The 40,627-nt window shown below is 61.5% G+C and carries 26 protein-coding genes, 1 tRNA gene and 1 pseudogene; 17 read left to right on the top strand and 11 right to left on the bottom strand.

Annotation, left to right across the window (positions count from 1 at the left end; translation table 11 throughout):
• Together BUE21_RS05205 and BUE21_RS05200 are read left to right on the top strand one after the other, a co-directional pair.
• Positions 1–298, top strand: a 298-nt coding sequence (locus BUE21_RS05205; protein ID WP_234971058.1) for an integrase core domain-containing protein, incomplete at its 5' end; no start/stop codon positions are given.
• 14 nt (positions 299–312) lie between these two features.
• A pseudogene (locus BUE21_RS05200) lies at positions 313–987 on the top strand (sigma 54-interacting transcriptional regulator); the annotation flags it as partial.
• A gap of 87 nt (positions 988–1,074) precedes the next feature.
• On the opposite strand, the gene BUE21_RS05195 reads toward BUE21_RS05200, so the two are convergent.
• Complete coding sequence (locus tag BUE21_RS05195; RefSeq protein WP_073355413.1) at positions 1,075–2,784, bottom strand: hypothetical protein; 1,710 nt, start codon at positions 2,782–2,784, stop codon at positions 1,075–1,077.
• 224 nt (positions 2,785–3,008) lie between these two features.
• A tRNA-Thr gene (locus BUE21_RS05190) sits at positions 3,009–3,084 on the bottom strand.
• A 342-nt stretch (positions 3,085–3,426) separates the two neighbouring features.
• Between BUE21_RS05190 and BUE21_RS05185 the strand changes: the two genes are divergently transcribed.
• A complete protein-coding gene (locus BUE21_RS05185; RefSeq protein WP_073355412.1) occupies positions 3,427–6,309 on the top strand; it encodes a 2-oxoglutarate dehydrogenase E1 component in 2,883 nt (960 codons plus the stop codon).
• Positions 6,310–6,454: 145 nt separating this feature from the next.
• Positions 6,455–7,705: a 2-oxoglutarate dehydrogenase complex dihydrolipoyllysine-residue succinyltransferase gene (gene odhB / locus BUE21_RS05180; protein WP_073355411.1), complete on the top strand. Its 1,251-nt coding sequence runs from the start codon at positions 6,455–6,457 to the stop codon at positions 7,703–7,705.
• Between the two features lie 4 nt (positions 7,706–7,709).
• On the opposite strand, the gene BUE21_RS05175 is transcribed toward odhB, so the two are convergent.
• Positions 7,710–9,506, bottom strand: coding sequence for a PAS domain-containing protein (locus tag BUE21_RS05175; protein ID WP_073355409.1), 1,797 nt, complete (start codon positions 9,504–9,506; stop codon positions 7,710–7,712).
• A gap of 12 nt (positions 9,507–9,518) precedes the next feature.
• Between BUE21_RS05175 and BUE21_RS14665 the strand changes: the two genes are divergently transcribed.
• The 4 genes from BUE21_RS14665 to lpdA all read left to right on the top strand — a co-directional run bounded on the left by BUE21_RS14665 (position 9,519) and on the right by lpdA (position 15,997).
• Positions 9,519–9,671, top strand: a complete 153-nt coding sequence (locus tag BUE21_RS14665; RefSeq protein ID WP_159435800.1) for a hypothetical protein — start codon at positions 9,519–9,521, stop codon at positions 9,669–9,671.
• 162 nt (positions 9,672–9,833) lie between these two features.
• On the top strand, positions 9,834–12,512 hold the full coding sequence (gene aceE, locus BUE21_RS05170) for a pyruvate dehydrogenase (acetyl-transferring), homodimeric type (RefSeq protein WP_073355509.1): 2,679 nt from the start codon (positions 9,834–9,836) through the stop codon (positions 12,510–12,512).
• A gap of 20 nt (positions 12,513–12,532) precedes the next feature.
• Positions 12,533–14,203, top strand: a complete 1,671-nt coding sequence (gene aceF, locus BUE21_RS05165) for a dihydrolipoyllysine-residue acetyltransferase (RefSeq protein ID WP_073355502.1) — start codon at positions 12,533–12,535, stop codon at positions 14,201–14,203.
• A 15-nt stretch (positions 14,204–14,218) separates the two neighbouring features.
• Positions 14,219–15,997, top strand: a complete 1,779-nt coding sequence (gene lpdA / locus BUE21_RS05160; RefSeq protein WP_073355407.1) for a dihydrolipoyl dehydrogenase — start codon at positions 14,219–14,221, stop codon at positions 15,995–15,997.
• A gap of 258 nt (positions 15,998–16,255) precedes the next feature.
• On the opposite strand, the gene BUE21_RS05155 is transcribed toward lpdA, so the two are convergent.
• The 4 genes from BUE21_RS05155 to BUE21_RS05140 are packed head-to-tail and all read right to left on the bottom strand — an operon-like array spanning position 16,256 to position 20,146.
• Entirely contained in the window at positions 16,256–16,936 is a 681-nt protein-coding gene (locus BUE21_RS05155) for a class I SAM-dependent methyltransferase (RefSeq protein WP_073355405.1), read from the bottom strand.
• On the bottom strand, positions 16,933–17,673 hold the full coding sequence (locus BUE21_RS05150) for an ABC transporter ATP-binding protein (RefSeq protein ID WP_407656053.1): 741 nt from the start codon (positions 17,671–17,673) through the stop codon (positions 16,933–16,935). Before BUE21_RS05150 ends, BUE21_RS05155 begins: the two co-directional genes overlap by 4 nt.
• 23 nt (positions 17,674–17,696) lie before the next feature.
• Positions 17,697–18,905, bottom strand: coding sequence for an ABC transporter permease (locus BUE21_RS05145; protein ID WP_073355403.1), 1,209 nt, complete (start codon positions 18,903–18,905; stop codon positions 17,697–17,699).
• Positions 18,902–20,146, bottom strand: coding sequence for an efflux RND transporter periplasmic adaptor subunit (locus BUE21_RS05140; RefSeq protein ID WP_073355401.1), 1,245 nt, complete (start codon positions 20,144–20,146; stop codon positions 18,902–18,904). The genes BUE21_RS05145 and BUE21_RS05140 overlap by 4 nt, the downstream gene beginning before the upstream one ends.
• Before the next feature lie 217 nt (positions 20,147–20,363).
• On the opposite strand from BUE21_RS05140, the gene BUE21_RS05135 reads away from it, so the two are divergent.
• The 5 genes from BUE21_RS05135 to dnaE all read left to right on the top strand — a co-directional run bounded on the left by BUE21_RS05135 (position 20,364) and on the right by dnaE (position 28,057).
• On the top strand, positions 20,364–21,512 hold the full coding sequence (locus BUE21_RS05135) for an MlaE family ABC transporter permease (RefSeq protein ID WP_073355399.1): 1,149 nt from the start codon (positions 20,364–20,366) through the stop codon (positions 21,510–21,512).
• Positions 21,513–21,514: 2 nt separating this feature from the next.
• A complete protein-coding gene (locus BUE21_RS05130) occupies positions 21,515–22,402 on the top strand; it encodes an ABC transporter ATP-binding protein (protein ID WP_084522883.1) in 888 nt (295 codons plus the stop codon).
• Positions 22,403–23,359 carry an MlaD family protein gene (locus tag BUE21_RS05125; protein ID WP_073355398.1) on the top strand — a complete coding sequence of 319 codons (957 nt, stop codon included), beginning with the start codon at positions 22,403–22,405 and terminating at the stop codon, positions 23,357–23,359.
• A 269-nt stretch (positions 23,360–23,628) separates the two neighbouring features.
• Positions 23,629–24,198: a hypothetical protein gene (locus tag BUE21_RS05120; protein ID WP_234971057.1), complete on the top strand. Its 570-nt coding sequence runs from the start codon at positions 23,629–23,631 to the stop codon at positions 24,196–24,198.
• Positions 24,199–24,424: 226 nt separating this feature from the next.
• On the top strand, positions 24,425–28,057 hold the full coding sequence (gene dnaE / locus BUE21_RS05115; RefSeq protein ID WP_084522907.1) for a DNA polymerase III subunit alpha: 3,633 nt from the start codon (positions 24,425–24,427) through the stop codon (positions 28,055–28,057).
• Between the two features lie 52 nt (positions 28,058–28,109).
• On the opposite strand, the gene BUE21_RS05110 is transcribed toward dnaE, so the two are convergent.
• Genes BUE21_RS05110 through BUE21_RS05100 form a run of 3 tightly spaced genes read right to left on the bottom strand, consistent with a single transcriptional unit; the run spans position 28,110 to position 32,993 of the window.
• Positions 28,110–29,906, bottom strand: coding sequence for an ABC transporter ATP-binding protein (locus BUE21_RS05110; protein ID WP_073355396.1), 1,797 nt, complete (start codon positions 29,904–29,906; stop codon positions 28,110–28,112).
• The gene (locus BUE21_RS05105; RefSeq protein WP_200796689.1) at positions 29,903–31,627 is read right to left on the bottom strand and encodes an ABC transporter ATP-binding protein; all 1,725 of its coding nucleotides are present in this window, start codon (positions 31,625–31,627) and stop codon (positions 29,903–29,905) included. Before BUE21_RS05105 ends, BUE21_RS05110 begins: the two co-directional genes overlap by 4 nt.
• A 37-nt stretch (positions 31,628–31,664) precedes the next feature.
• Positions 31,665–32,993, bottom strand: a complete 1,329-nt coding sequence (locus tag BUE21_RS05100; protein WP_143164428.1) for an MFS transporter — start codon at positions 32,991–32,993, stop codon at positions 31,665–31,667.
• Positions 32,994–33,228: 235 nt separating this feature from the next.
• Between BUE21_RS05100 and BUE21_RS05095 the strand changes: the two genes are divergently transcribed.
• The 4 genes from BUE21_RS05095 (at position 33,229) to BUE21_RS05080 (ending at position 40,319) form a co-directional block, all read left to right on the top strand.
• Positions 33,229–34,134, top strand: coding sequence for a helix-turn-helix domain-containing protein (locus BUE21_RS05095; protein ID WP_073355388.1), 906 nt, complete (start codon positions 33,229–33,231; stop codon positions 34,132–34,134).
• A gap of 487 nt (positions 34,135–34,621) precedes the next feature.
• On the top strand, positions 34,622–37,393 hold the full coding sequence (locus BUE21_RS05090) for a TonB-dependent receptor domain-containing protein (protein WP_159435799.1): 2,772 nt from the start codon (positions 34,622–34,624) through the stop codon (positions 37,391–37,393).
• A gap of 77 nt (positions 37,394–37,470) precedes the next feature.
• Positions 37,471–38,286 (top strand): hypothetical protein, encoded by an 816-nt coding sequence (locus tag BUE21_RS05085; protein WP_073355383.1) that lies wholly within the window; start codon positions 37,471–37,473, stop codon positions 38,284–38,286.
• A gap of 290 nt (positions 38,287–38,576) precedes the next feature.
• Positions 38,577–40,319: a type I secretion system permease/ATPase gene (locus BUE21_RS05080; RefSeq protein WP_234971056.1), complete on the top strand. Its 1,743-nt coding sequence runs from the start codon at positions 38,577–38,579 to the stop codon at positions 40,317–40,319.
• A gap of 56 nt (positions 40,320–40,375) precedes the next feature.
• On the opposite strand, the gene BUE21_RS05075 is transcribed toward BUE21_RS05080, so the two are convergent.
• A partial coding sequence (locus BUE21_RS05075) for a zinc ribbon domain-containing protein (protein ID WP_143164427.1) occupies positions 40,376–40,627 on the bottom strand: 252 nt, incomplete at its 5' end.

The following is a 40,627-nucleotide window of genomic DNA, read 5'->3' as shown; positions in this document are numbered from 1 at the left end:
AATGAAGGTAACGCCCTCCATGGGGACGGTGGGTGATGCCTACGACAACGCCATGGCTGAGAGCTTTTTTGCGAGTCTGGAATGTGAGTTGATTGACAGGAGAAGTTGGCCAACAAAGGCAGGAGCCAAGCGCGACATCTTTAGCTGGATCGAGGGCTGGTACAACCCGCACCGGCTGCATTCAGGCATCGGTTACCTGTCGCCTGTAGAGTTTGAAAAAAGGAGGAAAGGCAGCAAGAAATCTGTTTCCAAACCAACGCCAGAAATGGCCGATCCAGTGTTCTATACCCTCCGGTAATGTGGGGGAACTTCAAGATTGAATATGCGCATGGTGGCACACTGTTTCTGGATGAAATCGAAAGCATGCCCTTGGTGATGCAGATCAAGTTGCTGCGCGTATTGCAACAACGCTGCATCGAGCGGCTGGGCAGCAACCAGTCGGTGAGCGTGGATTGCCGGATCATCGTGGCTGCCAAAAATGACCTCAGGGAACTGGCGGATCAGGGCGTTTTCCGGGCGGATCTGTTTTATCGCCTGAATGTGGCAGTTCTGCAAATCCCTCCATTGCGCCAGCGCAAGGACGACATTCCATTGCTGATGGCGCATTTTTTGCAACAGGCCGCCCAACGATTTCATCTACCCGTTCCCGTTTTTCGGCCGACCGATGTGTTGCGCTGGCAATCTTATGACTGGCCTGGCAATGTACGCGAGCTCAAGAACAGTGCAGAACGCTTGTGCCTGGGCCTGTCGGATGACCTGTTCATCGGGGCTGGTACAGGTCTGGATGGGGAAGCAATGGCCTTGGGACTGACGGCACAGATCGAACAAGTCGAACGCGGCATCATCTGCAATGCCCTCAAGGTAACGCAGGGGCAGGTCTCGCAAACGGCCGAACTGCTACAGCTACCCCGCAAGACGCTGTATGACAAACTGGCGCGTCATGGCTTGCGTGCAGATGCGTTTCGCCAGCCAGATCCCGATTCTTGAATATCAATGCTGCTGGTGGACAAACAAAAAAATGCCAGCAACGGGAAGGTGCTGGCATGCCAAGTGTATGTAAAAAAAGGATTGACTTTACTTCAGCGTGGTTTCCTGGCGCACTTCAATCCCTTTGCTGGTGAACAGGTACAGGGACGACATGTTCCCAATCTGCTCATAGAGCGTTGGCAGGCTTTGCATCAGTGGCCAGGTGATGTAGGTGGCAACATCTTCCTGCTGCATTTCTGCGGGAATGTTTTCATTCGAGGTGCGCATCAGGTCGGCATAGATGTCACCGGTGAAGCGGGTGTAGAGGAAGGGGGCTGGAGTGGCAGGCGCAGCCTTGAGGTCTTGTTGCAGCGCGGCCTTGCCGTCCTGTTGGCCCAGGCTCACACCCAGCGCGGTCTCGCTGGTGGCAACCCAGAGGCTCTCTTCAGGGTTCATGCCAAGCATGGCCAGGAAGCTGGCATCCAGTTGCTGTGGCTCTGCGTTGGGAGCCAGGTTCAGTTGCGCCAACTGGGGCACAAAGCCCTGTGCCATGCCCAGCAGTCCACTGGGGTTGGGCGATGTCAGCAGTACCGTACCCTTGGCACTGGGGGTTTGCAGATTCAACTCGGTCAGATTGGCGCGGAAACCATTCACCCAGCCTGCCACCATGTACAGTCCGGCCAGTTGCTGCTGGGCCTGGCCAGCAGCTTCATTCCAGCTTTGCAATACCTCGCATTCGAACGGTGCTGCCTGGATGGCACTGGCCTGGGTCTGGACAAAAGCCGCCAGCTTGTTCAGATGCAGGCCCATGCCGATTTCCACGGCCGAGGTATTGCCGCTTTTGCCCAGTCCGGGAACGGGAGCCGTCAGCTCGGTGAGCGATTGTGCGAGGGCAGGCTCCAGTTCCAGCGTATAGCGCATGTCGAACTGTTTCTTGTTCAGTTCGGTGTAGCCACCGACGATGCGCGGTACTTTGCCAATCAGGGCTGTGATCTCGCTGCGGCACACTTCGCTGACATTCTTGCCTCGGGCAGCCGCCTGTTGGGATACCCAGGTTTCCTGCCCGGTTTGTCCCAGGAACTTTTGCGCGATGGTCTGTGGCTTGAGCAGTATCGTCCCATATGGTTTGAAGCCGTACTCCTTATTGATGGCTTGCAACTCACCGGTGTCGAGAATGGATTTCTCCGGCTTTTGCAGGCCCAGCAATTGCTCCACAGAAGTATTCGCCAGACGGGTGTGAACCGACAGCACCGCTTGTTTGCCAATCAAGGCCAGGACGATCTGTGCATCGTTGTCGGCCGAGGCCTGTTCCAGCGGAATCTGCCAATAAGGTTGATTCTGTACCGTGCCGGTTGCAAATGGTTTGCCAAGGTGGGTTTCCAGATTGGCGATGAAAGCCTTGAATTTGCCAGGGTCAGTCAGTTCCATGCGCAGAACCGGCAGGGAGTTGATTTCGTAAATGGCTCCACGCCCTTTGATATCCACACCGATGTTTTCCAGACCACCCTGCCATTGGGCTTGCAGGAATTCCAGCAAGGATTTGGCCTTGGCTGCTTGCTCGGGGTCTTTGATTTCGCTGGTTTTCTCAATCGCACGGGCCAGACTTTGCAGTACGCCCTGACTCAGGGGATTGACCAGTTTGTTGTAAATCTCCTGGTAATCGGCGGGTGCGGCCTCGAGGTTGCCAATGACGTATGCTGTGTCCGCTGGTGCGTAGCTCAGTGGATTCAGTGCATCTGCGCTGGCCTCTTTTTTGGAGGAGCAGGCCGCCGCCAGCAATGCCAGGGCTGCCACACATGTGAGTTTTTGTATCTGCATGGAGGATTCTTTCGAGAAGGTGGAAATCGGGTAAGGGGATGACCTGCATGTGTTGCCAAAGCCATACTGGGTAAGAGAGCAGCAACAAAATGTGCGGGCATGAGAGCACAGCGCACAGGAATGCCGTGCATCATACAAAGGAAGGACGTACCGATTGTCGCCAGAACGAAAAAAGGACAGCTGGCAAGGGCTGTCCTTTGTTGTTTCAAAGAGGGAAACCGACGTGGTGCCGGCAAGAGGAGTCGAACCCCCGACCTTCTCATTACGAATGAGCTGCTCTACCAACTGAGCTATGCCGGCGCACGGTTTGAATGTGGACTCATACCGAATCAAGATCAAACCGAAGGCCGCAATTATACCCATGGCGGCACCATGCTGCATGAGTTCAGGGCTGAACCAACCAGGCCTGCATTGGCGTGCCATTCCTGTCCTTTCTCGGTAGATCAAAAAACCCCTGAAGTCAATAAAGGTTTTCGCCCTCGCCGAAAGTCAAACGTTCGACATGAATCGATGGCAAAATACGGCCTTCCTTAGGCGCCTTCCCAACGCCACAGTCGCATCCGCTAATCGGTTCAGCCGTGTCGCGGGAGGTTTCTCAACCAAGCTAAGGCACTTTTCAGAAGTGCAGAGGTCAGCGGTTTCATGAGCGATACTTCGTCTCTCTACAAAGCCTACCAAGGCAATACCTATCTTTTTGGCAGCAATGCTTCCTACGTAGAGGAACTCTACGAAATCTATCTCAGTAACCCTGGTGGAGTGCCCGAAAGCTGGCGCAGCTATTTCGATGCCCTGCAGAATGTGCCTGCGGTTGATGGAACGAGCAGCCGTGATGTGGCGCACCAGCCGGTCATCGATGCCTTTGCGGCGCGCGCCCGGCAGGGAACCACCCAGGTTGTGGTGGCCAGCGGGGCCGACTCCGAGTTGGGGCGCAAGCGTACGGCCGTTCAGCAGTTGATTGCCGCTTACCGCAACGTGGGTCAGCGTTGGGCTGATCTTGATCCGCTCAAGCGTACGCAACGCCCCGATATTCCTGAACTGAATCCCGCTTCCTATGGGCTGGGCAGCGCAGACATGGAAACCGTGTTCAACACCAGCAACACGTTTTTCGGCAAGGAAAGCATGCCCCTGCGCGAATTGCTCAACGCGCTGCATGAAACATACTGTACGACCATCGGTGCAGAGTACATGTATGTGACCGACCAGACCCAGAAACGCTGGTGGATGGAAAAGCTCGAGAGTGCCCGCACCCATCCGACACTGAATGCCAGCGAGAAAAAGAATGTGCTGGCCCAACTCACTGCCGCCGAAGGTCTGGAGCGTTACCTGCACACCAAGTATGTGGGCCAGAAACGCTTCTCGCTGGAAGGAGGCGAGAGCTTCATCGTGGCCATGAATGAACTGGTGAACCAGGCGGGCAAGCTGGGTGCGCAGGAAGTGGTCATTGGCATGGCCCACCGTGGCCGTCTGAACGTGCTGGTCAATACGCTGGGCAAGCTGCCCAAGGATCTGTTTGCCGAATTCGAGCATACCGCTCCCGAAGACCTGCCCGCAGGGGATGTGAAGTACCACCAGGGCTTCAGTTCCGATGTCTCTACCCCCGGCGGCCCCGTGCACCTGACGCTGGCATTCAACCCGTCCCACCTGGAGATCGTGAACCCCGTGGTGGAAGGTTCGGTGCGCTCCCGTCTGGATCGCCGTGGCGATGCCGTGGGAACCCAGGTGCTGCCCGTGGTCGTGCATGGTGATGCGGCGATTGCAGGGCAGGGCGTGGTGCAGGAGACCCTGGCCATGTCGCAAACCCGTGGCTATTCCACTGGCGGCACAGTCCATATTGTCATCAACAACCAGATCGGTTTCACAACTTCCGATCCGCGTGACACCCGCTCCACCCGCTATTGCACGGATGTGGTCAAGATGATCGAGGCCCCAGTGCTGCACGTCAATGGTGACGATCCTGAGGCTGTGGTGCTGGCCACCCAGCTGGCCATCGAATATCGCACGACCTTCCACCAGGATGTGGTCATCGACATCGTCTGCTTCCGCAAGTTGGGGCACAACGAGCAGGATACGCCTGCCCTGACCCAGCCATTGATGTACAAGACGATTGCAGCGCACCCCGGCACGCGCAAGCTGTATGCCGACAAACTGGTGCAGCAGGGCGTGCTCACCGCCAATGAGCCGGATGATCTGGTCAAGGCCTACCGTGAGGCGATGAACCAGGGCAAGCATATCTTCAGCCCGGTCATCACCAACTTCAAGAGCAAGTACGCGGTGGACTGGACTCCATTCCTGAACCAGAAGTGGACAGACACTGCCGACACGGCAATTCCACTGAGCGAGTGGCAACGACTGGCAGAAAAACTCACGGCCATTCCGGAAGAAACCAATCCCCACCAACTGGTCAAGAAGGTCTATGCTGACCGTGCCGCCATGGGGCGTGGTGAAATCCTGGTGGACTGGGGCATGGGGGAGTCCATGGCCTTTGCCTCGCTGCTGGCCAGCGGCTTCCCGATTCGCCTCTCCGGTGAGGACAGTGGCCGGGGCACATTCACCCACCGCCACGCAGTCATTCACGACCAGAAGCGCGAGAAGTACAACGAAGGCTCCTATATTCCGTTGCAGAACATCACGGAAAACCAGGCTCCCTTCACTGTCATCGATTCGATCCTCTCCGAAGAGGCTGTGCTGGGTTTTGAATACGGCTATGCGTCCAACGATCCGAATTCGCTGATTATCTGGGAAGCCCAGTTTGGCGACTTCGTCAATGGTGCGCAGGTGGTGATCGACCAGTTCATCGCTTCGGGTGAAGTCAAATGGGGCCGTCTCAATGGCCTGACCCTGATGCTGCCGCATGGCTATGAAGGGCAGGGGCCAGAACACAGCTCGGCGCGCATTGAACGCTTCATGCAACTGGCGGCGGATACCAATATGCAGGTGGTACAGCCCACCACGGCCAGCCAGATCTTCCATCTGCTGCGCCGCCAGGTGGTGCGCCCCATTCGCAAGCCGCTGGTGATCTTCACGCCCAAGTCGCTGCTGCGCAACAAGGATGCCACTTCCCCCATCACCGAGTTCACCGACGGTGGTTTCCAGGCCGTCATTCCCGAGCAGAACGAGAATGTGGTGAAGAATGCCAACAAGGTCAAGCGCATCATCGCCTGTTCCGGCAAGGTGTACTACGATTTGGTGAAGAAGCGCACCGAGCAGGACAACAACGACGTGGCCATCATCCGTGTGGAGCAACTCTATCCGTTCCCGCACAAGGCATTTGCAGCCGAAGTCAAGCGTTTCTCGAATGCGAAGGACATTGTCTGGTGCCAGGATGAGCCGCAGAACCAAGGTTCCTGGTTCTTTGTGCAGCACTACATCCACGAGAACATGCTTGACGGTCAGAAGCTTGGCTATGCCGGTCGTCCTGCCTCTGCCTCGCCTGCGGTGGGTTATGCCCACCTGCACCAGGAGCAGCAGAAGAACCTGGTGGAGGCCGCTTTTGCGAAGCTCAAGGGCTTTGTGCTGACCAAGTAAAACCCCGCTTGCGTGAAAGGGTGAAGCCAAGGTAGAAAAGGCTTCATTCTTTCCGGGTCACTTGGTGAGCGGTTGTACTGCAAGTGCATTGCCGGGTGATTGCGCTATCCGTCCATCAACGAATCACAACACAAGAGAATGTCCCATGGCCATTGTTGAAGTCAAAGTTCCCGAACTCTCCGAATCCATTGCCGAAGCCACCTTGCTGACCTGGAAGAAAAAGGCCGGTGAAGCCGTCACTGCCGATGAAATCCTGATCGAAGTCGAAACCGACAAGGTTGTGCTGGAAGTTCCAGCCCCGGCATCGGGCGTGCTGGCAGCCATCCTGCAAGAAGATGGTGCCACCGTGGTGTCCAGTCAGGTGCTGGCCCAGATCGATACCGAAGCCAGCGCATCCGCTGCCACAGCACCAGCCGCCGCACCTGCTGCGGCTGCGCAAGCTGAAGCCGCTCCAGCCGTGGCCGCCGCCGGTGGCTCCAAGGGCGACGTGGCCCACCCCGCTGCTGCCAAACTGCTGGCCGAAAACAAGCTGCAAGCCAGCGACGTGGCAGGTTCCGGCAAGGATGGCCGTGTGCTCAAGGGTGATGTGCTGGCCGCCGTGGCTGCCGGTGCTCAGGCCGCTGCTGCACCGGCTCCTGCCGCCAAGGCCGCATTGCCTGCTGTGGCTGCGCCTGTGCTGACTGGCGAATTGGGAAGCCGCCCCGAGCAGCGCGTACCGATGACCCGTCTGCGTGCCCGCGTGGCCGAACGCCTGCTGCAATCGCAGGCCACCAACGCCATTCTGACCACCTTCAACGAAGTGAATATGGCTCCTGTCATGGCACTGCGCAAGAAGTACCAGGACAAGTTCGAGAAGGAACATGGCGTGCGCCTGGGCTTCATGAGCTTCTTCGTCAAGGCTGCCGTGCATGCGCTCAAGCAGTACCCGGTGGTCAATGCCAGCGTCGATGGCAATGACATCGTCTATCACGGCTACTTCGACATCGGCATTGCCGTGGGTTCGCCACGCGGTCTGGTAGTGCCGATTCTGCGCAATGCCGACCAGCTCAGCTTTGCCGACATCGAGAAGAAGATTGCCGAATTCGGTGCCAAGGCCAAGGATGGCAAGCTCAGCCTCGAGGAAATGACCGGCGGTACGTTCTCCATCTCCAATGGTGGCGTGTTCGGCTCCATGATGTCCACCCCCATCATCAACCCACCGCAATCGGCCATCCTGGGCATTCACGCCACCAAGGATCGTGCTGTGGTGGAAAACGGTCAGGTGGTGGTGCGCCCGATCAACTATCTGGCACTGTCCTATGACCACCGCATCATCGATGGCCGCGAAGCCGTGCTGTCGCTGGTGGCCATGAAGGACGCGCTGGAAGATCCGGCCCGCCTGCTGTTCGACATCTGATTTTTCATACCCATGTGGGCTGGCTGGCAAAACTAGGGAAGGTCTGCAAAACCCGTTGCGCCGCCCGCATCCCGCCACTGGGCGCATCGCGGCGTTGGCTTTTGCGGTCAATAGCCCCGCTATTGACCACAAAATCCGCCTTGCGCTGCATCCCAGTGGCGGGCGCGGGCTTACCGCAAGAGTTTTGCAGACCTTCCCTAGGCGCAGTATCGGCCTGCCGGGCCTTGGTGACACCGGCCTTGGCAATGAGCTTGAGGTGGCCGCTGCTGTGCGTGCCGAACCATTGGCGGTAGAGGCGGTTGGCGAACAGCAGTTCGCGGCTGCCCAGTGGCGTGACGGAAATGGAGGCATCCAGCGATTCCAGCACCAGCGTGATGCGATCCTGCGCGGCGGCCAGTTGCTGGCGGATGCGGTTGGGTTCGGTAATGTCGTTGATGGTGGTGAGCCAGCCGGTCTGCTGCCGGTGCTCGTTGAGCAATGGGGTGATGAAGATGCGGGCATCGAAGATCGTGCCGTTCTTGCGCTGCATGCGCAGTTGCAGACCACCAGGATAGTGCTTGCCGGAGATTTCGGCATTGAAGCGTTGCAGCAGGATGTCGTGGTCTTCCTGCGGCCAGTAGGGGTAGGGCGGCCCCATGCCGGCCAGTTCTTCCTGGCTCCAGCCCACCATGCGGCTGAAAGTGGCGTTGGCGTAGGTGGTGCGCCCTTGCATGTCCAGCACGCGAATGCCCGAAGTCATGGCGTTCTCGATGGCGCGACGAAACCGCGATTCGTCCTGCAACTGGCGTTGGGTCTGGAAACGCTTGCGGCTCAGCCGCCAGTTCATGATGAGCATCACCAGCATGGTCAGCCCCATGATGACGATGAAGCCCAGAAACGCCTGGTCGGTCAGACCGGAATCGGTGCGGTAGATGCGCATGTGCAATTGCAGATGGTGTCCGAAGGGGGCAACTGGCAGGCGCATCTCGGCCGGGGGGAGCCAGTCGCGCCGCAGCAGGCCCATCAGCGACTCCCTGGCCAATGGCGCATCGGCTGTTCCCATGGGCAATTGCTCGCCATCCACCAGGGCCATGCTGTAGCCCAGTGGCATGGCTTCGGCGGATGTGCCGAGCTGCAACAGGGTATGCGGAGCCAGCACCATCAGCAGCCAGCCGTGTTGCGCGGGCGCGTCGTCTGGCGCGGGCGGCAGCACTGGAATGGGAATGCGCAATTGCAACAGCATTGGCGATGCAGAGGCGGAAGCCGATGCTGTGCTGTGTGCATCGTCGGAGAGGGCCAGCGCGCGCATGTGGGCGAAAACCTCGGGCCGCGCATGTGTCACCGACCAGTGCATGGCAGAGATGGCAGGGCCAGGCTCATCAGAGGGCACGGCAGTGGCTGGCCCATCGGTGGCATCTGGCGAGGCGGTGAAATCGTGCGCGCTCATCCAGTAAATGCCCTGTACATCGGGAGCCTGTCGCAACCAGTCGCGTGCCCTGGCATACAGCCGTGAATCGGGTTGCGGCACATGGCCTTGCTCTGCGGCAAGGGCCGTCAGCTCCCGCAGGGCCGTCTGGTGCTGGTACAGCCGGGCGTGCAGGCGTTGCAGGGCAAAGCTGCTTTCGCGCTGGAGCATCTGCGCCTCGCGGTTGCTTTCCTCGAACTTGAGGTACAGGAATACCGTGAAGGTGGCCAGCAGGAACAGACTGACGGCCAGCAGCGGGGTAATGGTGGCGATCATCTCCTGCTGCCAGGCTCCCAGGCTGTTCCACCAGAGGCTGCATCGTTCGATCAGGGAGGGCTTGCGGTTGGAAGTGGTCAATGGAATGTACGGATGGCAGGAGTGGAAAAGGGCGGTAGAAAGCGGTTGGATACCGATTTTAGGGTGAAGCGTTCGCTGGTGCGGATTCAGGCCAAAACGGTCGGAAATTCAGGGAGGCCAGATCGTTTTTTGTTCCGCATTATGAAAATGAAAAACATTATTTGAAATTTTTGTTTTTTATGCGAAACTAACGCCTTGCCGTTTCCTTCACCCAAAACCGGCATTTCTTTCATTGAATCCATAACAACCAAGGAGACCCAGGTGACTGATTTCACACCCGATCCTGCCGCCACACCGGCTGCCGCAACCCCTTACGCATCCCACGACATCGACCAGCAGGAAACCCGCGAATGGCTGGACGCACTCGCTGCCGTGGTCGAGAGTGAAGGCCGCGAACGTGCGCACTTCCTGCTGGAGCAATTGCTGGAAGAAGGCCGCCAGCAGGGCATCGACCTGCCGTTTTCCGCCAACACCGGCTATGTGAACACCATCGAGCCGCAGGATGAGGTGCGCACCCCCGGCAATCTGGAACTCGAAGGCCGTCTGCGCGCCTACATGCGCTGGAATGCGATGGCGATGGTCGTCAAGGCCAACCGCCTGCACCCCGAAGACGGTGGCGATCTGGGCGGACACATCTCCTCGTTTGCCTCGCTGGCACACATGCTGGCCGCAGGCTTCAACCATTTCTGGCATGCCGACGACACCGATCACGGTGGCACACACGGCGGCGACCTGCTCTACATTCAGGGCCATTCCTCGCCCGGTGTGTACGCGCGTGCGTTCCTTGAAGGCCGGTTGAGCGAGGAACAGATGCTGAACTTCCGCCAGGAAGTGGACGGCAAGGGCCTGTCCAGCTATCCGCACCCCAAGCTGATGCCGGAATTCTGGCAGTTTCCCACCGTGTCGATGGGCCTGGGGCCATTGATGGCCATTTATCAGGCGCGCTTCCTCAAGTACCTGCACGCGCGTGGCCTGGCCGACACCAGCCAGCGCAAGGTCTGGGCATTCCTCGGTGACGGCGAAATGGACGAGCCAGAAAGCCTCGGAGCCATCGGCCTGGCCGCCCGCGAAGGGCTGGACAATCTGGTCTTCGTCATCAACTGTAATTTGCAGCGTCTGGATGGCCCGGTGCGTGGCAATGGCAAGATCATCCAGGAGCTGGAAGGCGAATTCCGGGGTTCCGGCTGGAATGTGCTGAAACTGCTGTGGGGCAGCAACTGGGATCCGCTGCTGGCCAAGGACAAGAGCGGCGTGCTGCGCAAGGTCATGATGGAGACGCTGGACGGCGACTACCAGGCATTCAAGGCCAACGACGGTGCATTCGTGCGCAAGAACTTCTTTGGCCGCGACCCCGAACTGCTGAAGATGGTCGAGGGCATGAGCGACGACGACATCTGGGCACTGCGCCGTGGCGGCCACGACCCGTACAAGGTCTATGCCGCCTTCCACGCTGCCCAGCATCACAAGGGCCAGCCCACCGTGCTGCTGGTCAAGACCATCAAGGGCTACGGCATGGGCGCGGCCGGTGAAGGCAAGAACACCGCCCACCAGACCAAGAAGCTCACGGACGACGACATCCGCGCCTTCCGCGACCGCTTCAACATCCCCGTGCCGGACGACAAGCTGGCCGAAGTTCCCTTCTACAAGCCCGCCGACAACACGCCCGAAATGCAGTACCTGCACGAGCGGCGCAAGGCACTGGGCGGCTACCTGCCCAAACGCCGCGTCAAGTCCGACGAGCAGTTCACCATCCCGTCGCTGGACACCTTCAAGGCCGTGCTGGAGCCTACCGCCGAAGGCCGCGAAATTTCCACCACGCAAGCTTTTGTGCGCTTTCTCACGCAACTGCTGCGCGACAAGGCCATCGGCCCGCGCGTTGTGCCCATTCTGGTCGATGAAGCGCGCACTTTCGGCATGGAAGGGCTGTTCCGCCAGATCGGCATCTACAACCCCAAGGGCCAGCTCTACACCCCGGTCGATAAAGACCAGGTGATGTACTACAAGGAAGACAAGGCCGGGCAGATTCTGCAGGAAGGCATCAATGAAGCGGGCGGCATGTCCAGTTGGGTTGCGGCAGCCACGTCGTACTCGACGAACAACCGCATCATGATTCCGTTCTACGTCTATTACTCGATGTTTGGCTTCCAGCGCATTGGCGATCTGGCCTGGGCGGCGGGCGACATGCAGGCACGCGGCTTCCTGCTGGGTGGCACTTCCGGGCGCACCACGCTCAACGGCGAAGGCTTGCAGCACGAAGACGGCCACAGCCACATTCTGGCGGGCACGATCCCCAACTGCATCTCCTACGACCCCACGTTTGCGCACGAAGTCGCCATCATCATGCACGATGGCCTCAAGCGCATGGTGGAGAAGCAGGAAAACGTCTTCTACTACCTGACCCTGCTCAACGAGAATTACCCGATGCCCGGCCTGCAAGAAGGCACAGAGGAAGAAATCCTCAAGGGCCTGTACCTGTGCAAGCCTGCTTCGGAAAACGTGCAAGGCCCGCGTGTGAACCTGCTGGGTTCCGGCACCATCCTGCGCGAATCCATCGCGGCACAGGCCCTGCTGGCGCAGGACTGGGGCGTGGCTGCCGACGTCTGGAGCGCGCCCAGCCTCAACGAACTCACCCGCGACGGCCAGGCCGCCGAACGCTGGAACCTGCTGCACCCCACCGAGGAACGCAAGGTATCGTTCGTGGAGCAGCAGCTCTCGCGCACCGAAGGCCCGGTGATTGCATCCACCGACTACATGAAGAACTACGCCGAGCAGATCCGCCCCTTCATCCCCAAGGGCCGCAGCTACAAGGTGCTGGGAACCGACGGCTTTGGCCGCAGCGATTTCCGCTACAAACTGCGCGAGCACTTCGAGATCAACCGCCACTACATCGTGCTGGCGGCCCTCAAGTCGCTGGCCGATGAAGGCGTGTTGCCCGCCACCAAGGCCGCCGAAGCGATTGCCAGGTACGGCATCAATGCCGACAAGATCAACCCGCTGTACGCCTGATGCAGAACAAGGAGACACACATGGCAATCATCGACATTCAGGTTCCCGACATCGGCGACTTCGACGGGGTCACGGTCATCGAACTGCTGGTCAAGCCCGGCGACAGCGTGGCCGTGGAGCAATCGCTCATCACAGTGGAGTCCGACAAGGCATCGATGGAAATTCCATCGAGCCATGCGGGCGTGGTCAAGGAGCTGAAAGTGGCTCTGGGCGACAAGGTCAGCGAAGGCTCCATCGTGCTGACGCTGGAGACGGCTGGCGAAGCGGCTGCCAAGCCCGCAGCTGCACCGGCACCCGCTGCACCCGCGCCAGATCCCCAGACGCAGGCGGCTCCCGCACCTGCACCTGCCACGGCTGCCGCAGCCAGCACGCCAGTGCGCATCCCCGACATCGGCGACTTCAAGGACGTCACCGTCATTGAACTGCTGGTCAAGCCCGGCGACCAGGTGGCACTGGAGCAAAGCCTGATTACCGTGGAATCCGACAAGGCTTCGATGGAAATTCCTTCCAGCGCGGCGGGCGTGATCGAATCGCTGGCCGTCAAGCTGGGCGACAAGGTAAACATCGGCGACCTGATCGGCGTGGTCAAGGGGCAGGGCGCGACCGCATCTGCCGAATCTACCGCTCCTGCTGCCGCAGCCGTGGCTGCATCGGCTCCCGCTTCGGTGGCCACCGCCAGTCCCGCACCTGCTGCTGCGCCGGCTCCTGTCGCCGCACACAACCCGGCGGCCGCTGTGTCAGCCAAGCTGCCCCATGCCTCGCCGTCCATCCGCAAGGCCGCGCGTGAGCTGGGTGTGCCGCTGGCCGAGGTCAAGGGTTCCGGCCTCAAGGGTCGCATCACCTTGCCGGATGTGCAGAACTTCATCAAGGGCGTGCTGGCAGGCACCATCCAGACCCAGGCGCAGGCACAGAATGCCAAGCCCGCCGCAGGTTCGGGCGGTGGCTCTGGCGTGGGACTGGATTTGCTGCCGTGGCCGAAGGTGGATTTCGCCAAGTTCGGCGAAATCGAAACCAAGCCGCTGTCGCGCATCAAGAAAATCGCCGGGGCCAACCTCGCGCGCAACTGGGTGATGATTCCGGCCGTGACCTACCACGAAGATGCCGACATCACCGATCTGGAAGCCTTCCGCGTCCAGATCAACAAGGAGCACGAGAAAACCGGCGGGGCCAAGCTCACCATGCTGGCCTTCCTCATCAAGGCATCGGCGGTCGCGCTCAAGAAGTTCCCGGAGTTCAACACCTCGCTGGATGGCGACAATCTGGTGTACAAAAAGTACTTCCACATTGCCTTTGCCGCCGACACCCCCAACGGTCTGGTGGTTCCGGTGGTCAAGAATGCCGACCAGAAGAGCATCGGCGAGATTGCCACCGAATCCGGCGTGCTGGCCAAGAAGGCCCGCGACGGCAAGCTCGGCCCGGCCGACATGCAGGGAGCCTGCTTCACCATCTCCAGCCTGGGCGGGATTGGTGGAACCTACTTCGCGCCCATCGTCAATGCGCCGGAAGTGGCCATTCTGGGCGTGAACAAGAGTGTGATGAAGCCCGTCTGGGACGGCAAGCAGTTCGTGCCCCGTCTGGTGCTGCCGCTGTCGCTGACGGCCGATCACCGCGTCATCGATGGTGCGCTGGCCACGCGCTTCAACGTGTATCTGGCACAGGTGCTGGCGGACTACCGTCGCATCATGCTCTAACAGGAGGGAATCCCAATGGCAAGCATTGAAATCAAGGTTCCCGACATCGGCGACTTCGACGGCGTGACGGTCATCGAACTGCTGGTCAAGCCCGGCGACAGCGTGGCCGTGGAGCAATCGCTCATCACGGTGGAGTCCGACAAGGCCTCGATGGAAATTCCATCGAGCCATGCGGGCGTGGTCAAGGAGCTGAAAGTGGCTCTGGGCGACAAGGTCAGCGAAGGTTCGCTGGTCTTGCTGCTGGAAGGCGAAACCGTGGCTTCGGCCCCGGCTGCCAGCGCACCCGCACCCGTTGCGGCTGCCACTGTGGCCGCTCCTGCTGCCGCGCCACAGGCGGCCAGCTACAGCGGTTCTGCCGATGCGGAATACGACGTGTTGGTGCTGGGCGCAGGTCCCGGCGGGTATTCGGCAGCGTTCCGCGCCGCCGACCTCGGCCTGAAAACCGTGCTGGTGGAACGCTTCCCCACGCTGGGCGGGGTCTGCCTGAATGTGGGCTGCATTCCGTCCAAGGCACTGCTGCACGTTGCGGCCGTCATTGACGAGGCCAGCCACATGGAGAGCCTGGGCGTGGTCTTCGGCCAGCCGCAGATCGACATTGACAAACTGCGTGCCCACAAGGAAAAGGTCATCTCCAAGCTGACCGGCGGACTCGCGGCGATGGCCAAGATGCGCAAGGTCACGGTGGTGCAGGGCACGGGCGAGTTTGCCGACCCGCAGCACCTGAGCGTGCAACTGGCCGATGGTGGCACGCAGACCCTGCGCTTCAAGCGCGCCATCATTGCGGCCGGTTCCGAAGCCGTGAAACTGCCGTTCCTGCCGGATGACCCGCGCATCGTCACGTCCACTGGCGCGTTGCAACTGCGCCAGGCTCCCAAACGCATGCTGGTGGTCGGCGGCGGCATCATTGGCCTGGAAATGGGCACGGTGTACTCCAGCACCCTGGGCACGCGCCTGGACGTGGTGGAAATGCAGGATGGCCTGATGCAGGGGGCAGACCGCGATCTCGTCAAGGTCTGGCAGAAGCTCAATGCCCCGCGCTTCGACCACATTCTGCTCAAGACCAAGACCGTCGGAGCCGAAGCCACGCCCGAAGGCATCAAGGTCAGTTTTGAAGGCGAAGGTGCGCCCGAGCCGCAAACCTACGACCTGGTGCTGCAAGCCGTGGGGCGCATTCCGAACGGCAGGAAGATTGCCGCCGACAAGGCCGGTGTCATCGTGGGCGAACGCGGCTTCATCGACGTGGACGTGCAATTGCGCACCAACGTGCCGCACATCTTTGCGATTGGCGACATCGTCGGCCAGCCCATGCTGGCGCACAAGGCCGTTCACGAGGCACATGTTGCGGCCGAAGTGATTGCCGGTGAACTGCTGGGTGACGCGAAGCTGGCCAAGTCTGCCTTCGATGCGCGGGTCATCCCCAGCGTGGCCTACACCGACCCGGAAGTGGCCTGGGTGGGCCTGACCGAAGAGCAGGCCAAGGCGCAGGGCATCAAGGTGCACAAAGGGCTGTTCCCGTGGACGGCATCGGGCCGCGCCATTGCCAACACCCGCGACGAGGGCTTCACCAAACTGCTGTTCAGCGATGACACCCACCAGATCGTCGGTGGCGGCATCGTCGGCACGCACGCGGGCGACATGATCGGCGAAATCGCACTGGCCATCGAAATGGGCGCGGATGCGGTCGATATCGGCAAGACCATCCACCCCCACCCCACGCTGGGCGAAAGCATCGGCATGGCGGCGGAAGCGTTTGAAGGCTCCTGCACGGATTTGCCACCGGTGCGCAAGAAGTGATCCAGGGAAGGTCTGCAAAACCCGTTGCGCCGCCCGCATCCCGCCACTGGGCGCATCGCGGCGTTGGCTTTTGCGGTCAATAGCCCCGCTATTGACCGCAAAATCCGCCTTGCGCTGCATCCCAGTGGCGGGCACGGGCTTACCGCAAGAGTTTTGCAGACCTTCCCTAACCGTTCCTTCCACTCAATGGCCGTCTGGCTGTTGATGTGACCACGCCGCTCTGGGAAACTGGAGCGGCGTTTTTTCGTAAATACGTTCTCAGGGCTGACGGCTGGCGTGGTAGAGGCTGATGCGGCGGAATTCGGGCGACTCGTCCAGATCGGGCCAGGTGCTGGCCTCCTGCCGGGCAATGCGGGCGTAGGGCGGGTGGTGGAAGTCGCGCACGCGCGAATCGGCCACCAGCACCTGCTGGCTGCGCGTCAGGAACGCATCGAGCAGCGGCAGGTTGGCGCGGTCGTAGAGCACGTCGGCCACCAGCACCAGATCGAAGCGGTCGGCCTCGGCAAAGAAGTCGCTGCTGTAGCCCAGCGTCACGCCGTTGAGCGCGGCATTGGCGGCGGTGGCCTGCAACGCGAGCGGGTCAAGGTCGCAGGCCACCACTTCGGCAGCACCGGCCCTGGCGGCGGCAATCGCGGCCACGCCGGAGCCGGTGCCAAAGTCCAGCACGGTTTTGCCGCGCACCCAATGCGGTTGCTCGGCCAGCCAGCGTGCCAGCACCAGGCCGCTGGCCCAGCAAAAGCACCAGTAGGGCGGCTCGTCCATGATGCGGCGGGTCTCATCGGGGTTGAAGCGGCGGTGCATGTGGGTGGCATCCAGCAGCCACAGTTGCAGATCGGTGCCGGGCAGGGCGGTGGGGCAGAGGCTGGCATCGTGCAGCAGTTCTTGCAGCGTGGCTTGCAGGGGCTGCACGGCGGTGGGAATGGTGTGAGAGGAGGTCATCGAAGTGATGCGGCGGGAGTGTCGGATTCGGGTTGCAGGCGGCCATCCTGCATGACGAACTGGCGGTCGCAACGGGCGGCCAGATGCGGGTCGTGCGTGACGATCAGGCAGGCACTGCGCTGAGTCTGCTCTTTTTCGTGGCTGAATTCGCGCAGCAGCGCGAAGACTTCGGCAGCGGTGTGGCTGTCGAGGTTGCCGGTGGGTTCGTCGGCCAGCAGCAGGCGCGGCGACAGCAGCAGGGCGCGGGCAATGGCCACGCGCTGCTGCTGGCCGCCCGAGAGTGCGGCGGGCTTTTTGTGCTCGTGGCCGCGCAGCCCGACGCGGTGCAGCAGGGCCTGGGCACGCTGGCACTGCGCTGGCGAAGGCCGCCCGTGCGCAATGCTGGCGGGCATGAGCACGTTCTCCAGCGCGGTGAAGGCAGGCAGCAGGTGGTGGAACTGGAACACGAAGCCGATGCTGCGCCCGCGCAGGCGGGTGCGTTGCGCGGACGTGAGGCCGGTGGTGCTCTGGCCATCGAGCAGGATGTCGCCCGCCGTGGCCGACTCGAGCAGGCCGATGAGGTTGAGCAGGCTGCTTTTGCCGGAGCCGGATGCGCCGGTCAGCGCGCAGAATTCCCCGGCCTGAATGCGCAGGCTGATACCGTGCAGCACTTCGGTTTCCAGGGCCGTGCCGATCTGGTGGGATTTGCGCACATCGCGCAGTTCCAGCAGGGGCGTGGAGGGGAGCGGGGTCGGCATGGTGTTCATGGTGTGGAGGGCGATCATCCCCGGATGGCAGCCACCGGGTCGAGCCGTGCGGCGCGGCGGGCAGGCAGCAGTGCGGCCAGCAGGCCAATGCCCACGGCCATGCCCAGGGCCGCCAGCAGCGTGGCGGGCGAGAGCTGCACTTCGGCAAAGATGCTGTCGGGTGCGAGCCAGTGCAGGGTTTGCAGCAGGCCGAAGGCGAAGGCCATGCCCAGCAAGGCACCGGCCAGCCCCAGCAGCCCGCCTTGCAGCAGGAATACGCCCATCATCTGGCCGGTGCTGGCTCCCATCGCCCGCAGAATGCCGATTTCCTTTTGCTTCTGCACCACGCTGACCACCAGCACGCTGGCAATGCCCAGCGCGACAACGATGACCATGAAGCTGCGAATCAGCGTGTTGGACGAAGCCTGGCTGCGCAGGGCCGTGAGCAGTTGTGCGTTGGTCTGCATCCAGCTCTCGACGGTCAGGCCGCTGCGCGCCTGCAACTGGCGGGCAACCGCTTCGGCCTGGAAGATGTCCTGCACGGTGATGTCGATGCTGGAGGCCCCCCCGGCGATGTCCAGCAGGTTCTGCGCGAGTTTCAGGGTGGTGAACACCCAGCGGCGGTTCAGGTCGCGGTTGCCGATGTCGAACAGGCCGGTGATTTGCAGCATTTCGTTGCGGCCATCGGCGGTGCGCACGAAAATCCTGTCGCCCACGCTGGCCCCCAGGTCGTTGGCCAGATCCTTGCCGATGATGGTGTGGTTGCCGCTGAGCGCGAACCGCCCGTGCAGCATGTAGGCATCCATCTGGACGATTTGCAGAAAACGCGCTGGCTCCACGCCCAGCACGGCCACCGACTTGCTGGCCCGCCCGCGCACCGCAAAGGCCGGGCCGCTGGCCGTGGGCGAGGCCGCCAGCACCCCCGGAATTCCCTGTGCCAGCGGCAGCATGGACTGCCACTGGTCGATGGCCCGCAGCCGCTGGGTGCGGGGTTCCATGATGGTGGCGGCATCGGTGGCGAGGGCGCGGGTGTTGTGCTCTTCCAGGGGCCGCATGACGATGTGCGCCTGACTGCCCAGCACGCGCTCGATCATGCTGGTCTGCAACTGGGCGATCAATTCGGAGAGAAACACCACCACGGCCACGCCCACGGTGATGCCCGCCAGAATCAACAGGGTCTGGGTCTTGCCTTCGCGCAGAAAGCGCAGGGCCACCATCCAGACAAAGGGCAGGCGCGAGTTCATGGGGTCGCTGCTGCTATGGCGGCTGTCGGCATGGGGCGCACCTGCTGGCCTTCGCGCACTTTGCCATCGGGGGCCAGCACCCAGTCGCCTGCTTGCAGGCCGCTGGCAATTTCGACATGGCCGATGCCGCGCAGACCCAGTTGCACGGTTTGTCGCTGTGCCCGTGCGTCGCGCACCGTGAGCACCCACGGGGCGGGGCCGTCGGCATCGTGCAGCCAGTCGGCGGGCAGGGTAAGGGCATCATCCTTCTGGCCGGTGATGATTTCCACGGATGCGGTCATGTCCGGGCGCAGAAAATCCGGCGGTTCGGGCACACGCAGGCGCAGCTCCACGGTGCCGCGCTGGGCATCGACGGCGGGCGAGAGGTAATAGAGCTGGGCGGCAAACGGCTGATTGGGATAGGCATCGGCCACGGCCTGGGCGGCCATGCCTTCGTGCAGCAGCGGCAGGTTGCGCTCGTCCAGCGTGGCATGGATGCGGGTTTCACCCACGGCGGCAAGGGTCAGCAGCACGCTGCCTGCCGATGCCACGTCGCCCGGCTCCACCTCGCGGGTGAGCACCACGGCATCAGTGGGCGCGTGCAAGGTCAGCAGGGCGCGCTGTGCCTGGACACGCTCCAGCGCGGCCTGGGCCTGCTGCTGCTGTGCGAGTGCCAGCGAGTGGCTGGCTCCTCCCGGCAAGGTGGCCTGGTGCTGGGTGCGTGCCGTGGCCAGTTGCGCCTGGGTGCGTTGCAGACTGCGTTCGGCGGTATCGAGACTGGCCGGGGCGTAGAACCGGCGCGCCACCAGATCGCGCACGCGCTGGTGCTCCACTTGCGCCAGCGTCCAGTCGGCCTGTGCCTGGCGCACAGCCTGGGCGGCCACTGGCGCGTGCACCCGCTCCAGTTCGGCCTGCTGCCACTGTGCCTGTTCCAGCGCAATGCGTGCCTGTGCCACGGCGGCATCGGCCTCGTCGCTGCGCAGTTGCACCAGCACTTCACCTGCCGCGACGCGCTGGCCGGCCTCGACGCGGACAGCCGTCACCTGCGCCACCACCTGACTGCCCAGTGCCATGCGTGCCGGTGTGGTGATGCGGCCAGTGGCCACCACCGTCTGCATCAGCGGGCGGGGCTGAATCTGTGTGGCCGCCACCTGGGGGCCGCCGCGCAAGGCCAGCCACAGCAGCAGGGACAGCGCGGCCAGTGCCAACAGCAGCCACGGCCAGAGCCTGCCACGCTGGCCTGAGGAAAGGGGTTTGCGCATGGTTGGGGGGAGAAGGGAAGCAATCGGACAGAGACATTCTCTGGCGTTCCGAACGTGGCTGGACGCAGAGCGAGAGCAGGCATCATACAAGGGAATCCCGAGCACAGGCTCTGAACGTTGCGCCCCAGGATCAGGGCATGGTTTCCCCGTTTGTTCGGCAGGATTTTTCAGGGGATGAAGCTGTACAGGTGCGGGCTTGTGCGCATAATAAGCCCGCATGAACGCCCATCCCCCGCCTCCCACGCTTGAGATTCGCACCGATGCCGACCCGCCGCAGATTGTCCTGCAAGGCTGCTGGACGGCGGCCATGCTGGCACAGACGGCATACTGGAAGCCGCTGGCGCGGCAGATTCGCACCGTGCGCCACAGCGGACAGGCCGATGCCGTCTGCTGGGACTTGCGCCCGGCCAGCCAGTTCGACCATGTGGCCGCGCAGGTGCTGTGGGAAGCGGCCTGGGAACAGACATTGCCCGCCAACCGGCAGGCCAGTGCGGCACAGCAGGCCATTCTGGAGCGCGTGGTGCGGCTGGCCGTGCCACCCGAGCAAAAGCAGCCCCGGCAGGAGAGCTGGAAGCGGGCATTCCAGCACATTGGCCAATTGGCTCTGGGCGCGTTGTCGCACTGGTGGCAGATCGTGCAGTTGCTCGGCCAGTTGCTGCTGGATGTATTGCGGCTGCTGGGCAAACCGCTGCGCGGCCCCTGGCGCGATATTTCCGCGCACCTGTTCCGCATGGGCGCGCAGGCATTGCCGATCACCGCGCTGGTGGGGTTTCTGATCGGCGTGGTGATCGCCTATCTGCTGGCCCTGCAACTGCGCCAGTTCGGGGCCGATGCGTTCATCGTCGATATTCTGGGCATCTCCCTCACGCGCGAACTCGGCCCGCTGCTGGCAGCGATTCTGGTGGCCGGGCGTTCCGGCTCGGCCATTACTGCGCAGATTGGCGTGATGCGCGTCAATGAGGAACTCGATGCCATGCGCGTCATGGGCATTGCGCTGGGCTTCCGGCTGGTGATGCCGCGCGCGCTGGCCCTGTCGCTGGCCATGCCGCTGGTGAGTGTCTGGACGACGCTGGCGGCCCTGATCGGCGGCATGTGGGCCTCGCAGATGGCCCTGGACATATCGCCCGCATTCTTCCTGCAAGCCCTGCCCGATGCCGTGGACATTGCCAATCTGGCCCTGGGTGTGGGCAAGTCGGTGGTGTTCGGGCTGGCCATTGCCCTCATCGGCTGCCACTGGGGGCTGTGGGTCAAGCCCAATACGCAAAGCCTGGGGGCCGGAACCACGGCCTCGGTGGTGACTTCCATCACGGCGGTGATCGTGATCGACGCGATCTTTGCCGTGGTCTTCCGCAACGTGGGGTTCTGACGATGACGACGCATGCCATGCCGCAAACCGTGGAGACCCCAGCACCCCAGCGGGAACTGCTGGTGGACATCGAACGGCTCTGGACGACGTTTGGCCAGGGCCAGCGTGCCTTCAGCGTACACCAGGACTTGAATCTTCAGGTGTTCCGGGGCGACATTCTCAGTCTGGTGGGCGGTTCGGGCACGGGCAAGACCGTTCTGCTGCGCCACATTCTGGGGCTGACGCGCCCTTCCCAGGGCGCGGTGAAGATCAACGGCCAGAACGCTGCCGACCGTGATGCGGCCACTGCCGCCTCGCGCATGGGCATGCTGTTCCAGCACGGCGCACTCTTTTCTGCCTTCAGCGTGCTGGAGAACATTGCGTTTCCGCTGCGCGAGCAGGGCGCGTTGCCACTGAACATGGTGTTCGATGCCGCCATGGTCAAGCTCCAGATGGTCGGGCTGAAGCCAGAACATGCGTTCCGCATGCCAGCCGACCTCTCGGGCGGCATGATAAAGCGCGTGGCACTGGCGCGGGCACTCATCATGGATCCGCCGCTGCTGCTGCTGGACGAACCCACCGCCGGGCTGGACCCGCGCGGTTCCGATGAATTCTGCGAGCTGCTGCTGGAGCTGCACGAGGAACTGGGGCTGACCGTCATCATGGTCACGCACGACCTCGACACGCTCTACGCCCTGAGCACCACCGTGGCGGTGCTGGCCGAGAAAAAGGTCATCATCAACGCTCCGCCCCGGCAGGTGGTGCAGTATGAACATCCGTTCATCCAGCAGTTCTTTCTGGGCGAGCGCGGCCTGCGGGCACTGGAGCCTGCCAGCGCGCTGCCCACCCGCCCTTCGACACCGGATGGCACGTCGCCTGCGCCATCCCATCCCCCCACCCAGGAGCCTTGAATGGAAAACAAATCTCACGCCATTGCCGCTGGCATTTTCGTGGTGACGGTGGCCGCCCTGCTGCTGGTGCTGGCCGTGTGGCTCACCCGCGACCAGGGCAGCTACCAGACCTATGAAATGACCACGCGCCAGGCCGTCACCGGCCTGCAATTGCAGGCCCCGGTGCGCTACAAGGGCGTGTCGGTCGGCAAGGTCATGCACATTGGCTTTGACCCGGAGCAGGCTGGCAATGTGCTCATCCGCGTCAGCGTCGATGAAACCACACCGGTCACCCCGCGCACCTTCGCCACGCTGGGCTATCAGGGCGTGACCGGGCTGGCCTACATCGATCTGGACGATGCCGACGCCGACCTGCCGCTGCTGGGGCATACCGCCAAGGGCCACGCCCGCATCCACATGCGGCCTTCCAGCCTGAGCCAACTGGCAGCGATGGGGCCGGAAGTCATCGGCGACGTGCGCGAGACCATGGCCAGCATCAACGCGCTGCTCAACGCCGAGAACCGCGACACACTGGCGCAAACCATCGAGCGTTTCGGCCAGGCCGCGCACGATGGTTCCGTGCTGATGCAGAACATGAACCAGGGCTGGAGCCAGACACTGGAGCCCAGCATCGCCCGCCTGACCCAGGATGTGGGCACCAGCCTGCAATCGCTGCAACGCACGGCCGCCAGCATCGAGCAGATGAGCCAGGAAATCACCCGTATTGCCAGCCGCCTCAATGCCGAAGACGGCGCGCTGGTGCAACTGGACCGGGGCGTGCAGGCCTTTGTGGGCGTGGCCGAGAGCATCAACCACGGCACCCTGCCGCGTCTGGAGCGCACCATGAACGATGTATCGGTGTCCATGCAGAGCGTGGAGCAACTCACGCGCAACATCAGCAGCAACCCGCAGGCCTTCCTGTACGGCAATCCGCTGGACCTGCCCGGCCCCGGAGAGCGGGGCTATGTCGCACCATAGTGGCCTGCTGCCGTGTCGAACATCCACCCGCTTGCACGGGAATGGCATTTGCCAGCACAATGACCCCAGCCTGCCGCCACGAGGCAGGATCAGGCGGGTCAGGGGGCCGGATTCATTGCTTCGGTCATCGGAGCCATCGGCATTCTGTTTGTCTGGGGGCTGGTGTCGAAGAAGTGACGGCACGGCCTTTGCGTGCGTGATCCACGCTACGGCCACCGGGCAGTCACTGCGGGTGGTCGTTTTGTCCTCTTTTTTCGGTGGTGTTGCCCATGCCATTTCTGCGAATTCCGAACATTCTGTCTGCACGCCCGTGGCAGGCAGCCCTGGAGTCCCGCTTTCCGCCAGCGCCTGAACTGGCGCAGGGTGATCCTGCCTTGCAGCGGGCCATCGAGCGCAGCCGCAAACTCCTGCACCGCAAGGCCCTGATGGGGGCCGTGGCCAGTGCCGTACCCCTGCCGGGGCTGGACTGGGTGGCCGATGCGGCCTTGCTCTCGCGCCTGCTGCCGCAGATCAGCGAGCAATTCGGCCTGACTCCACAACAGATCGAAGCCCTGCGCCCCGAAAAACGCGAACAGGTACAGAAAGCCGTGAGCATGGTTGGCTCGGTGCTCATCGGCAAACTCATCACCCGCGAGATGGTGCTGAAGCTGGCCACCCGCATCGGCCTGCGCCTGAGCAGCAAGCAGGCCGCACGCTTCGTGCCGGTGGCCGGACAGGTGCTGTCGGCCAGCATCGGTTACGCCGCCCTGCGCTACCTGGGCGAACAGCATCTGCGCGATTGCGTGGAAGTATCGAGGGCTGCACAGCTTCCATTGCCGCCTGCCGACGACATCGGCTGACCTAGGGAAGGTCTGCAAAACTCTTGCGCCGCCCGCATCCCGCCACTGGGCGCATCGCCGCGTTGGCTTTTGCGGTCAATAGTCCCGCTATTGACCGCAGAATCCGCCTTGCGCTGCATCCCACTGGCGGGCGCGGGCTTACCGCAAGGGTTTTGCAGACCTTCCCTAGGCCGCGACCTTTTGCTGCAAGGCGAGGCACGGAGCCTGCCGCATTACAATGCCAGCCATGTTTGTACACCTGCGCCTGCATTCCGAATTCTCGGTGGTCGATGGCACCACCCGTATCGACCAAGCCGTGAAAAAGGCCGTCGCAAGCCAGCAGCCTGCGCTGGCCATGACCGATCTGAACAATCTGTTCGGTGCCCTGAAGCTCTACACCCAGGCCCGCAAGAAGGGGGTCAAGCCTCTGGTGGGGGCCGAAGTGGTGGTGCAGGGGCTGGGCGATGATCCCCCCAGCCGCCTGCTGCTGCTGGTGCAGGACTGGCAGGGCTACCTGAACCTGAACGAGTTGCTCTCGCTGGCCTGGACGGAAAACAGCCGCCAGTCTCCCCAGGCCCTGGTGACCTGGGCGCAACTGGAGGCCTACAGCAGCGGCTTGATCGCCCTCAGTGGTGCGCATTTTGGGGCTGTCGGGCAAAGCCTGCTGCGCGAAGACCTGGCGCAGGCCCTGGAGCGGGCGCAGACGCTGGCGCGGCTGTTCCCGCAACGTTTCTATCTGGAGTTGCAACGCGCGGGCCGCCGCGAAGATGAGCGGTTAGTGCGCCGCACCGTGCAACTGGCCGTGCAGGCGAAGCTGCCGGTGGTGGCCACGCACCCGGTGCAGTTTCTGGAGCCGGAAGACTTCGAGGCGCACGAGGCACGCGTGTGCATTGCCGAGGGCGAGATGCTGGGCGACCAGAAACGCCCGCGCCGTTTCACCGCCGACCAGTACTTCAAGACCAGTGACGAAATGCAGGCCCTGTTTGCCGATCTGCCGTCGGCACTGCACAACACCGTGGAGATTGCCAAACGCTGCAACCTCACGCTGGTGCTGGGCAAGCCGCAACTGCCGGACTTTCCGATTCCCGACGGCATGACGGTGGGCGAATACTTCCGCCATGTGTCGCAGCAGGGGCTGGAGCACCGGCTGGCCATGCTCTACCCCGATGCCACCGAGCGCGAGGCGCAACACCCGCGCTACCAGGAGCGGCTGGAATTCGAGCTGACCACCATCCTGAACATGGGGTTTCCGGGCTACTTCCTGATCGTGAGCGACTTCATCCAGTGGGCCAAGGACAATGGCTGCCCGGTCGGGCCGGGGCGTGGCTCCGGTGCGGGGTCGCTGGTGGCCTACGCGCTGCTGATTACCGATCTGGACCCGCTGCAATACAACCTGCTGTTCGAGCGGTTCCTGAACCCGGAGCGGGTGTCCATGCCCGACTTCGACATTGATTTCTGCCAGACCAACCGCGACCGTGTGATCGAGTACGTCAAGCAGAAATACGGGCGCAATGCCGTCAGCCAGATCGCCACCTTCGGCACGATGGCCGCGCGCGCCGCCATCCGCGACGTGGGGCGTGTGCTGGACTTCAGCTACACGTTCTGCGATGGCATCTCCAAGCTCATCCCCAACAAGCCCGGCAAGCCCATCACGATTGCCCAGGCCATCGAGGAAGAACCGCTGCTCAAGTCCCGGCTGGAGAACGAGGACGAGGTGAAAACCCTGCTGGAGATGGCGCAGAAGCTCGAAGGCCTGACCCGCAACGTGGGCATGCACGCCGGGGGCGTGCTGATTGCGCCGGGCAAGCTCACCGACTTCTGCCCGCTCTACCAGCAGCCCGGCAGCGACGCGGCGGTGAGCCAGTACGACAAGGACGATGTGGAGGCCATTGGCCTGGTCAAGTTCGATTTTCTGGGGCTGGCCACGCTGACGATTCTGGAGCTGGCGCGGCAGTTCATCATGGCCCGCCACCCCGGCCAGGAAAACTTCGCGTTCGAGACCATTGCACTCGACGACAAGGCCACCTACAGGCTGTTCCAGGAAGGCAAGACCGAGGCCGTATTCCAGTTTGAAAGCCGGGGCATGCAGGGCATGTTGAAAGAAGCCAAGCCCAGCCGCCTGGAAGACCTGATTGCCCTCAACGCGCTGTACCGACCCGGCCCGATGGATCTGATTCCCTCCTATGTGGCGCGCAAGCACGGCAAGGAAGAAGTCGAGTACCCGCACCCGCTGGTCGAGCAGATGCTGTCCGAGACCTACGGCATCATGGTCTATCAGGAGCAGGTGATGCAGACCGCGCAGATTCTGGGCGGCTACACGTTGGGCGGCGCGGACATGCTGCGCCGCGCCATGGGCAAGAAAAAGCCCGAGGAAATGGCCAAGCACCGCCTGATCTTCCGCGAGGGCGCGGCCAAGAATGGCATCGACCAGGACAAGGCCGATGAAGTCTTCGACCTGATGGAGAAATTCGCGGGCTATGGCTTCAACAAGTCGCACGCGGCGGCCTATTCGCTGCTGGCCTACCACACCGCCTGGCTGAAGGTGCATTACACGGCGGAATTCTTCTGCGCCAACATGACCATCGAGATGGACGACACCGACAAGCTCAAGGTGCTCCTGGAAGATGCGCAGAAATTCAGCATCCGCTTCGAGCCGCCGGATGTGAACCGGGGTGCGTACCGCTTCGAGCCAGTCTCCGACAAGGTCATCCGCTACGGGCTGGGCGCAGTCAAGGGCACGGGACAGGCCGCCATCGAGGCCATCATTGCCGCGCGGGAAGGGCGCGGCGCGGGTGAGCGCGGGCGCGACCAGGGGCCGTTCCAAAGCCTGTTCGATTTCTGCCTGCGCGTGGATCGGCACAAGATCAACAAACGCACCATCGAAGCCCTCATCAAGGCCGGTGGCTTCGACAGCATGGAGCCGAACCGCGCCGCCCTGCTTGCCAGTCTGGAAACCGCGATGGAATGGGCGGCCACCACGCTGGCCAATGCCAACCAGGGCGGCCTGTTCGACATGCTGGGCGACGATGCCACCGGCTCCAGCACCCAGGAGCCTTCCCTGACCGACACCATCCCCTGGGGCGTGAAGGAGCGGCTGATGCAGGAGAAATCCGCGCTGGGCTTCTTCCTCTCGGGTCATTTGTTCGACGAATTCGCAGCCGAGGTGCGGCGGTTCGTGCGCACCAGCATCGACAATCTGGAGGACACGCGCGAGACGCAGCGCGTGGCAGGCATCGTCAGCGACATCCGCAGCATCAATGGCCAGCGCGGCAAGATCACCATCTTCAAGCTGGACGACCGCAGTGCCACCATCGAAGCCGTGGTGGACGAGGCCACCATGCAGCGGTGCGGCACAGTGCTCAAGGAAGACGAACTGCTGGTGCTGAACGTGCGCTACCAGCCGGGGCGCAACGGCTTCGAGCCACGCCTGAACGTGCAGCAGATGCGCGACCTGCCCGCCGCCCGCTGTGCCCACGCCCGCTTTCTCAAGATCGATGTGCCTGCTGCACGGCAGGGGCTGTTGCCACTGCTGGAGGGCCTGCTCCAGAAGTACCCGCCCGTGCCATCGCCCGATGAGGATGCAGGAGCGCATTCATCCGGCTTCGGCCCGGACGGCATGGACGAGCCACAGGGCGGGCTGGGTATGCTGCCCGACACCATGCCACGACTGGGCACGCTCCCATCGGCATCACCTCTGGCCCCAGTGGTTTCCACCCAGGGCGTGCGCCTGCGCATTGCGCTGCAATGCCAGTCCGGGCAGGGCAGTGCCCGCGCCGAACTGGTGCTGGGGGACGAAGCGCGCATCTTCCCGTCTGACGAAGCCCTGACTGAATTGCTGCTGAACAACGGAGGCACAGGGGTGGAAGTGCTGTACCCGTGAGGGCTGCCGCTGCCTGGCACACGAAGCCGTGCGAAAGCAGAACGAATATGGCCTATCTGTCCTGCCTGGCATGCCAGTTCTTGGCACTTTGCTGGGCCTGCCACATGCGGGCGTAACGGCCCTTACAGGACAGCAGATCGGCATGCCTGCCGGCCTCGACCACTTGTCCATCGTCGATCACCAGAATCTGGTCGGCAGCGGCAATGGTTGATAGGCGGTGGGCAATCACGATCACCGTGCGCTCACGCACCAGAGCATCAATGGCGGTCTGCACCGCCACTTCGCTCTCGGTATCCAGCGCGGCGGTAGGCTCGTCGAGGATGACGATGGGGGCATTCTTGAGCATGGCCCGCGCAATGCTGATGCGCTGACGCTCGCCGCCCGAGAGCCGCCCGCCGATGTCGCCCACGCGTGTGGCGTAGCCCTCGGGCAAGCGCGTGACGAACTCATGGCAATGGGCCGCACGGGCGGCGGCCTCGACCTCTGCATCGCTGGCGTCGGGCCGGGCCATGCGGATGTTGGCCAGGATGGTGTCGTCGAACAGGTACACGTCCTGGAACACCACGGAAATCAGCGCATTGAGCTGCTCCGGCGCGATCGCGCGGATATCCACGCCACCGATGGTGATGGCCCCAGCCTGCGGGTCGGCATGGCGCATCAGTAAACGCGTCACCGTGGTCTTGCCGCTGCCCGAAGGGCCAACCAAGGCCGTCAGGCTGCGGGCTGGCAGATGCGCATCCAGATCGCGCAGCGTGGGCTGCCCGGCACTGGCATAGCCAAAGCGCACACCCGCGAAGGCTACCTCAAAAGTCTTTGGCATCTGCTCGGGCGATTGCTGGGGCAAGGGTGCGACGGCCAGCAGGGCATTGATCTTGCCGAGCGCCGCCTCGATCAGGTCGATCACCTTGGCGTACAGCACAAAAGTCGCCAACGGTTCGGCAAAGCGCACCACGATCACCATCAAGGCCGCCAGAATGGCGACATCCAGCGAACCTTGCACGACCAACAGCGTGCCGGCGAACACCACCAGCAGGATGGCCAGCTCCATGACGGTTGCCAGGACCAGGTTCGGCTTGGCGCCTTTCTTCTGGCCGATGGTCTGGATCATTTCCAGGTGCTTGAAACTGGCCTGCAAGGCCACAGCGTGCTCACCCACACAACATGCCGACCGCAGTACCGGCAGGCCCTGGGCGTACTCCAGAATATCGCTGCTGGTGCGCTCGTTGGCATCGGCCAGCATGCGCATGCCGCGCCCGAAGGCCGGACGCCGCCAGCGGTACAGTGGAATCAGCAGCGGAAACACCAGCAGCAGAATCAACCCCATGCGCCAGTCGAACCACAGGGCTGCCAGCGCCACCACCACCGGCGTGACCAGGGCGGTGGTCATCATATTGGCAACGGTCAGGATATAGCTCAGCGTCTCGTCCACATTGCCCAGCAACGTGGCATTCACCGCGCCAGTGCGTTTGTCCTGCAAGACCTCCAGCGGAATCCGCCGCAATTGCTCGCCCAGCTCGGTGCGCAGTTCATGGGTGTTGTGCACCATGTCGCCCCGGTAATCGAAGCCCTGGGCCCACCAACGCACTGCCGTGCTTGCCAGCATCAATGCCGTCATCGCGAGAAACCAGGGCCAGGCGGCAGTCCAATCCGCCTGCGGAATCAGTGCCTGGAACAAGGGCATCAGGCATGCCAAAGCCAAACCTTGCAGGGCAGCAGCCAAGCCCAGCCCGATCAGGCTGGCCCGCAATTGGGGGGCGCGGCTGCGGGCACTGCTCATCAGTTGCTGCCAGGTCTCGCGCAGGGGCGTGATCCTGCGTGCGGTCTTCGGCGTGGGTTGCTGTGTACTCATGCCATGACTCCTGCCAGCGACCAGTTCTGCGCTGTTTCATAGTTGTGCCATAGCCGCGCATACACGCCGCCCTGTGCCACCAGCGCATCGTGTCGGCCTTGCTCGGCCAGTTGCCCCTGGTCGAATACCAGAATCTGGTCGGCATCCCGGATGGTCGATAGCCGGTGCGCCACCATCAGCACCGTCTTGCCGTGCATCAGGTTCGACAGTGCCGCCACCAGTGCCGCCTCGTTTTCCGGGTCGGCAAAGGCTGTGGCCTCGTCCAGCACCAGAATGGGCCGGTTCTGCAAGATGGCGCGGGCGATGGTGATGCGCTGGCGTTGCCCGCCGGAGAGAAAGACACCCCGCTCGCCTGCGGGAGTGTCATAGCCTTGCGGCAAGGCCATGATGAACTCATGGGCCTGGGCGGCCTTGGCAGCGGCAATGACTTCATCCATGGTCGCAGCACCCAGACCCAGGCGGATGTTGTTGGCGATGGTGTCGGCAAACAGAAACGTGTCCTGAAACACGAAAGCCACCTGCTGCATCAAGACCTCGGGCAGCATCTCGCGCACATCCACGCCGCCCACCCGAATACAGCCAGAACTCACGTCCCAGAAGCGCGGAATCAGCCGCGCCACCGTCGTCTTGCCCGCACCCGAAGGGCCGACCAGTGCCGTGACACTGCCTTGAGGTGCCTCGAAGCTCACACCTTGCAGCACCCGCTCGCCATCAGCCATGTAGCGAAAATCCACGTTCTCGAAGCACACGCTGGCATCTCGCGGCACCTTGGCCTGGGCACTATCCACCACTGGCAGCTCCGGCTCGGCCATGACTTCGTGGATGCGGTAGATGCTCATCTGTGTCTTGGCGACCAGGTGCTTGAGCGACATCAGCGGCAGCAGCGATTCGGCCATGCCCGTGCCCACCAGCAGCACTGCCAACCAGGTCGAAGCCGCCAGCGCGTCACGGCTGATCAGCCAGCCGCCCAGCCACACCAGCACCGCCAGGGTGGGCAGCGGATTGAGGATGGCCATCGACAGGCGCGACGACAAACCCGCCATCCGGTACCACTGCAACACCACCTCGACGAAGGCATTGAGTGCCTGCTGGTAACGCTGGAACGTGGTCGTGCCAGTGTCGAAGGTACGCACCACCGGCATGGCCTGCACATACTCCACCACGGCCTTGCTCACGTTCTCGCTGGCGGCGTGGTAACGCTGCATCATCTCGCCGCTGCCGCGCATGGCAAGCGACACCACCGCCATGCCGACCGCCAGCACCGCCGTCGCCGCCAGGGCCAGCCGCCAATCCAGCCACCACAGCAGCGCGAAGGTCAGTAGCGGCGAGACATAAGCCCGCGCATACAAAGGCGTGCTGTCGGCCACAAATACATGCAGCGCCTTGACGTCATCCATCATCACCTTGGTCAAAGCACCGGAGCCGGTCTGCTGCACATAGCCCAGCGGCACCCGCGCCAGATGCTCGGAAAGATCGGTACGCAAGCGGGTTTCCAATTGGAAGGCCGCGAAATGCGAGCGATTGAATGCCGTCAGCCGCAGAACGTACGCCAGTACCGTCAGCACGACGGCCAGCGACAGGGCTGCCCAAGGCCACTGGCCGGGTGCGATCAGCAAGGTATGCACGCACCAGGCCAGCGCGCACAAGGCCCCCAGGGCACAGGCGGCTGCCAGCCCCGCCAAGGCCATGGCCAGGCGGATCTGGCCCTGCACAGGCCGCATGATGGACCAGACACCTGGAACCGCCTGAGAGTTGCCCTCACTCATATGCCGTAAGCCCCCTCGCTTTGTCATCCAGGGAAGGAGCCTTGCGCCTGACCACCAGTACTGCGACCACGGCTGAAGCCGCTGCCAGTCCGAAGCACACTTCGTATCCAAGATGTTGGGACAGCCAGCCTCCGGCCACACCTCCTGCCACCGCCAGCAAGGCATCGGCACTCTGGAACAGGGTGAAATCCACACCGGACTGCAAGGGCGAGGTTAGCCCCATCAGCGCCGAATACAGCGCGACCCAGACAAAGCCCAGCACCGCGAACATCAGCCCCACCAGCACCATCAACACCGTCAGGGAAGCCGTGGGGGCCGCGAGAGTCAAAGCAGCCAGAACCAGTGCCTTCAAGCCCACCGCAATCCACACCGCCCGCCAGCCTGGCGCGGCGCGTACCAGAATGCCGCCCAGGAAAGCCCCGGTCAGCCCGGCACCAATATGCAGGGAGCCGAACAACCAGCCCAGTTGCTCCAGGCTCAAGCCCTTGTCGAGCAGGAATGGGCCAAACATCCCCAGCGTCAAGCGCACCCCTACGCTGGAGAGCAGCATCAACACCAGACCGATGCGTATCTCCGGCCGGCGCAGCGCATGCATCAGCCCAGGACGGTGGCCGACAGCCAAGGTTCTATCACGGGGCGGCTCACGCAAGAACAGCATCGGTATGCTCAGCAGCAATACCGCCAGGCTGGCAGCCATGAGTGCCCATGGCCAGCCTGCAGATCCGGCCACCAACAGGAACCCCCCAGCGCCCAGCATCGCCCCGACATAGCTGCCACCCACCTGGGCAACATTGCCCCAGCCGCGCTGCTGGCTGGCAAGCTGCTCAACCGTAAAGCCGTCGCTGGCCACGTCCGTGGTTGCGGCCACCAAGGCCGCCAGCAACAAGCCGCCCAGAATCCATCCGGCATGCCCTGACAGCGAGAGAACCCCACCCAGCGCCGCCAGCCCCAACAGCAGCAATACCGCGGCAATCAACCATTGGCCTGTCAAGACCAGTGTCCGTGAATGCCGCGTCAGTTGGCCGGCAGGCAAACGCCAGCGCTCCACCGCTGGTGCCCACAGAAAACGCAGCCCCCAAGGTATCCATAGCAGGGCCGTCAACCCAGCCACCTGTAACGAAGCTCCCGCATCGCGCAACAGCGAAGGCAGTGCCTGGGTAGTTAAAGCCGTAATAATCGTCTGGCTGATATAGATGCCTGCAATAGCAGGTAAAACCTGCCGCGCACTCAGGCGCGACGGAACTAGGGAGGAAATCGACATACTGAAAAAGTCCGTGGCCTGATTAAGGCTTTTGTCATGGGCTAGATGCGGGTAAATCACAATTGCCAATGTCTATCTTGTATATTTAGCGATAAGATAGGTAATAGTGATATCGAGCATCATTACGCCAACTGAAAAATGGCGCTAACGGTTTACGGAAAAAATTTGATGTTTTCAGGAAATTTTTATGGCGGGGAACGCAGAGATAGTGTCCGGCCAACCAGCCCTTGATCCAGGCAAACTGCCAGAAGAAGGGCTGGACCACGTACACGAAGATTGGAGGCACGCGGTTCACATGTATCAACCCTGCGAAGGGTTGTGCATCAGCTGCATCAATGGCCGCCCAGGCAGCAAATGGGCATTTCAGGCAGAAGGGCCATCGGCCTTCAGCGTGAACATCCTGCTCGAAGGCCGCATGCAGGCAGCCTTCGACGATGGTGCCGTGCTCGATGCCAAGGCGGGATCGGCCATCATGATGGCGACAGGCTCATACGCCAAAGGCTGGGACGTGCTCGACGGCCAGTCTGAAGGTGCCTTCCGCATGGTCAGCATCCACATGCCGCAAACCGCCATGGCTGGCCTGACCGGCCTGCAGATGGACGACTTGCGCAGCCGCATCTGCACCGTGGCTGGCGATCAATCGCACATCGACGCCTTTCTCGGTGTCATGCCGGCCTCCAGCGGCCTGCAGCGTATCGCGTGCGACCTGCTGGGCTTTGGCTGCACTTACCCCGGTCCCTGCATCTCACGCGATCTGTACCTGCGCGCCAAGGCGTTCGAGGCCATCGCCTGCTTCCTGCGTGAAAACCTCGCAGCGCAACAGGTTGTACTGCCGGTGCCTGCTGACAGACCCCACCTGATCGACGCTCGCGCGCTTCTGGAGAAGAGCTATGACCAGGACTGGACCGTGCAAACCCTGGCCCGCGCCGTGGGCCTGAACGAAAAACGCCTGCAGTCGGGCTTTCATGCCATGTATGGCTGCTCGGTCTATGCCTGCCTGACCCGCATCCGACTCGACGTTGCCATCACCATGCTGCAACGCGGCACCAGCGTCACCGAAACCGCCATCAGCTGCGGCTTTGCCAACCTCAGCCACTTCAGCCGGTTGTTCCGCACCCACACCGGCATCTCGCCCAAGCAGTGCGCACTGGGCATCACCCCCAAGCTGCAACGCCAACTGGCGGGTGATGGCCTGCAGTAATTCCCGCCAGCCACACCGCCACAACACACCTTCAGGCCGCGTCACGGCGTGGCTGGAAGCAAGCACTTACCCGCCGCGCATGGTGTACTGCAACAAAAAACCCCGAAATGTCAAATTTTTCCCGTAAACCGTTAGCACGGTTGGCGAAATTTGGTAATCATCCGGGATAGCTGGTAATCGACAGCCTTCCACAAGAGTCTTCATCGAAAGACGCTCACTCCTTCCCATCGCAGCGGACATCGCGCCGCAAGGGGCAAGGAACGCACTCGGAGGCAACAGGGGCCAGCCAGGGGATAGGCATGCTTTACGCAATATTGTAAATACCTATCATTCAATATATTATTCGTAGTAAAGGCAGATTCAGATGGTATTCAGGAGAGACAACGCTGGGAGCACTGAGGGTATAGCCCTCTCCAGACGACAGGGGCAAACGGCACGCAGGCCGGCCCATCAGCGCCAGGATGGCCTGCATCTGCGCCCCAGCCGTTTGTGCCTGGCCATTGCCCTGGTGCTCTCGGGCCAGCAAGCATTGGCCCAGGAAGCACAGCGCCCCTCCCCTGACCAGGAAGAACCGTCTGTTCTGAATATCACCGATGCCGATGCCCCTCACACGCTGGACGCCGTGGAGGTAGTCGGCACAGCCGAACAAGAAAAGAAGGCCATAGGCAACACCAGCGGGGCGAGTAAGGAGGATGTGGAGCGGCGTAGGGCCAGCCACATGGCAGACTTACTCGATTCGATTTCCGGTGTTTCAGCAAACAATCTTTATGCCGCTCCTGAAACTTCCGTCAAGGTCCAAGGCATCGTTGGTTATGGACGAGTATCGCAATCACTGGAAGGTGTGACCCAAAACTTTCATGCTTTCACCAAAGATATTGGCCGAACTGGTTCGATCTTTGTGGACCCTGGGCTGCTCAGCTCCATTGATGTCACTCGCGGCGTTAGTACCAGCACCGGCACTCTCGGGAGTCTAGGTGGCGCGGTTGATTTCAAGTACATGGACTTGGATGACATTCTGCTCCCAGGGAAAAGCTTCGGCGGGATGATTCGTGGGCAAACCGGATTCAGCAAATACCGTAATGGCGAGAAACCTTCCGGATCATTCTTCCTCGGTGGGCGCAACGAGCGATGGGATGTGATGGTTGGCGCCTCTGATAGTCGAAACGATGCCTATCGCATCGGCAGCAGCTTCGACAAGGGAGATATGTTGCGAAACTTCCATGCCAATAACTTGGAGTTTCGCGACAGGGCAAATACATATTTGAATCCAAAAGTAGGAGATTGTAGTTATCTGGGTGTCGTCGGTGTAACCGGCGGCGGCCGTGACGGATTCAGAAACTGCCAGTTGACTCCAGAAAAAGCCGATTGGTTAAAACAGGCAGCCAAGTCTGGTGAGTTGAAGGGCACGCAGCGCGATGCAGATGCCCAGATGGTGAGGTTGCGTCACTTCTTCGATGATGCCAATAGCCAAAGCCTAGAATTGTTTGCCACAGCCAATCATGCCAAATACGAAACCGATCAGCAGCCCATCATTTACATCCCAGAAAAAGACGGCAGCTCCTTCATGCCGGGAACAGAGAACGGTGCGCTATGGGGGGGGCAGCCGTGGTCAGTAGGCTCTGAGCTAAAGAGTCAGGTCCTCAGCTTGAAGTACAAGGCAGCTTTCTCTGATCTGGTTAATCCGCAAGTGCAAGTTTTTCGAGAAGTTCAGGATCGCAAACAGCGTTGGGTAGCTCAGGCAGGCAGTGTCGTGCCAGGCGAGCAAATACATTATTTTGTTGAGAATGAGTCGTTTGGCCTGAAGCTAGGTAATGCCAGCCATTTCGATGTCGGCACATTGGGGCCATTGCGTTTAGATGCGGAACTTCAAATGGCTCGCCGTAATAAGAACGTCGACAGCTATGGCGAAGACGAAGCCTACGGGAAGCATATAGAAGATAGGCTTGGTATCGAATACAAGGGAAAAAAATGGGATCCTGATTCGCGAGCTAATACCACTGGAATATCGCTGGCATTGAGTACTGAAGGCAACGGTCCGTGGCAAGCCAGTGCTGGTATCGGTTGGCAGCGCGTGTCTATGGATATTTACGATCTCCGCTATCAAATAGGTGGAATTCGTAAAGAAGGAACACAGTATAGTGTCCTGCACTATTACAGTGATTTCCTTTCCCAAGGGTACGATAACAACACCGCCTATGCTATGGCAGATACGCTGGCTAACCAACAGCATGCCGAATTTAACAATGCTGATACTTGGGTCGAACGCGATGAGAAAAAACGCTTCAACCTGAAGCAAGCCCATTTCTCTTTGCAATACACCAAGCCTGGCACAGGGTTTACCACCTATGCCAGCGTGGGGTATAGCGAACGCGCACCCACCAGTAGCGAAATGTATCTTTACGGCATGTGGCTGCGCCAGGGATTTACGGCAAATCCGCATTTGGAGCCGGAGAAAAATCTTTTACTCAATCTGGGTGTGAACTACCAGCGTAATGCTTGGCTAATGAGTCAAGACTCACTGCATCTAGGTGTCGGCTTTTATCGGAATCGCATTCGCAACTACATCGGCTATGGGCCGATCTGGCATGAGAATCAAGCGTCAAGTGAACAAAATGGTGTTTTTGCCAGTGTAAATAACTTGGCTCCGGTGATTCGCCAAGGATTTGAGCTGAACTTAGCCTATCAGCAGCCATTATTTTATATACGCACCAATATCACCCTGCCTCTGCGCCATAACAACAAGATGTGCAGTCATCAAAACCCTAGCAATAAGGGCTATAGCAGTGTAAGAGATCCACTGACTGGGAATGTGACCTATACCTCTATCGGCAAAGGTGACCGCCTGTGTTATTCCGGTTGGAACTGGATAGAGGATGGGCAAATCGAGCCAATCAGTGGCAGTCTGACTGCTGCTTTGACTCCCTATCAGGGCAGACTGGAATTAGGCGGAACCCTACACTATCGTGGCAAGCAGCGCGCTTCTTACTGGTATGTTGATAGTGCTCAAAATAAAGGTAGGGGGCACCCAAGTAATAGTTCCTCTAGTGCTTTGCCTGATGGCGATGGGTTCATTACTGCCGACCTGTATCCGAGCATGATGAAGGTGGATCTTTTCCTCAACTATCGTTTTAACGACAACCTAAAAATGGGCGTCTATGTGGCGAATCTGACGGACAAGATGGATGGTGTGCCCACCACGTTCGGCTACAACTTTTATCCAGGGCGGACCATTACCGCCAATATGGAATACCGATTTTGAGGTTTTGCCGTTTCACTCATTGGGGGTGAGACATCAATTGTCGGAGTGGCGACCGACGTAACTTCTGGAGCAGTCAAATGACGCTTAAAAGCAATATCGATACCTGGACAGGTCTCTACAACAACACCGGCATCAACGCTGGAGGCGGTAACCCTGCCTACATCGGCTCGGTCATCGATGTTAATGGCAATCCGCATGTTGGCCCTGCCATCTACACCGGTGTGGGCAACGCAATCTGGGAGTTCAACTGGTACGCTGGCCAAGGCCTGCCGTCTGGCGGAACTTCCGGCGGGAAGTTCCTGGTGGAATCCACCGGAGGCTTTTCATGGGATACGGTGCCTGCAACAGGCAGTTTGCTTTCCATGGAGACAGAGGGTTCGTTGAACACTCTGTACCTGGGAACCAACGCCCTGGGTGATACCGGTGCTTCCCCTGGCCAGTACACGGTAACGACCTTCAATCCACTGCAACCTCTGCTCGTGGTCGATGGCTTCAACTATGTGGTGGACTACGCTGCCACCCTGTTCGGTGCATCGGACGGCAACGACACCATCCTGTTGACCGACACCACTGCTGGTGGTTTGGCCTTCGAGGATCTGATGTCGAAGCCTGGGTACTATGGGTCGGCCACCATGAACGCCGCAGTGCTTTATAACCTGGCGTTCGAAGAAAACGTTGAAGGCGTGTCGATCTTCGAATGGGCGCTGGATCAGTACTTGAAGCATGAAGGTGCGGCGAACGGTATCGCAGACACTTGGACGAATATCGACAATGCTTTGTCGGATACCAATGTGTCGATCGACTACTACGCCCAGGCTAGCACCTACGCCTCCGGCGGTGTCATCACTTCTGCTGCTGCCGAAGTCGAAAGCGACCTCCTGCTGGCCGCGTAAGCAGCCATTCCAGAAATGCAAGAGGTTTGACCGGAAAAGTGGTGGTGATTTTCTAGCGGGAAGATCCACCACTTGACCGGGTAGTACCGGAGCCTGGTGCTTTTTGGCCAGGCTCCGTCTTCCGGAAGCCGTCGATTTTAGCGGTTTACGGAACCACCTGCAAAAACAAGCTGCAGGCAGATTTCGGCTTTCCCCGTTTTTATGGGGAGGGGGATTCTTTTTCCGTAAAAAGGGCTGGTGATGTGATGACGGCGGGCAAATCCCGGCCGGCAGAGGGTGCGCACGGTGAGTTGGCCCGTGCTCTGCTGACCTACAAACGCAGTTTCGTACATATCGGCGTGTTCTCGGGCGTCATCAATATCCTGATGCTGGCCCCGGCGCTGTACATGCTGCAAGTGTATGACCGGGTACTGGCCTCCGGCAACGAAATGACCTTGCTGATGCTCACCGTCATCCTGCTGGGCATGTATGCCCTGATGGGCGCGCTGGAGTGGGTGCGTTCGCTGGTGGTGCTGCGCCTGGGCACCGGGTTTGACCGCAAGCTGGCCCCCCGCATCTACGACGCGACTTTCAGTGCCAACCTCAAGACCGGCAAGCTCAACGCAGCCCAGCCGCTGGATGATTTGCAGCAACTGCGCCAGTTCGCCACCGGCCAATCATTGTTCGCGCTGTTCGATGCGCCCTGGTTCCCGGTGTATGTGCTGGTGATGTTCTATTTCCACCCCGCACTGGGCTGGTTCGCCCTGGGCGGCACCGTGGTACTGATGGGCGTGGCCTGGCTCAATGAGCGGGTGAGCCGCCCGCACCTGAAAAAAGCCGGGGAACTGGCGATCAATTCCCGCCGTGATGCCGGGGCCAACCTGCGCAATGCCGAGGTGATTGCCGGCATGGGCATGCTGGCGAATCTGCGCCGCCGCTGGGCCGAGCAGCACCTGGGCTATGTGCGTGAGCAGAACCTGGCCAGTGCCCGCATGGCGAAGATTCAGGGCTGGAACAAGGCGCTGCGCATGGCGGTGCAGTCCCTGGCCTTGGGCCTGGGGGCCTGGTTGGTGCTGGAAAACCAGATGACGGCGGGCATGATGATTGCCGGCTCCATCCTGCTGGGCCGCGCCCTGGCGCCCATCGACCAGATCATGGGCGCATCGCGGCAATGGACGCAGGTCAAGGAAGCGGAACGCCGCCTGAGTCAGTTGCTTGGTGACTTTCCGCCGCTGGCCAAGGGCATGGATTTCCCCCGGCCAGCAGGCAACCTGGCGGTCGAGCAGTTGTTGGCCGCCCCGCCCAGCCAGACCCAGCCGGTGCTGCATGGCATCAACTTCAAGCTGAACGCCGGTGAGGCGCTGGTGGTGATTGGCCCATCTGGTGCGGGCAAGACCACACTGGCCCGCTGCCTGGTCAATGCCTGGCCGCCGCTGCGCGGCAAGGTTCGGCTGGACAGCGCCCCGCTCGACCAATGGCGGCCCGAAGCCCTGGGCGCGCTGGTCGGCTACCTGCCGCAGGACGTGCAACTGTTCGCAGGTACGGTGGCCGAGAACATTGCCCGCTTCGGTGAGGTGGATGAAGCCAAGGTGATTGCCGCTGCGCAGATGGCCGGGGTGCATGAGCTGATTCTGCAATTGCCCGAGGGCTACCAGACCCGTCTGGGCGAAAACGGCATGGGCCTGTCTGGCGGGCAACGCCAGCGCGTGGGCCTGGCCCGTGCGCTGTACGGCGAGCCGTGCCTGGTGGTGCTGGATGAACCCAACGCCAACCTCGACGAAGCCGGTGACGCCATGCTGGCCGAGGCCATTGGCCGGATGAAGACCGCTGGCATCACCCTGGTGCTGATCACGCACAAACCCAACATCCTCAAGCAGGCCGACAAGCTGCTGATCTTGCACGCCGGCGCCCAGGCCGACTTCGGCCCGATGACCGAGGTGATGCAGCGCATGCAACGCGGTGCGCAGGAGCCGCCCCGATCACCGGGCCGGGTAATGCCCTTGCCCCCTTACGGCACGGCCATGAACTTTGCGCAACGCAAGGAGGGAGCTTGACATCCTCCCCTCCCTAAAGACAGGGGATTCCCGCTTCACAGAACCGTGCCCATGCCTCAAAAAGCCACAGGACTTACCGCTTCTCCACGGGCTGACACCGCCAGTCCGGCGGCCAGTACGTTGCGCGCAGCGTTCACGTCCCGGTCGTGGTGTTCTCCACATTCCGGGCACGTCCACTGCCGCACATTCAAAGGCATCTTTGGCATGGTGTATCCGCAGTCCGAGCAACGCTTTGACGAGGGATACCACTGGTCGATTCCTACCAGTTCACGGCCATACCAGTGGGCCTTGTATTCCAGTTGCCGCAC

It is taken from the genome of Lampropedia hyalina DSM 16112, from assembly GCF_900129055.1.
GTDB lineage: Bacteria > Pseudomonadota > Gammaproteobacteria > Burkholderiales > Burkholderiaceae_C > Lampropedia > Lampropedia hyalina.
The sequence above is the reverse complement of the archived record's forward strand: the minus strand, read 5'-3'. Positions and strand labels throughout refer to the sequence as shown.

Excerpts from the sequence above, each read along its gene's own strand:
- dnaE (WP_084522907.1), top strand. The coding sequence starts at position 24,425 with ATGTTTGTACACCTGCGCCTGCATTCCGAATTCTCGGTGGTCGATGGC.
- BUE21_RS05135 (WP_073355399.1), top strand. The coding sequence starts at position 20,364 with ATGAACGCCCATCCCCCGCCTCCCACGCTTGAGATTCGCACCGATGCC.
- BUE21_RS05155 (WP_073355405.1), bottom strand. The coding sequence starts at position 16,936 with ATGACCTCCTCTCACACCATTCCCACCGCCGTGCAGCCCCTGCAAGCC.
- BUE21_RS05150 (WP_407656053.1), bottom strand. The coding sequence starts at position 17,673 with ATGCCGACCCCGCTCCCCTCCACGCCCCTGCTGGAACTGCGCGATGTG.
- BUE21_RS05185 (WP_073355412.1), top strand. The coding sequence starts at position 3,427 with ATGAGCGATACTTCGTCTCTCTACAAAGCCTACCAAGGCAATACCTAT.
- BUE21_RS05145 (WP_073355403.1), bottom strand. The coding sequence starts at position 18,905 with ATGAACTCGCGCCTGCCCTTTGTCTGGATGGTGGCCCTGCGCTTTCTG.
- BUE21_RS05110 (WP_073355396.1), bottom strand. The coding sequence starts at position 29,906 with ATGAGTACACAGCAACCCACGCCGAAGACCGCACGCAGGATCACGCCC.
- BUE21_RS05140 (WP_073355401.1), bottom strand. The coding sequence starts at position 20,146 with ATGCGCAAACCCCTTTCCTCAGGCCAGCGTGGCAGGCTCTGGCCGTGG.
- BUE21_RS05125 (WP_073355398.1), top strand. The coding sequence starts at position 22,403 with ATGGAAAACAAATCTCACGCCATTGCCGCTGGCATTTTCGTGGTGACG.
- lpdA (WP_073355407.1), top strand. The coding sequence starts at position 14,219 with ATGGCAAGCATTGAAATCAAGGTTCCCGACATCGGCGACTTCGACGGC.
- odhB (WP_073355411.1), top strand. The coding sequence starts at position 6,455 with ATGGCCATTGTTGAAGTCAAAGTTCCCGAACTCTCCGAATCCATTGCC.
- aceF (WP_073355502.1), top strand. The coding sequence starts at position 12,533 with ATGGCAATCATCGACATTCAGGTTCCCGACATCGGCGACTTCGACGGG.
- BUE21_RS05085 (WP_073355383.1), top strand. The coding sequence starts at position 37,471 with ATGACGCTTAAAAGCAATATCGATACCTGGACAGGTCTCTACAACAAC.
- BUE21_RS05095 (WP_073355388.1), top strand. The coding sequence starts at position 33,229 with ATGTATCAACCCTGCGAAGGGTTGTGCATCAGCTGCATCAATGGCCGC.
- BUE21_RS05105 (WP_200796689.1), bottom strand. The coding sequence starts at position 31,627 with ATGCGGCCTGTGCAGGGCCAGATCCGCCTGGCCATGGCCTTGGCGGGG.
- BUE21_RS05195 (WP_073355413.1), bottom strand. The coding sequence starts at position 2,784 with ATGCAGATACAAAAACTCACATGTGTGGCAGCCCTGGCATTGCTGGCG.
- BUE21_RS05130 (WP_084522883.1), top strand. The coding sequence starts at position 21,515 with ATGACGACGCATGCCATGCCGCAAACCGTGGAGACCCCAGCACCCCAG.
- BUE21_RS05120 (WP_234971057.1), top strand. The coding sequence starts at position 23,629 with ATGCCATTTCTGCGAATTCCGAACATTCTGTCTGCACGCCCGTGGCAG.
- BUE21_RS14665 (WP_159435800.1), top strand. The coding sequence starts at position 9,519 with ATGGCAGGAGTGGAAAAGGGCGGTAGAAAGCGGTTGGATACCGATTTT.